Source organism: Mannheimia granulomatis, assembly GCF_013377255.1.
Lineage (GTDB): Bacteria > Pseudomonadota > Gammaproteobacteria > Enterobacterales > Pasteurellaceae > Mannheimia > Mannheimia granulomatis.
The window spans coordinates 2249316-2303162 of the sequence record NZ_CP016614.1 but is presented as its reverse complement, the minus strand read 5'-3'; the positions used below and the strand labels follow the sequence as shown (position 1 = coordinate 2303162).

The following is a 53847-nucleotide window of genomic DNA, read 5'->3' as shown; positions in this document are numbered from 1 at the left end:
TCGTAAATTAGCCTTTTAAGCCTTCTTGCTCACGTGCGTTATCTACGCCTTTATCCGCTTCAACACGTTGCATAAAGTTAGATAGCTGTTCGAGGTGTGAAAAATCTAAGCCTAATCGGCGGCACCAATTTAGCATAATGTAAAGGTACACATCCGCAACCGAAATTGTTTCACCAAAGAAAATATGGCTTTCTAAATATTCATTCGCAGTAGCTAATTGTTCCAGAATTTGTTCGGCTGCTTGCTTGCGAATGGTTTGAGTGAGTTCTTCATTTCCTTCGGCATAGCTTGGCAAACGGAATAATGGCACGAAAGACTTGTGTACATCTGCGTTAAAGAATGATAACCAGCGTGCCGCTTTTGCTTTATCTCTTGCCGTTTTGCTACCGAATAATTTGGCGTCTGGGTAGAGTTCGTCCAAATAGTGCAAAATTGCCTGATTTTGGGAAAGGGCTAAATCGCCATCTACCAATAACGGCACAGCACCACGAGGGTTAAGTGCTAAATATTCGGCTGATTTAATAAATTCACGGCTGACTGCTTGGAATTCATAATCTTGCTGGGTTTGAGCTTTAATCCACTCTAATGCCACGTGTGGCACAAAGGAACAAGCTCCAACTAAACCATATAATTTCATTCTGATTTCCTCTATTTTAAGGTAATAATTTTTCTAAACGCCATAAATCGGCAAAATTCGCACGGGCTTTAATGAGGTGTGCTTGGTCTCCATCAACCATAATTTCTGCTGCTTGCGGGCGAGAGTTGTAGGTGGAAGACATTGCAGCACCGTAAGCGCCGGCAGAACGCATAGCGATTAAATCCCCTTCGGCAACGGCTAATTCTCTTGCTTTACCTAAAAAGTCTGAGGTTTCGCAAATTGGGCCAACCACATCATAAACGGCTTGTTTACGATTTAAGGTTTTATCCACTTCGATGATCTGCATATAGGCTTCATAAAGTGCAGGACGGATCATATCGTTCATGCCGGTATCGACAATCGCAAAATTACGATTCTCGCTTTGTTTGATATATTCCACTTTGGTGACCAAAATGCCGGCATTTGCGGTGATCGCACGCCCCGGCTCAATGATAATTTCCAAATTTTCGTAGCCTTTTAATTTTTCAAGTAAGGCTTTGGCGTATTCGGTTGGATGCGGTGGTTCTTCGCCATTATAAGGTACGCCCAAGCCTCCGCCTAAATCTAAATGATGTAATTCGATACCGTCTTCTTTTAGCTGTTCCATGAGGATGCTTAAACGGTCGGTGGCATCTAAGAAGGGCTGCAATTCAGTTAATTGTGAGCCGATATGGCAATCCATTCCGGTAATCTTCACGTTCGTTAAGGTTTTAGCTAAACGGTAAACTTCGCGAGCTTGGGTTACGCTCACGCCGAATTTGTTTTCTTTCAAGCCGGTTGAAATGTAAGGGTGGGTATGAGCATCCACGTCTGGGTTTACACGCAGAGAAATTGGGGCGATTTTGCCTAACTGAGAGGCCACTTCGTTAATGCGGTGTAATTCCGGAATTGACTCAATATTGAAACAACGGATCCCCACTTCTAATGCTCGTTTGATTTCACTATGGGATTTTGCCACGCCGGAGAAAACGATTTTAGCAGGGTCACCACCTGCGGCTAAAACACGTTCTAATTCCCCTTGAGAAACAATATCAAAGCCTGAACCGAGGCGAGCCATAACATTTAATAAAGCAATGTTTGAGTTGGATTTTACCGCGAAGCAAACTAAATGTGGGTGTGAGCCGAAGGCATTATTGAAAGCGTGCCAATGGCGTTCCAAGGTTGCTCGAGAATAGATATAAGCCGGGGTGCCGTGCTGTTTGATAATCTCTGAAATCACCACCTCTTCGGCAAAAAGTTGATTGTTTCTGTATTCAAAATGGTTCATATAATTCCGTTGTGTTTTGATTTTTATAAGAAAAGTAAAATAACAAGCGGTCAATTTTTACTAAAATTTTACGTATGAGCTGATGCTGTTACAAACTCGTATCTATGCAAATTTTTAGTGAAATTCAACCGCTTGTCAGCATTATTTTTGTTCGTGTTTAGGGGCTGACTCAGGGAAGTAAAGTGGGCCTTTTACGCCACACGCACTTAAGCCTAAGATGGCGATTAACGCCACTAAAAGTAGTTTTTTCATTGGTTGTTCCATTTAAAAAAGGGATTCCATTCTAAAACAAAATCAGAACCCTCGCTATAAAAAAATACACCTCAAGCCTTTGTGGGTTATACCCAAGGATTGAGGTGTAACGGTTAATACAGTTTGCTTAATTTATTTTAAGCTACCGACCATATCTTCAGGGCGGACCCAAGCATCAAAATCTTCAGCGGATACTAAGCCGAGATTAATTGCTTCTTCTTTTAAGGTTGTGCCGTTTTTATGGGCAGTTTTGGCAATTTTCGCTGCATTTTCATAGCCGATATGCGTATTTAATGCGGTAACGAGCATTAATGAGTTATCAAGTTGTTGCTTAATGCGAGGGTAGTTCGGCTCAATGCCCACTGCGCAGTGTTCGTCAAATGATACGCAAGCATCCCCTAATAATTGGGCGGATTGTAAGAAGTTAGCTGCCATAACAGGTTTGAATACGTTTAATTGGAAATGCCCTTGGGTGCCGGCGAAAGAAATGGTGGTGTCGTTACCTAGCACTTGTGCTGTTACCATTGTGAGAGCTTCGCATTGGGTTGGATTTACTTTACCCGGCATAATGGATGAACCCGGCTCGTTTTCAGGGATTAAGATTTCTCCGATACCTGAACGAGGGCCTGAGGCTAATAAGCGGATATCGTTGGCAATTTTATATAAAGAAACTGCGATTTGTTTTAAGGCGCCGTGGGTTTCTACAATCGCATCGTGAGTTGCTAAGGCTTCAAATTTATTTTGTGCGGTCACAAAAGGCAAGCCGGTGAATTTGGCAATATAATCTGCGACTACGACATCATAGCCTTTTGGTGTATTTAAGCCTGTGCCTACAGCCGTACCACCTAAAGCGAGTTCAGATAAATGAGGTAGGGTGTTTTCTAACGCTTTAATACCGAATGAAAGTTGAGCTGCGTAAGCAGAAAATTCCTGACCTAAAGTTAATGGAGTAGCATCCATTAAATGTGTACGTCCGATTTTTACCACATCTTTAAAGGCTTCTGCTTTTTCCGCAAAGGTTTTTTGTAAGCGTTTTACGCAAGGCAGGGTATGTTCAACTACTTTTTTATAGGCTGCGATATGCATTGCGGTTGGGTAGGTGTCGTTAGAAGATTGGGATTTGTTTACATCATCGTTAGGATGAATGATAGACTTCTCTCCGAGTTTGCCACCATTAAGCACGTGTGCACGGTTAGAGATGACTTCGTTCACATTCATATTTGACTGTGTGCCGGAGCCTGTTTGCCAAATAACGAGAGGGAATTGATCATCGAGCTGATTCGCCAAAATTTCATCACAGGCTTTTGCAATTAAATCGCGTTTTTCGACCGCTAGTACGCCGAGATCGTGGTTCGCGTAAGCAGCCGCTTTTTTCAGATAACCAAAGGCTTCGATAATTTCAGCAGGCATTGATGCTTCGGGACCAATTTTGAAATTATTGCGTGAACGTTCTGTTTGTGCTGCCCAATATTTATCAGCCGGGACTTGCACTTCACCCATAGTGTCTTTTTCGATACGGTATTCCATACTTGACTCCTAAATTTTAATGAAATTTAAAATTGACACCTTCTAGTAATTTAGAGGTATTAAGGAAATACTAGCATAAAAGGAAAAGAAATGAACTGTGAAATGCAATTCCCCACCAGTTTTTGGCAGTTTTATGATTTGGATCACATTATTGTTTAATAGGAGAAGCGTTTACGTAGCCCTGCTTCATATAAGGCTTGATTTGCTTCTTGCATTAATTCTCGTTTTTGCTGTTCTGTGAATGTATAGATATATTGATGGTTTAAAGCCCCGTTTAATTTAAAAAGTAGCTCCTCAGTTACGTCTATTCCTTGTATAACTAGCTTAATAAATACTTTAATATATCCTGCCTCTATGAAGTCTTGAATAGAAAGAATTCCGATTTTTTTGAGCATTCTTTCTAATTTGATATTCATATTAGGTAAACTTCTAATTTGAGTTGCACGTTTTTTATGGCATTCTTGTTTTAGCTGATTAAGCTCATCTACAATTGAGATAACTAAGTCAGTAAAGAGGGAATTATTGGCAAGAATATCAGCCGGAAGATTATAAAATTTATTGCTTTGTAGCCCTATCTTATTATCTGATAACGGGTTTGTATCCGGATGATTAAAAATGAGCTCTGAATATTTAGTTGCAATGCGTAGGTATATGGAATTGTTCTGATATAGAGCGATCATTAAATCATTCTTGAAAACAGCATAGTAGGAAAAATACGTTTTCAGTCGAAATTGTCCAATAATTGGTGAAAATAGAGGGGCAATTTCTTGTCTAATTTCATTAGTCGCTTTCATGTCGAGCCTCCTGGCGTAAAGTGGTATGTACTATCTTTCAAGTCAATGAATAAACTGTTATGCACTAAATTTCAACTAAGATTTTCTAGAATTGTGAAGTTGCTCGAAAAGTTTTGATAAAAAAAGATAAAAATATCTTTTCTTTGAGTTACTTCAATTGTTGTATAGGAAATATTGTGTATCTTAATAGGTTTTGTACTTTGGGAGAGAAACAAAAAAATGCAAAAATAGTTGCATAAGTGATAATTTGCAGGTAGAATTACGTCGCTCTATTTATGGTATGGGTTAACCAAACATTAATTGAGTCGTTTGATGTAATCATTTATCAAATGGCATTGCAGATTTTGTAATGTAAAAATGTTCCTAATTTTGGAACTATATAGGTTTAACTGAGCTCCCTTAATTAACTTATTAAGTGGTAGTTTGGTTTTTTTATTAGCTAAATTTTTTAATTGGAGCTCTGGTCTAATGCAGAACCAAAGAATCCGTATCCGCTTGAAAGCATTCGATCACCGTTTGATCGATCAATCTACTGCGGAGATCGTAGAAACAGCTAAACGTACTGGTGCACAAGTTCGTGGTCCAATTCCTTTACCAACTCGTAAAGAACGTTTCACTGTATTGATTTCTCCACACGTGAACAAAGATGCACGTGATCAATATGAAATCCGTACTCACAAACGTTTAGTTGATATTGTTGAACCAACAGAAAAAACTGTTGATGCATTAATGCGTTTAGATCTAGCTGCTGGCGTTGATGTTCAGATTAGTCTAGGTTAATTGGGAATTTTAAGAGGTTATTACAATGATTGGTTTAATCGGTCGTAAAGTTGGTATGACCCGCGTTTTCACTGAAGACGGCGTGTCTATTCCAGTTACCGTTATCGAAATCGAAGCCAACCGTGTTACTCAAGTTAAAACCCTTGAAAACGATGGCTATTCTGCAATTCAAGTTACTACTGGCTCTAAAAAAGCAAGTCGTGTAACTAAACCAGAAGCAGGTCATTTCGTGAAAGCAGGTGTTGAAGCTGGTCGCGGTTTATGGGAATTTCGTACTGAAGGTGAAGAATTCACTTTAGGTCAAGAAATCAATGTTGACATCTTCACAGATGTTAAAAAAGTCGATGTTACTGGTACATCAAAAGGTAAAGGTTTCCAAGGCGGTGTTAAACGCTGGAACTTCCGTACTCAAGATGCTACACACGGTAACTCTTTATCACATCGTGTACTTGGTTCTATTGGTCAAAACCAAACTCCGGGTCGTGTGTTTAAAGGTAAAAAAATGGCTGGACACTTAGGTGCTGAGCGTGTAACTGTTCAATCACTTGAAGTTGTTCGTGTAGATGCTGAGCGTAAATTATTATTAGTTAAAGGTGCTGTTCCAGGCGCAACTAATAGTGATGTTATCGTAAAACCGGCAGTTAAAGCATAAGTCTAGGAGATAGAGATGGAATTACAAGTTGTAGGTGCAAATGCACTAACTGTTTCTGAAACTACCTTCGGACGTGAGTTTAATGAAGCATTAATCCACCAAGTAGTTGTTGCTTATGCAGCAGGTGCTCGTCAAGGATCTCGTGCTCAAAAAACTCGTGCTGAAGTGTCTGGTTCAGGTAAAAAACCTTGGCGTCAAAAAGGTACAGGCCGTGCACGTTCTGGTGATATCAAATCACCAATCTGGCGTTCAGGTGGTATCACTTTTGCTGCGAAACCACAAGATCACAGCCAGAAAGTGAACAAAAAAATGTACCGTGGTGCAATTAAGAGCATTCTTTCTGAATTAGTTCGTCAAGACCGTTTAGTGGTTGTTGAGAAATTCGAAATTGATGCACCAAAAACTAAAGTATTAGCACAAAAATTAAAAGATATGGCGTTAACTGACGCTCTTATCATTACTGCAAGCTTAGATGAAAATCTATTCTTAGCTGCACGCAACCTTTATAAAGTAGATGTGCGTGATGTTCAAGGTATCGACCCAGTTAGCTTAATTGCTTTCGATAAAGTGGTTGTTACTGTTGATGCAGTAAAACAAATTGAGGAGATGTTAGCATGATTCAACAAGAACGTTTGCTAAATGTGTTAAAAGCACCACATATCTCTGAAAAAGCGACGAATAATGCTGAAAAAGGCAACACTATCGTTTTCAAAGTAGCATTGGATGCTAACAAAGTTGAAATTGCAAATGCAGTTGAGCAACTATTTGAAGTGAAAGTGGACTCTGTTCGTACTGTTATCGTTAAAGGTAAAACTAAGCGTCGCGGTGCTAAAATGGGTCGTCGTAGTGACTGGAAAAAAGCTTATGTAACTCTTCAAGAAGGTCAATCACTTGACTTCGTTGAAGGTGCGGCAGAGTAATAAAACGGAGGAATAAAATACAATGGCTATCGTTAAATGTAAGCCGACCTCCGCTGGTCGTCGTCACGTAGTTAAAGTTGTTAACGCAGAATTACATAAGGGTAAACCTTATGCACCATTATTAGATACTAAATCTAGAACTGGTGGTCGTAACAATTTAGGTCGTATTACAACTCGTCACATTGGTGGCGGTCATAAACAACACTATCGTTTAATTGACTTCAAACGTAACAAGTTAGACATTCCAGCTGTTGTTGAGCGTTTAGAATACGATCCAAACCGTTCTGCAAACATTGCATTAGTTCTTTATAAAGATGGTGAGCGCCGTTATATCTTAGCACCAAAAGGCTTATCTGCTGGTGATACGATTCAAGCAGGTGCTTCAGCTCCGATTAAAGTAGGTAATGCGTTACCTATGCGTAATATCCCTGTTGGTTCTACAGTTCACAATGTTGAATTAAAACCAGGTAAAGGTGGTCAAATTGCTCGTTCTGCTGGTAGCTACGTGCAAATTATCGCTCGTGAAGGTAACTATGTTACTTTACGTCTTCGTTCAGGCGAAATGCGTAAAGTTTTAGCTGAGTGTACTGCAACCATCGGTGAAGTAGGTAACTCAGAACATATGCTTCGCGTACTTGGTAAAGCAGGTGCAAACCGTTGGAGAGGTATTCGTCCAACAGTTCGTGGTACTGCAATGAACCCGGTAGACCACCCACACGGTGGTGGTGAAGGTCGTAACTTCGGTAAACACCCAGTTACACCTTGGGGCGTTCAAACCAAAGGTAAGAAAACTCGTCACAACAAACGTACTGATAAATTCATCGTACGTCGTCGTGGCAAATAATTTTATTCATTAACTAAAAGGTAAACACCAATGCCACGTTCCCTCAAGAAAGGTCCTTTCCTTGACCTACACTTGTTGAAGAAGGTAGAGAAGGCGGTGGAAAGCGGGGATAAAAAACCAATTAAAACTTGGTCCCGTCGTTCAATGATCATTCCATCAATGATTGGTTTGACCATCGCAGTCCATAATGGTCGTCAGCACGTTCCTGTTTATGTTTCCGATGAAATGATCGGCCATAAATTAGGTGAATTTGCCCCGACTCGTACATACCGCGGTCACGCCGCAGATAAGAAAGCTAAGAAATAAGAGGTAAAAGATGGAAACTATTGCTAAACATCGTTACGCTCGTACTTCTGCCCAAAAAGCTCGCTTAGTTGCTGATTTAATCCGTGGTAAAAAAGTTGCGCAAGCATTAGAAATCTTAACTTTCACTAACAAAAAAGCAGCTGCTTTAGTGAAGAAAGTATTAGAGTCTGCTATTGCAAACGCAGAGCACAATGACGGTGCAGATGTCGATGATCTTAAAGTTGCTAAAATCTTCGTTGATGAAGGTCCAAGCATGAAACGTGTAATGCCACGTGCAAAAGGTCGTGCAGATCGTATTTTAAAACGTACAAGCCACATTACTGTGGTTGTGTCAGATCGTTAATTAAGTGGAGAATAACAAATGGGTCAGAAAGTACATCCTAATGGTATTCGCCTAGGTATTGTTAAACCTTGGAACTCTACTTGGTTCGCGAATACACAAGATTTCGCTGATAATCTTGAAGGCGATTTCAAAGTACGTCAATTTTTAAACAAAGAGTTAGCGAACGCTTCTGTATCACGTATCACTATTGAGCGTCCTGCAAAAAGTATTCGTGTAACTATTCACACAGCCCGTCCTGGTATCGTTATCGGTAAAAAAGGCGAAGATGTTGAAAAATTACGCAACGCAGTTGCTAAAATTGCTGGTGTTCCAGCTCAAATCAATATCGCTGAAGTGAAAAAACCAGAGCTAGATGCAAAATTAGTTGCTGATAGCATCGCTTCTCAACTTGAACGTCGTGTTATGTTCCGCCGTGCTATGAAGAAAGCGGTTCAGAACGCAATGAAATTAGGTGCTAAGGGTATCAAAGTTGAAGTTAGCGGTCGTTTAGGTGGTGCAGAAATTGCTCGCTCAGAGTGGTATCGTGAAGGTCGAGTGCCTCTACATACACTTCGTGCAGACATCGATTATAACACTGCTGAAGCTCACACCACTTACGGCGTAATTGGCGTAAAAGTGTGGATCTTCAAAGGTGAGATTCTTGGTGGAATGGCTGCAGTGATTGAATCTGAAAAAGAACCAGCGGCACAGCCTAAAAAGCCAGCTCGCAAAGGTCGTAAATAAGGAGATCACTGAATGTTACAACCAAAACGTACAAAATTCCGTAAAGTACACAAAGGCCGTAACCGTGGTATCGCGGGCGGTACAGAAGTGAGCTTCGGTTCATTCGGTTTAAAAGCGATTGGTCGTGGTCGTTTAACTGCTCGTCAAATTGAAGCTGCTCGTCGTGCGATGAGCCGTGCAGTAAAACGTCAAGGTAAAATCTGGATCCGCGTGTTCCCAGACAAACCAATCACTGAAAAACCATTAGAAGTCCGTATGGGTAAAGGTAAAGGTAACGTTGAATACTGGGTAGCCTTAATCCAACCGGGTAAAGTTCTCTATGAAATGGATGGTGTATCTGAAGAAGTTGCTCGTAACGCATTCGCATTAGCGGCAGCTAAACTTCCGTTCAAAACCACATTTGTAACTAAAACGGTGATGTAATGAAAGCTCAAGAACTACGTAATAAAAGTGTTGAAGAGCTGAATGGTGAGTTAGTGAACCTTTTAGGTGAACAATTCAAATTGCGTATGCAAGCAGCCACCGGTCAGCTTCAACAAACCCACCAGTTAAAACAAGTGCGTCGTAGCATTGCACAAGTTAAAACTGTATTAACCGAAAAGGCGGGTGAATAATGACTGATAAAATTCGTACAGTACAAGGTAAAGTGGTTAGCGACAAAATGGACAAATCATTTGTGGTTGCTATCGAACGTACAGTTAAACATCCAATCTATGGTAAGTTTATCCGTCGTACAACTAAACTTCATGTACACGATGAAAACAACGAAGCTAAATTAGGTGATGTTGTTGAAATTAAGGAATGTCGTCCTGTTTCAAAAACTAAATCTTGGACTTTAGTTCGTGTAGTTGAAAAAGCAATTGTTGCTTAATTAACTATTATCAAATAAAAACCTCGGTTACTACCGAGGTTTTTATTTTAGTCTCATTGCTTTTGCAAAAAATTAGGATTTTTTGACCGCTTGTTTAAAGCTTTGAGTATTTATATTTTACTTTAGAAATATAAATCTAAATGGTGCTACAGGAAAGAAAATAATCCTTAAAAATAACTTGATTAATTCCTCTATTTTGTAGTATATTTTGCATCCTGTTTATATAGTGTAAACAGGTTCGTCCCGAAAGGGTGTTTTTTTTATTTAACGGAGCACTAATATGATCCAAGAACAGACTATGCTGGATGTTGCTGATAACTCAGGGGCTCGTAGCGTAATGTGTATCAAGGTTCTAGGTGGATCGCACCGTCGTTACGCTGCTATTGGCGATATCATTAAAGTTACTGTAAAAGAAGCAATTCCACGCGGTAAAGTTAAAAAAGGTGATGTGTTAAAAGCAGTTGTTGTGCGCACCAAGAAGGGTGTTCGTCGCCCAGATGGCGCAGTTATTCGTTTCGATGGCAACGCTTGTGTAATTTTAAACAATAACACAGAGCAACCAATCGGTACTCGTATTTTTGGACCGGTGACTCGTGAACTTCGTTCTGAGAAGTTTATGAAAATCATCTCTTTAGCTCCAGAAGTACTGTAAGGAGAGAATGTAATGGCTGCTAAAATCCGTCAAAACGATGAAGTAATTGTTCTTGCTGGTAAAGACAAGGGCAAACGTGGTAAGGTAACTTCTGTGTTACCAAATGGTAAAGTGGTTGTTGAAGGGATCAACATAATCACTAAACATGAAAAACCAGTTCCAGCATTAGGTAAAGCTGGTGGTTTAGTGAAAAAAGAAGCTGCGATTGATGCGTCAAACGTTGCAATCTTTAACCCGGCAACAAATAAAGCTGACCGTGTAGGTTTTAGAATTGAAGACGGCAAAAAAGTACGTTTCTTCAAATCTAATAATGAAATCATTTAATTAACTGGAGTAATGCGATGGCGAAACTGCATGATTACTACAGAGATACAGTAGTTAATGAATTAAAAGAGAAATTCAACTACTCATCTGTCATGCAAGTCCCACGAATCGAAAAGATAACCCTGAATATGGGTGTGGGTGAAGCATTGACCGACAAAAAACTGTTAGATAACGCAGTAGCAGATTTAACAGCAATCAGCGGTCAAAAACCTTTAATTACAAAAGCACGCAAATCTGTTGCAGGCTTTAAAATCCGTCAGGGATATCCAATCGGATGCAAAGTAACCCTACGTGGTGAACGTATGTGGGAATTCTTTGAAAGATTGATTACTATCGCTGTTCCACGTATCCGTGACTTCCGTGGTTTAAACGCTAAGTCATTCGATGGTCGTGGTAATTACAGTATGGGTGTTCGTGAACAAATCATTTTCCCTGAAATCGACTACGATAAAGTAGATCGTGTACGTGGTTTAGATATTACTATTACCACAACAGCGAAAAGCGATGAAGAAGGTCAAGCTTTATTAGCGGCTTTCAATTTCCCATTCCGTAAATAAGGTAGGTTATCGTGGCAAAACAATCAATGATCGCACGTGATGTAAAACGTGCTAAATTAGCTGATAAATTCTACGCAAAACGTGAAGAGTTAAAGAAAATCATCTCTGATGTAAACTCTTCAGATGGAGAACGTTGGGATGCAGTGTTAAAATTACAAACACTTCCACGTGATTCTAGCCCGATTCGTCAGCGTAATCGTTGCCGTCAAACTGGTCGTCCACATGGTGTACTTCGTAAGTTTGGTTTAAGCCGTATTAAAGTCCGTGAAGCTGCAATGCGTGGCGAAATCCCGGGTCTTAAGAAAGCTAGCTGGTAATAACCTCTTTTAATTTGGAATCATGGGAGTAAATACATGAGCATGCAAGATCCAATCGCAGATATGCTGACCCGTATTCGTAACGGTCAAGCTGCGAACAAAGTTGCAATCAGTATGCCTTCATCTAAGTTAAAAGTTGCTATTGCAAATGTTTTAGCTGAAGAAGGTTATATCGAAAGCGTTAAAGTTGTTGAGGGTGCAAAACCTGAACTGGAAATTACTTTAAAATATTTCCAAAATAAACCAGTTGTAGAAAGTATTCAACGTGTGAGCCGTCCTGGTCTTCGTATTTACAAACGTAAAGACGAGTTACCAAAAGTAATGGGTGGTTTAGGTATTGCAGTTGTTTCTACATCTAAAGGTGTAATGACCGACCGTGCTGCTCGTCAAGCAGGTTTAGGCGGTGAAATTATCTGTTACGTAGCATAATAGAGAGGTAGGAAAAATGTCTCGTGTTGCAAAAGCACCTGTTAATATTCCTGCCGGTGTTGAGGTAAAACTTAACGGTCAGCTATTAACAGTTAAAGGTAAAAACGGCGAGTTATCTCGCGAAATTCATCATGCAGTTGAAGTAAAACATGACGCTAACGCATTAACTTTTGCACCTCGTGAAGGTGTTGCTAATGCAGATGCGCAAGCAGGTACTGCTCGTGCACTTGTTAATGCTATGGTTATCGGTGTTACTGAAGGCTTTACTAAGAAATTGCAATTAGTGGGTGTTGGTTACAGAGCCCAAATGAAAGGCAACTCAGTTGCTTTAAGTTTAGGTTTCTCACACCCTGTAGAACATGCGTTGCCAGCAGGCGTAACTGGTGAATGTCCATCACAAACAGAAATTATTCTGAAAAGTGCTGACAAACAGTTAATCGGTCAAGTGGCAGCAGATATTCGTGCATACCGCAAACCTGAGCCTTATAAAGGTAAAGGTGTACGTTACTCTGATGAAGTAGTACGTACTAAAGAAGCGAAGAAAAAGTAAAGTAAGGTAACACTATGGATAAGAAAGTAGCTCGTATCCGTCGTGCAAGCCGTGCACGTCACTTAATGAGAGAGCAAGGTGCAACACGCTTAGTCGTGCATCGTACCCCGCGTCATATCTATGCGCAGGTTATCGCACCAAACGGCTCAGAAGTTTTAGCAGCAGCTTCAACTGTTGAGAAAGTAATTAAAGAGCAAGTTAAATATACTGGTAATAAAGAAGCCGCAGCAGTAGTGGGTAAAATCGTTGCTGAGCGTGCGATTGCCAAAGGTATTCAAGCGGTTGCATTCGATCGTTCAGGTTTCAAATACCACGGTCGTGTACAATCATTAGCAGATGCTGCTCGTGAAGCTGGTCTTCAGTTCTAATAGAGGAATTTGAGATGTCAAACATCGAAAAACAAGCTGGTGAACTGCAGGAAAAGCTAATCGCGGTTAACCGTGTATCTAAAACCGTAAAAGGTGGTCGTATTATGAGTTTCACTGCTTTAACAGTAGTGGGCGATGGTAACGGTCGTGTAGGTTTTGGTTACGGTAAAGCACGTGAAGTTCCAGCAGCAATCCAAAAAGCGATGGAAAAAGCTCGTCGCAATATGATTAATGTAGCTTTAAATGAAGGAACATTACAACATCCTGTTAAAGGTTCACACACTGGTTCACGTGTATTTATGCAACCAGCAAGCGAAGGTACTGGTATCATCGCTGGTGGTGCAATGCGTGCTGTGTTAGAAGTAGCAGGTGTTCGTAACGTTCTTTCTAAAGCGTACGGTTCAACCAACCCAATTAACGTTGTTCGTGCAACAATTGATGCACTTGAGAACATGAAATCACCTGAAATGGTTGCTGCAAAACGTGGCAAAACAGTTGAAGAAATTTTGGGGTAATTGGATATGGCAAAAATTAAAGTAACTCAAACTCGTAGCTCTATCGCTCGTTTACCGAAACATAAAGCAACGTTAAAAGGCTTAGGTCTTCGTCATATTCGTCATACTGTAGAACTTGAAGATACACCAGCAGTGCGTGGTATGATCAATCAAGTATCTTATATGGTTAAAGTGGAGGAATAATAGAATGCGTTTAAATTCTCTTTCTCCGGCTGAAGGTGCTAAGCACAGTGCAAAACGTTTAGGTCGCGGTATTGGTTCTGGTTTAGGTAAAACTGGTGGTCGTGGTCATAAAGGTCAAAAATCTCGTTCAGGTGGGAAAGTTCGCCGTGGTTTCGAGGGTGGTCAAATGCCTTTATACCGTCGTTTACCAAAATTTGGTTTTACTTCACTACAAGCATTACGCGTAGCTGAAATTCGTTTAAACGACTTAGCTAAAGTAGATGGTAACGAAGTAACTTTAGATGCGTTAAAAGCAGCTAATATCATTACTAAAGATATTTTATCAGCTAAAGTTATTTTAGCTGGTAAAATTGAAAAAGCAGTTGTGGTTAAAGGCTTACGTGTAACTAAAGGTGCTAAAGCTGCTATCGAAGCTGCTGGCGGTTCTATCGAGGAATAATAGATGGCAAAGCAACCAGGGTACCAAGGTAGTACACAAAAAGGGACTGGCGAGCTTAAATCAAGATTGTTATTTGTTTTAGGTGCGTTAATCGTTTTCCGTATCGGTTCTTTTATACCTGTTCCTGGCATTGATGCTTCTGTATTATCCGAATTAATTCGACAACAGCAAGGCACCATCATTGATATGTTTAATATGTTCTCTGGTGGTGCTTTAAGCCGTGCATCTATATTTGCATTAGGTATTATGCCTTATATTTCAGCGTCAATTATTATTCAATTATTGACAGCGATTCATCCCCCTTTAGCTGAATTGAAAAAAGAAGGTGAGGCTGGTCGTAGAAAAATTAGCAAATATACGCGATATGGTACATTGCTATTAGCATTTATTCAGTCTATTGGTATTTCACTAGCCCTACCGAATATGGTACAAGGATTAGTTCCTAATCCAAGTATGTTATTCTATATAACTTCTGTAATTAGCTTAGTAACGGGAACTATGTTTCTAATGTGGCTAGGTGAGCAAATCACTGAACGTGGTATCGGAAACGGTATCTCATTGATTATTTTTGCAGGTATTGTTGCAGATCTTCCTGCAACAATTGGGCAGACAATTGAACAAACTCGCCAAGGTGAGCTGTCTTTCATTGTATTATTACTAGTAGCAATAATTGCATTTGCAGTAACCTATTTTGTTGTTTTTGTTGAACGTGGACAAAGAAGAATTGTTGTGAATTATGCAAGTCGCCAGCAAGGTAGAATGATGGCACCTGCAAGATCTTCTCACTTACCACTTAAAGTTAATATGGCAGGCGTAATACCGGCAATTTTTGCTTCAAGTATTATTTTATTCCCTGCAAGTATTACTCAATGGTTTGGTCAAAGTGAAGGTTTTGAATGGTTATTTAACCTTTCACAACTATTACAGCCAGGTCAACCATTGTATATTGTACTATTTACAATGGCAGTGATTTTCTTCGCATTCTTCTATACAGGAATGCAGTATAATCCTCGTGATACAGCGGATAATCTTAAGAAATCAGGTGCGTTTGTACCAGGTTATCGACCAGGCGAACAAACATCTCGTTATATTGATAAAGTAATGACGCGCTTAACTTTAATCGGTGCGTTGTATATTACTTTTGTTTGTTTGGTTCCTTATATCATTACATCATTATGGAAAGTTCCATTCCAATTAGGTGGAACCTCTTTATTAATTGTAGTGGTTGTTATTATGGATTTCATCGCACAGGTTCAGAGTCATTTAATGTCTCAACAATATGATTCTGTGTTGAAGAAAGCTAACTTAAAAGGCTTAGGTCAATAAGCCCTTAACAAAGGATAAGCAATGAAAGTTCGTGCTTCAGTTAAAAGAATGTGCCGTAATTGTAAAGTAATCAAACGTGAAGGTGTGGTTCGTGTAATTTGTAGCGATCCTAAACACAAACAACGTCAAGGTTAATTTTACGCATATTTCTTGCAAAGAACCTGCTGAGCAGTTATACTGCTCAGCTCATTCGTCCTGATATACTGTTTGAGTATCCTGAAACGGGCTTTTCAAGATCAGTATATCAATAAACTTAAATAATAGGAGTGCATAGTGGCCCGTATTGCAGGCATTAACATTCCTGATCAAAAACACACTGTAATCGCATTAACTGCAATTTACGGTATCGGTAAAACTCGTGCTAAAGCAATTTGTGCTGCAACGGGTATTGCTGAAGATGTAAAGATCAGAGAATTGTCTGAAGAGCAGATTGAAAAACTGCGTGAAGAAGTTGGTAAATTTACTGTCGAAGGTGATTTACGTCGTGAAGTGACTTTAAGCATCAAACGTCTTTTAGACCTAGGTTGCTACCGTGGTTTACGTCATCGTCGTAGTTTACCGGTACGTGGTCAACGTACTAAGACTAATGCGCGTACCCGTAAAGGTCCACGCAAACCGATCAAAAAATAGTCGGAGTAGATAAATAATGGCTAAAACACCAGTTCGCGCACGTAAGCGCGTTAAAAAACAGATTGCAGATGGCGTAGCTCATATCCACGCATCTTTCAATAACACAATCGTTACTATTACTGACCGTCAAGGTAACGCTCTAGCATGGGCAACTGCAGGTGGTTCAGGTTTCCGTGGTTCTCGTAAATCAACTCCATTTGCTGCTCAAGTTGCTGCAGAGCGTTGTGCAGAAATGGTTAAAGAGTTTGGTTTAAAGAATTTGGAAGTTATGGTTAAAGGTCCGGGTCCAGGTCGTGAATCTACAATCCGTGCATTAAATGCAGCGGGTTTCCGTATCACGAACATTACAGATGTGACTCCGATTCCTCATAACGGTTGTCGTCCACCGAAAAAACGTCGCGTATAATTGACGTTAGAATAATTGGAGAAAGAAAATGGCAAGATATTTGGGTCCTAAGCTCAAGCTAAGCCGTCGTGAAGGTACTGATTTATTCTTAAAATCAGGCGTTCGTGCGATTGAATCAAAATGTAGAAATAGACTTGATGTAGCTCCTGGTCAGCATGGTGCTCGCAAGCCACGTTTATCTGACTACGGTAGTCAATTACGTGAAAAACAAAAAGTTCGCCGTATTTATGGTATCTTAGAGCGTCAATTCCGTAACTATTATACAGAAGCGAATCGCTTAAAAGGTAATACAGGTGAAAACTTATTAGTATTATTAGAAGGTCGTTTAGATAACGTAGTTTATCGTATGGGTTTTGCTGCAACTCGTGCTGAAGCACGCCAACTTGTTAGCCACAAATCTATCGTAGTAAACGGTCGTGTAGTAAACATTCCTTCATTCCAAGTTTCTGTTGATGATGTGGTTGCTGTTCGTGAAAAATCGAAAAAACAAGCACGTATTAAGGCATCATTAGAATTAGCTACTCAACGTGAAAAACCAACATGGTTAGAAGTTGACGCAACTAAAATGGAAGGCGTATTTAAACGTCGTCCTGAGCGTTCTGATCTATCAGCAGATATTAATGAACATCTGATTGTTGAGCTTTACTCTAAATAATAGTTAGCTTAACCGCAAAGAGAGGAAAAAATGCAGGGTTCTGTGACAGAATTTTTAAAGCCACACTTAGTGAATATTGAGCAAGTAAGCTCAACTCATGCTAAAGTGACATTAGAGCCGTTAGAGCGTGGTTTTGGCCATACGTTAGGTAACGCACTTCGCCGCATTTTACTTTCATCTATGCCGGGTTGTGCAGTTACTGAAGTTGAAATTGATGGTGTATTACATGAATACAGCAGCAAAGAAGGCGTTCAGGAAGATATTCTTGAGGTATTATTAAACCTTAAAGGTCTAGCGGTAAAAGTGCAAAATAAAGATGATATTATTTTGACACTAAATAAATCTGGAATTGGCCCTGTAACTGCAGCCGACATCACACACGATGGCGATGTGGAAATTGTAAATCCCGATCATGTTATCTGTAATTTAACAGATAAGAATGCGTCAATTAATATGCGTATTCGAGTTCAACGTGGTCGTGGTTATGTGCCTGCATCTGCACGTCTTCATACTCAAAACGATGACCGCCCAATTGGTCGTTTATTGGTAGATGCACGTTTCAGCCCAGTAGATCGCATTGCTTATAATGTCGAAGCTGCTCGTGTTGAACAACGTACAGACTTAGATAAATTAGTTATTGAGATGGAAACTAATGGTACATTAGATCCAGAAGAAGCTATCCGTCGTGCTGCAACGATTTTAGCAGAACAACTTGCTGCATTCGTTGATTTGCGTGATGTTCGTCAGCCTGAAGTGAAAGAAGAAAAACCGGAGTTTGATCCTATTCTTCTTCGTCCAGTAGATGACTTAGAGCTGACAGTTCGTTCTGCTAACTGTTTGAAAGCAGAGACAATTCACTATATCGGTGATTTAGTCCAACGTACAGAAGTTGAACTACTTAAAACCCCTAACTTGGGTAAAAAATCTCTTACAGAGATTAAAGATGTTCTTGCTTCTCGTGGCTTATCACTCGGTATGCGCCTTGAAAACTGGCCACCTGCAAGTATTGCAGAAGACTAGTTTCGGTATAGATTTTCTAAGAAGGAATAGGTTATGCGCCATCGTAAGAGTGGACGTCAATTAAACCGTAACAGCAGCCATCGCCAAGCGATGTTCCGTAATATGGCAAGTTCTCTAGTTGAACATGAGATCATCAAGACAACTTTACCAAAAGCAAAAGAGTTACGTCGTGTAGTTGAACCGTTAATTACTTTAGCTAAAGCAGATAGCGTTGCAAATCGCCGTTTAGCTTTTGCCCGTACACGCAACGTTGATACAGTTGCTAAATTATTCAATGAATTAGGTCCGCGTTTTGCAAATCGTGCTGGTGGTTACACCCGCATCTTAAAATGTGGTTTCCGTGCAGGCGATAATGCACCAATGGCATACATTGAGTTAGTAGATCGTCCGGAAGTTGCAGCAGAAGCAGCAGCGGAATAATCTAATTAAGTTTGAGCCTAAAACCCCGATAGAAATATCGGGGTTTTTATTTTGCAAAAAATTGCTAAAAGATCACCGCTTGTAATTGTTTCTTATGAGTAAATAATTTATTCACATTTTTTCTCTTTATCTTTTTATTATTAGATATAAACTAATCACAATTTTTGATACTTAAAAGGATTCCCAATGAAAAATGTATTAGTTATTAAGTCTAGTATTTTGGCCGCTAACTCTCAATCAAATCACTTAGTTGATTATTTTAAAAGCAAAATTTCAGCTAATATCACTGAATATGATTTCGGTGCTAACCCATTACCATATTATGATCTTAACGCTGCAGTAGGTACTCGTTCTGAGCCGCAAAATGATGCACAACGCCAAGCATTAACATTATCAGATAAGCTTATTGGTGAAGTGAAAGCAGCGGATGTATTAGTTTTCGGTGTGCCAATGTATAACTTAGGCATTCCTGCACAGTTAAAAACCTATATTGATTATTTAAACCGTGCGGGCGTGACTTTCCAATATGGTGCAAACGGTCCTGAAGGTTTAATCACTGGTAAAAAAGCGATTGTGGTGTTAGCTCACGGCGGCATCTATAAAGATGGTCCTGCTGATTTAGCAAAAACCTATATGCAAACAGTGTTAAACTTTATCGGTATTTCTGATGTTGAGTTTGTGTATGCGGAAGGTATCGGTTACGGTCCGGAGGTGGCAGAAAAGGCGGTTACAGCAGCGAAAATAGAATTAGATCGTATTGCAGCAACATTCTAAGGAAATAATTATCATGGTAGGGGCAAATAATGATTTGCCCCTACGTCTTTTTGATTTAGCGATCTTCCTTGTTTTTTTGCAAAAAATCTGTATAATTTGACCGCTTGTTTTCTCTTTTTGAGACAAGTTCGTTACCCTCACCTCGAACGAGGGTTTATTTTTTACTATCAACATTTAGAGGAAAGGTTATGGTAACCATTCGTTTAACTCGTGGCGGAGCTAAAAAACGCCCATTTTACCAAATCGTGGTAGCGGACAGCCGTTCACCTCGTGATGGTCGCTTTATCGAGCGTATCGGTTTCTTCAATCCATTAGCAGCAGGCCAAGCTGAGCGTTTACGTTTAGATGTAGCTAAAGTGGATGCTTGGGTTGCTAAAGGTGCTGATTTATCAGACCGTGTTGCTTCTTTAGTTAAAGAAGCTCGCAAAGCAGCTTAATTTTTTAAGCCAAAATTATATAAGTAGGTGGGTATGAGCGAACAAAAAATCGAAGTTGTCGGGAAATTAGGTTCAACCTATGGCATCCGTGGCTGGTTACGCCTCTATTCATCAACAGAACAATCTGAAAGTATTTTCGATTATCAGCCATGGTTTTTAAAAATTAAAGGGCAGTGGCAAGAGGTCGAATTAGAAAGCTGGCGTTATCATAGCAATGATTTGATTGTGAAATTAAAAGGTACGGAAGACCGTGAAGCAGCACAGTTATTAACCAATGCTGAAATTGGTGTGGATTTATCTGTGTTTCCTGAATTGGAAGAAGGTGATTATTACTGGCACGACTTAATCGGTTGTACAGTTGTAAACTTAGAAGGCTACACAATGGGAACTGTAACTGAAATGATGGAAACAGGTTCAAATGATGTATTAGTGGTGCGTGCAAACAGCAAAGATGCTTTCGGTAAACAAGAACGATTAATTCCGTTCTTATATGAACAAGTAGTTAAAAGAGTAGATCTCGCCACCAAAACCATTACGGTGGAGTGGGATGCTGGTTTCTAACCTCAGGTATGCGGTTAGCTTTTAAAAGCATTTGAGGAGTTAATTATGTGGATTGGTATCATTTCACTGTTTCCTGAAATGTTTAAAGCAATCACCGATTTTGGGGTAACAGGACGTGCAGTTAAACAAAACCTACTGCAAATTGAGTGTTGGAATCCTCGTGATTTTACATTCGATAAACATAAAACTGTAGATGACCGCCCTTATGGTGGTGGTCCGGGAATGTTAATGATGGTTCAGCCTTTGCGTGATGCAATTCATGCAGCTAAAGAGGCTGCCAAGGCAGTAGATGGTGTAGAGGCTAAAGTAATTTACCTTTCACCACAAGGACGTAAGCTCGATCAAGCCGGCGTGCAAACGTTAGCTTCAAATCAGAAACTGATTTTAATCTGTGGACGATATGAAGGGGTTGATGAGAGGTTGATTCAAACCGAAGTTGATGAGGAATGGTCAATCGGAGATTACGTGCTGACAGGGGGAGAATTGCCTGCAATGACATTAATTGATGCAGTTGCAAGGTTTGTTCCGGGTGTATTAGGCAAGCAAGCTTCGGCGTTGGAAGATTCTTTCGCGGAAGGTTTATTGGATTGCCCGCATTATACCCGCCCTGAAGTGTTAGACGGTATGCCTGTCCCGGAAGTACTGATGTCTGGACATCACGAACAAATTCGCAAATGGCGGTTAGAACAATCGCTTGAGAGAACGTGGTTAAGACGCCCTGAGCTATTGGATAGCCTAGCTCTGACTGACGAACAGCGAGTGTTGTTGAATAAAATCAAAAAACAACACAAAATCAGTTAATTCTAGGATTTAGAAGGTTTTTAAAATGAGTAACATCATCAAACAACTTGAACAAGAACAGTTAAAACAAAATTTACCTAGCTTCCGTCCGGGTGACACATTAGAAGTTAAGGTATGGGTAGTAGAAGGTAGTAAAAAACGTTTGCAAGCGTTCGAAGGCGTGGTTATTGCAATTCGTAACCGTGGCTTGCACTCTGCATTCACACTACGTAAAGTTTCAAACGGCGTAGGCGTTGAACGTGTATTCCAAACTCACTCACCGGTAATCGACACTATTACAGTTAAACGTAAAGGTGCGGTACGTAAAGCTAAACTTTACTACTTACGTGAGCGTTCAGGTAAATCTGCACGTATCAAAGAGCGTCTTGGCAACTAATTGGTTGCAGAATAGCTTAGCTGATATGCATAAAAGCCTTGGGAAGACCAAGGCTTTTTTCTTATAAAATGATCTGGCAAGCGGTTATTTTTCGTGATTTTTTTGCAAATAGCGATCTTCAAATTTGGTTTGATGGCGTTCTATCACTTCTGTCATTGAGATGCCGTACCTGTCTGCCAGAACGAATAGATTGTCCATCACATCGCCTAGCTCTTCAATTAAATTATCCCGCTTTTGCTTTTGTGATGCTTCCGTTTCATCCGGTCGTTCACGCCCGATTTCAATAGCTCTCACCGCACAGGCAACCTCGCCGATTTCTTCGGTGAGATAGGTCATTCTCATAAAAGGATTACGTTCATACCAACCTTGTTGTTGATAAAATTCCCGAACCCATTGTTGATATTGTTCGATTTGCATTTTTTGTTCCTAATAGAAAAACGAGCAAGCGGTTAAATTTGCAAAAATATTTGTAAATTTGACCGCTTGTAAAAGGTGTTAGTGATTATTCCGCTTCAGACAAAATGATCCAGCCGCTGTCTAGCCAGTCGCAGATGGTATCTAGCATAAGCTCTAATTCCGCCTGATCTAACACTTTAGAAGCAAGTTTATTCCACGAAATTGAGTCGCCATTGGCGATACGGATTAACAACGCCATTTCTGCCTCGTTGAGTTCATCAATCCATTCACCGTTCACATAAAGACGTTGCGGATTCTCAGTGTAGAGAATTTTCACGTTTGCATCTTGTTGTAACCAACCGCCTTCTTCCAGTACTTGCTGGACTTCGTCCGGATAATATTCGTTATCAGTTTGCAGTAGTTCATAACGGCGAGCACTTGCTGCTGTTGCGACGCTATGAGTGAATATATCATCAAACTGCTCGGAGTTTTGTAGCAAATCAATAAGTTGGTGTTTCAACTCTTTAACCATTTTAGGATCTAATAAGGCATTCGGCTGCTCGTCCGGGCTTAGGCGGAATGGGAGCTGAAACTCTGCAGTGTTGATAATTTCAGATTGTTGCTCAATTGTTTTACAGATATTTTCCAATAAATCTGTCGCATTTGGATAACGTAGTCCAAAGGAGAAGGTAAGCCCTTGGTTGCTTTCTGATACGCCATAATGAGCCATACGAGAAGGAACATAGAGCACATCACCCGGATTCATCACTTCATCCAGCACTAACTCACCCATATCATCAAAGATGCGGATAGGCTGGTTTGGTTTAAATTCTGTGCTAGGATCGCACCATTTGCCGAGCTGCCAACGGCGTTGGCCGTAGCCTTGCACGAGGAAAACATCATATTCATCATAATGTTTTCCCACTGTTCCCCCTAATGGAGAGCAAGAAACCATAATATCATCTCGCTGCCACTGCGGAATAAAACCAAAGGCTTGCCATAATTCGCCTAATTCAGGTGACCATTGTTCAAGATTTTGCACCATAATAGACCATTGTTCCGGTAATTTTTGGAGATCTTCCTCTGCAAGTGGGCTACTTTTAACAGACCAGTTATCATTCTTACATTGAATTAAACGAGCAGTAACTTCCTCTTCCAATGCTAGTTCCATAATATCTTCCGGCTCAAATAGACCGACAATTTGCGGTAAACCATTACGGATAAGCAATGGGCGTTTTTGCCAATATTCTCGTAAAAATGTTTCGGGGCTGATGTTTTCAGGTAAGCAGAATGGAATGTTCATAGATGCTCCTTGTGATGGTTTTATTTTGTTAATTTACTATTCTACCTGAGAAATGCCTTGGAGCCTTAAACATTTTTTGAATTTAGCGACATAGTTCAAATTTTGCGGCAAAAAATATAAAAAAGGCGAACATTTTGTTCGCCTTAGTCTGAAATAGATTATTTTAATCCAAGTTTCTTCTCGAGATAGTGAATATTAGTGCCGCCTTTACGGAACTCTTTATCTGAAAGAATCTGTTTGTGTAAAGGAATATTGGTTTTGATTCCGTCTACAATCGTTTCAGATAACGCATTTTCCATACGGCTAATAGCAATGCTACGATCTTCCGCAAAAGTGATTAATTTACCGATCATTGAGTCATAGTGTGGCGGTACGCTATAACCTGAGTAAATATGTGAATCCCAACGGACGCCTAAACCGCCCGGTACGTGTAAACGTGTAATTTTACCCGGTGAAGGTAAGAATGTATTAGGATCTTCCGCATTGATACGGCACTCAATTGCATGGCCTTTCACTTTAATATCTTCTTGCTTGATAGAAAGTGGTAAACCTGCAGCTACACGTAGTTGCTCTTTGACTAAATCCACGCCGGTAATCATTTCTGTAACCGGGTGCTCTACTTGTAAGCGAGTATTCATTTCAATAAAATAGAACTCGCCGTTTTCGTATAAGAACTCAAAGGTACCGGCACCACGATAGCCGATTTCACGGCAAGCATTTGCACAACGTTCACCGATGAATTTACGTAATTCTTCCGTAATACCCGGTGCTGGTGCTTCTTCCACCACTTTTTGGTGGCGGCGTTGCATTGAGCAATCACGTTCCGCCAAATAAACTGCATTACCGTGAGTGTCGGCTAATACTTGGATCTCGATATGGCGTGGATTTTCCAAATATTTCTCCATATAAACCATATCGTTATTAAATGCTGCTTTAGCTTCAGCCTTAGTCATTGCGATAGATTCTTCCAAGTCTTTCTCTTGATGAACTACACGCATACCACGACCGCCACCACCACCTGAGGCTTTAATAATCACAGGGTAGCCGATGCGTTTTGCAATTTCTTTATTTTCCTTCGGATCATTGCCGACAGGGCCATCAGAACCTGGTACACAAGGTACACCGGCTTTTTTCATCGCATTAATTGCAGATACTTTATCACCCATTAAGCGGATAACATCTGCAGTTGGACCGATAAAAACAAAGCCTGATTTTTCAACTTGTTCTGCAAAATTAGCATTTTCAGATAAGAAACCATAGCCAGGGTGGATAGCATCGGCATTAGTTACTTCTGCTGCAGCGATAATCATCGGGATATTTAAGTAACTTTTTACAGATGGTGCCGGCCCGATACATACCGTTTCGTCAGCCAGTAACACATGTTTTAATTCACGGTCTGCAGTTGAGTGGACGGCAACCGTTTTAATACCTAATTCTTTACAGGCACGTAAGATTCGTAAGGCAATTTCGCCACGGTTTGCAATAACAACTTTTTCTAACATTGGGAGATTCCCTTGAAATGAATTGGTTGAATATCTGCCCTTATTCCAATAAATAAGGGCAGAAAGCGGAGATTATTCGATGATGAATAATTTTTGGTCAAACTCTACCGGTTCACCATCATTAATTAAAATTTCTTTTACCACACCGGCTTTGTCTGATTCAATGCGGTTCATCATTTTCATCGCTTCAACGATACATAATGCATCACCGATTTTTACTGTTTGTCCAACTTCAACAAACGGTTTTGCATCCGGGCTTGGGCTACGATAGAAAGTACCTACCATTGGAGAACGTACAGCATGACCGCTAATTTCAGCTTTCGGTTCTACAGTCGGGGTTGCTGCAGGTGCAGCAGCTTGAGCAACAGGTGTAGGGGCAACCACAGGTGCCGCCGCATATTGAATTGCAGCAGGTGCAGCTACAGGCGCAGCACGGCTAATGCGTACAGTGCCTTCTTCTTCAGATACCTCTAATTCGGTAATGCCTGACTCTTCAACTAATTCAATAAGTTTTTTGATTTTGCGAATATCCATAATAAGATTCCGTATGTGATTAAAATAAAAATAGAACCCTGCATTTTATCTTAAATAATAAAATGCAGAGTTAAAAATTCTGTGCGTAGAATACCTGAATTTCGCGAATTTTGCGAATAAAATCTGAGAAATTTGGCGAAAATGGATGATTTTTGCATTCATCGTACCAGTTGGATGGAATAATAAATTTGAAAAGAGCAAGCGGTTAAAAACAGCAAAATTTTTGCAAAAAGTAACCGCTTGTAAGACTATTTAAGTAACTCTTCGTTTTTCTTGTAATTCCACTTACTGCCCGGTTTATCAATATATTGGAAATATTCATTTGTAAATGTACCTTGAGCACATGTCACTTTATCACGGCGGTAATTTACCGCTTTATCACCAATAACGTGATTTAATGTTTCCGGCCCAGTCATTGTAAATACACCACCTTCAATGCGGCGGTTTTCGATATTACTGATAATTAACTCTAAGGTATCTTTTAAAATCCAGTTATCTTTTTCACTGGCGATGAAAAAGTTAGTATATCTATCACGGCGTTTAATTAATACTTCGCTGTCATGTTCATTGATAATTTGTGATAGTGGGTAAACAAGATGACCATCAATATCAATATAAATTCCACCTTCTTTCAATAAGGTGAAAATTCGCCAGAAATCTGCCTGAGCGGCACCATCCGTTAATTTACTATAAGCATTAAAAGTACGCTCATCTGCATTGGCTTTAATATAAGCTTCTCGCTCTTCAGTGCTTACATAGCGATAATCGTAACTTAATGACATCAGACGATTAAACAGATAATTTGCATACATTGGTAGTGTGACTTTATTTGAATAGTTAGTCTGCCAAATCGTTTTAGTAATTTTGGTTTGTTTGCTTGATTGTATTTTTGCCGGGCTATACTCAGGAATCGTAAATCGTTTTTTGGAGAATAAAGCATGAAATGGATAGCTTGAGATTTTTACGATATTTCCAAGTAATCGGAAAAGACCATTACAGAGTATGATAATTTTTTCGTGTTTAACTGCCATTTTGTGACCTTATTTTATTTTTTTAATTGCGAAATAGCAAAATCCAACGCGTATTCATAGCCTTTTGCTCCTAAACCGCAAATCACACTCTTGGCAACATCACTTAAATAAGAGTGATGACGGAAAAGTTCACGAGCGTGAATATTGGAAAGGTGCACTTCGATAAACGGAATTGACACAGACAACAGGGCATCACGAATTGCAATGCTTGTGTGAGTAAATGCTCCGGGGTTGATAATAATAAAGTCGGTATTTTGAAACGCTTGATGAATGCGGTTAATTAACGGTTCTTCACCGTTTGCTTGGAAGCAGTCTAACTCAATGTTTTGCTTAGTTGCTAATTGTTTTAGATGCTTTTCAATATCCGCTAAGGTTTGCGAACCGTAAATTTCAGGTTCACGTTTGCCCAACATATTTAAATTCGGGCCGTTAAGAAGGAGGATTTTTTTCATTTTTATCTATTTAACTTGTAGTTCATAATTAAGCCAGTCATTATTTTCTTTTGCCCCTAGTCGGTGATAGAAGCGAATATCGGCTTCATTCCACGGTGCAACGGTCCATTTTATCGTACTGCAATTATTTGCTTTAGCTTCATTCTTTAGGGCTTGCATTAACGCTTCACCTATTTTTTGATTACGGGCTGTTTCATCAACATAAAGCTCTTTCATATAAATGGCAGGACGATTTTGGGCAGTATAGGGTAGAAAATAATAGACCAGCATCCCAACAATTTTAGACTTATTTTCAGCGACTAAACAATAAAAATCAGGTGGGCTTTTTCGAAAGCCGGATTCAATCACAACTTCGGGAGTGATCGCAAAGGAATCGATATAATGCTCGAAAACAGCCAGTTTTTGCATAAGTGGGAACACTTGGTTGGTATCTTGTTCTACCATTTTGCGGATTGTAAATGCCATAGAATTCCTTACAAGCGGTAAAAAAATCCCTCACTTTTGCAAAGTGAGGGAGGACTTATTACTCTTCGATAGAGCGTAGTAAGTCGTTTAAGCCCACTTTGCTAAGTGTTTTTTCATCCACTTTTTTCACGATCACCGCACAGTAAAGGTTGTGTGAACCGTCTTTTGACGGCAGAGAACCTGAAACCACCACCGAGCCTGCCGGTACGCGGCCGTAGTGAACTTCGCCGGTTTCACGATCAAAAATTTTGGTTGATTGACCGATAAACACGCCCATTGAGATGACGCAGTTATCTTCTACGATCACGCCTTCCACGATTTCAGAACGTGCGCCGATAAAGCAGTTATCACCGATGATGGTCGGGTTCGCTTGTAGCGGCTCTAATACACCACCAATGCCCACGCCACCTGATAAGTGAACGTTTTTACCGATTTGTGCACAAGAACCTACAGTTACCCAAGTATCTACCATTGTGCCTTCGCCAACGTATGCACCGATGTTTACGAATGATGGCATTAACACCACGTTTTTCTCGATGTGAGAACCTTTACGCACCACCGCACCCGGCACAGCACGGATGCCGTCTGCCTTGAACTGCTCTTCGGTGTAGTTACCGTATTTGGTCGGCACTTTGTCGTAGAATTTGGTTTCTGCACCGTCGATGATTTGGTTGTCTGCGATACGGAATGAAAGCAATACGGCTTTTTTCACCCATTGGTTTACGACCCATTCACCATCTACTTTCTCAGCTACACGCAAAGAACCGTTATCTAAGCCTGCGATAACTTGTTCAACCGCGGCTTTGGTTTCTGCATCTACGGTTTTTGGGGTAATTTCTGCACGGCGTTCAAATGCCGCTTCAATAATTGCTTGTAAAGACATTGTTGTGTTCCTTAATCAGTGAAAAATTTAGAGGGAAATGTGGCTGACTTTTTAACATAGAACGCATTTTTTTTCCACTAGAAAAAGTAAGACGATAATATTTGTTTCTTGCTTTTGAGGAGGACGAGGTGTGATTATTGGCTCTGTATGCCATTATTTCTGTGATATAGCTCACAAATTTCAATATTATCTTTTGCAAGCGGTGAGATTTTTCGCTAGATTTACAAATGTTAAAACACTTAGGGTGTTACGTTAATTCGGCAAGCCTAAGCAAGACAGAGTATTGGTATCAATTCAGTATTCTGTCTTGCTTGGGCTTTTTTATTGTCTTAAAACCTTGAAATATGCAGAGGAAATGAGTATGGCTAAAGATTTTAGTAAACTGGCTCAAGATATTCTCCAACACATCGGTGGAGAACAAAATATCCATTCATTAGTACACTGTGCAACCCGTTTACGCTTTGTGTTGAAAAATCAGGCTAGCGCAGATAAAGCACTTTTAGAGCAAACCTCTGGGGTTATCAGTGTGGTGGAAAGTGGTGGGCAGTTTCAGATTGTCATTGGTAATAATGTACCGAAAGTTTATGCGGAAATAATGAAGATTGCCAATATTCAAGCAGGTGATGAGGCTGATTTACCTAAACCATCGTTGCTTAATCGAGGTATTGATTTTCTAGCCGGCTCATTTACACCGCTTATTGGCGTGATGGCAGGAGCCGGTATTTTAAAAGGTCTGATTGCGATTTTACAAGTTTCCGGCTTATTGGATCCGGCTTCCGGCACATTTACCATACTTGATGCAGCAGCCAGTTCAACTTTCTATTTCTTACCGATTTTACTTGCTATTACTTGTGCCGCCAAAGTGAAAGCCAGTCCTTATATTGCGGTTGCTGTTGCGGCGGCTTTAGTTTATCCGAGTGTTGTTGAGATAAGCTCAAGTGGCAAACCGTTAGATTTTTTGGGTTTTGAATTGGCTACGATGACTTACACCTACAGTGTTATTCCCATTTTAATTGCAGTGTGGGCTCAGTCTTATATTCAACGTTTTTTTGAAAACCTTTGGCACGAATCTGTTCGTAATTTCTTTGCACCGGCTTGTACCTTGCTTGTTGTTATCCCGCTTACCTTCGCAGTTATCGGCCCTATCGGAGGAGCTATCGGACACGGCATTGCCTCAGTATTAGCTTGGTTGTACGAAGCCAGCCCAATTGCAACAGGGCTTGTCGTAGGAGCATTATGGCAAGTATTGGTGATCTTTGGCATCCATTGGAGCATTGTGCCGATTATGATCAACAATATGGCGGTTGTCGGGTTTGATTTAATTGGCCCATTGACTGCTGCTGCAGTATTAGGACAAGCCGGCGCAACTTTTGCGGTATTTCTAAAATCACGCAATAAAGAGATCAAATCACTTGCCGGTTCAACCACATTTAGTGGCGTGCTTGGTATTACCGAGCCTCTGATTTATGGTATTACCTTACGCTTTAAAAAGCCGTTTGTATACGGTGTGTTAGGCGGTGCTGTCGGTGGTGCAATTATTGGTTGGGGCGGTACAAAGATGTTTGCCTTCGGTTTCTCAGGCTTACTGCTCTATCCGGTTATTATCGGTGAGGGTTCAAATATAGTGATGTATACAGTGGGAATGATTGTTGCCTTTATTGTAGCGGGAATACTCACTTACTTGTTCGGGTATAGTGATGCAATGTTGCCACAACAAACAGCCAATGTGTCAACACAATCGGAAAAAAACAATAATGTTCAGGTTTCCACAATTCCACTTGCCACATTTAACTTAGTCAGCCCATTGGAAGGTAATCTTCATAAATTAGCAGATATTCAAGATCAAATGTTTGCCTCCGAAGCATTAGGCAAAGGAGTCGCTATCGAGCCAACCAAAGGTGAACTGCTCTCTCCTGTAAACGGCACAATCAGCTCTGTGTTTCCAACTAAGCATGCTTATAACATTGTTTCAGATGATGGTTTAGAAATCCTCATTCATATTGGTATGGATACAGTACAGCTCAATGGCAAACATTTTGAGTCTTTCGTTAAAGATGGTGACAGAATTCAGGTGGGGCAATTATTGGGAACATTTGATATTGAGGCGATTAAAACAGCAGGTTTTAGCACTATTACCCCCGTAATTATTGCAAACACCGATGATTATTTAGATGTCATTGCATCGCAAGAGCCTCACATTTATCAAAATGAACCGTTGATTAAAGTATTACTTAATAAATCATAAGGGTGTAAGCGGTTGAATTTTGCAAAAAATCATCAAAATTTGATCGCTTGAATAAAGGAAAATGGAAGATGAAAAAATATGCGTTACTTTCCTTGCTGGTTAGTTCTGTCGTTTCCGCTCAAACCGTACATTTCAACTTGAAAGCCGAAATCTTTGATGATGGGCAAAAAATTACGGCATTGGAGTTAGAAACACATAATTTAAAGATTGATCGGCAAAAGTTAGATAAAAGCAGTTTTAATGTTTTTGTAAAAGGTAGCCTACCGATAGATCCAAAAGAGAATAAAGTTTTTGGACAAATTGCTGGAGAACGTGCAATCAAAAAAGCGTTTATCAATAAAAATGGAAATATTGAATTAGTGTTTGCGGATCTTACCAATGGCAATACTCTGGCTTATGTCGGGGGAGATATTTCTCGCAATGTGTTACAAAAATTGGACTATGAAGTACAGCTAAATACAGAAAGTGTGTTCCCGAAAAATACCACTTTCCAACAGAATGAGGGTATTCAAGATGCTGAAGCGGCTAACTTTACCGCCAAAACAGCTCACAATGGCTTAAATTATCAGTTTTTTAGTCCTCAAAATATCAACAAGCCAAGACCACTTATTGTATGGCTGCACGGCAATGGTGAAGGTGGTGTGAAGGAATATCAAAATAACCTTTCACCCATTTTAGCTAACCGTGTAGGCGTAGCATTTACCACACCGGAAACACAGAGAATTTTTGGTGGAGCTTATGTGGTTGTGCCACAAGTCCCTGATACTTGGTATAACAATTATAAAAATGGCTATCTTGTTCAAGTTAAAGAACTGATAGAAGAGATTGCCACACAGAATCAGATTGATCGGAATCGCATTTATTTGTTTGGGGCTTCCGCCGGCGGTTATATGGCAACTCGAATGTTAATTGAATATCCACAACTTTTTGCCGCAGTAAGTGTTTCTGCACCGGCATTAGACAGAGCGGCAGCAGTAAGTGATATTCACACAACGGAAGCCGAATTGCTTTCAATTAAAGATAAACCATTTTGGCTAGTCCATTCGGTAAATGATCCAACGATTGCTTATACAAAAACATCAAAACGGGTATTTCAGGCTTTGCGTGATTACGGAGCTATTTTAACTGTCTATCCGGAAGTTAAAATAGGTCGAACCGAATATAACGGGCACTGGTCTTGGATTTATAGCTTACGCAATATGCCTAAAAATCCACAAGGAGAGTCTTTATTTGAGTGGGCGGCTAAACAGCGTTTGAATCAGGAGTAAATAAAACCGTGTAGTTGAACTACATAACACATTTAAGCATTTTAATTTAAACTGACCGACAAGCGGTCAAATTAGTATAAAATTTTACCAATAGGAGCAAATTATGAGTTATTTAAAACCATTTCCGGCAGATTTCCTTTGGGGCGGTGCAACAGCAGCCAACCAAATTGAGGGCGGTTTTGATTTAGGTGGTAAGGGGCTATCAAGTGCTGATATGGTCGCCTATGTGCCGAAAGCGGAACGAGGGGCGCATAGTGCCTCAATTGAAGTTTCTTCTAAGCGGATTGATGACATTTTATCCGGAAAATTCCAAGCACGTTTTCCGAAAAGAGAGGGGATTGATTTCTATCATACCTATAAAGAAGATATTGCTTTACTTGCAGAAATGGGCTTTAAAATGTTTCGCATCTCTTTGCATTGGGCGAGAATTTTCCCGAACGGCTATGATGAACAACCAAATGAAGAGGGATTAGCATTTTATGATCGTGTGTTTGATGAACTACTTAAACACGGCATTCAACCAATGGTAACGCTTTGCCATTATGAAATCCCACTCGGTTTAGTCCAAAAATATAATGGTTTCTTAGCCCGTGAAACGGTTGGACACTTCGTGCGTTATGCTGAAACGGTATTTAAACGTTATAAAGATAAAGTGAAATATTGGCTCACTTTCAATGAAATTAATATGGTTACAATGCACAGCCCATATACCGGTGCAGGTGTCGTGCTAGATCGTGTGCCTGAAAGTGAACAAGAAAATGCTAAATATCAAGCGTTACATCATCAATTTATTGCCAGCAGTTTAGCCACAAAAGCACTGCACGATATTATCCCTGACGGCAAAATGGGGTGTATGCTCGCCCGTATGTTGCATTATGCCTTGACCGCAGATCCTGTTGATCAACGCAAAGCCCAATGGGGAAATCAGCAAAATCTGTTCTATACTGATGTTCACGCTCGTGGCGAATATCCGAAATATATGTTACGTCATTGGGCAGAAAATAACGTGCATATCCAAAAAGAGGCAGGAGATGATGCGATTTTGAAACAGTATCCGGTCGATTTTATCTCATTTAGCTACTATATGTCGGTTTGTGTGACCCAACACAATGATAAAGCCGAAAAAGTAGGTGGTAATTTAATTGAGGGAGTAAAAAATCCATATCTGAACGCTTCCGACTGGGGCTGGCAAATTGACCCTATCGGCTTACGTTTAACCCTAAATGAAATGTACGACCGCTATCAAAAACCATTATTCATTGTCGAAAACGGTTTAGGTGCTTACGACAAAGTTGAAAACGGCAAAATCCACGACAGCTACCGCATTGACTACCTCAAAGCTCATATTGAACAAATGCAGGAGGCCATTACCGATGGAGTGGAGCTACTTGGCTATTTGGAATGGGGGCCGATTGACTTGGTAAGTATGTCTACTTCTGAAATGTCAAAACGTTATGGCTTTATTTTCGTGGACATTGATGACGATGGTAAGGGTTCTCGTGAACGTATCCGTAAAGACTCATTCTTCTGGTACAAAAAAGTGATTGCCAGTAACGGAGCTGATCTGTCTTAATTCTTCATCGACACAAGCGGTTGTTTTTCGTAAAATTTTTGCGAATTTCGACCGCTTGTATAGGGAATACTATGCTAAAAATTACCAAGATCTTCAATAATAATGCGATTCAAGCTGAAAACGAGTTTCAGATGGAGCTTGTCGTGCTTGGCAAAGGCATTGCATTTGGTAAGAAAGTGGGCGATATAGCAGATGAAAGTGCAATAGAAAAAACCTTTAGTTTAAACAAAAGCCTGTTTGCTACCCGATTAACTGAAATTTTAAGTGAAATTCCGCAAGAGTATTTTCAGCTCGTCAATCGAGTGGTGAATTATGCCAATCAACAGTTAGGGACAACATTATCCAACAGTATTTTTGTCAGTTTACCCGATCATATTTTTCATGCTGTTGAGCGAGCCAAACAAAACCAATCAATCCCTAATGGGCTGTTATTTGAGATTCGGCGTTTATATAAACAGGAATTTGCGATTGGTTTATATACAGTGGAATTAATTGAAAAAACGTTCAATGTTAAAATGAGCGAAGATGAGGCGGGCTTTATTACGTTGCATATTTTTAATGCCCGTACTGATGGCTCAACAATGAATGATACTTACCGAGCCACTCAAATGATTAAAGATATTTTGAATATGGTGGCTTACCACTTTAATTTGAAATTAGATGAGCAAAGTTATGATTACGCTCGTTTTTTAACCCATTTACAGCATTTTGCCCAACGCTTTTTTATTAATTCCGAACCGGCATTAGGCGATGATTTTCTCTATCAACAAACCAAAATTGCCTATCCCAAAGCCTATCAATGTGTGGAAAAAATCAATAAATATTTAACCTCATCTTATCAAAAATCATTAAATGAAGATGAACAACTTTATTTGATGATCCATATTCAGCGGGTTGTATCTCACCAGTAGTCGGCGAAAATCCGCTAAATTTAGTTTATAATCTGTCTTATTTTTTAATACAAGCGGTCATTTTTGTGGAAAAAATTGCAAATATCTTAACGGGCAAAACCCGTGAACATTTAGTGGCTTTGCCAAATCTGCTTTCGGATAAACATTTCCTTCAGCCTGAAGTAGTTGAAGCATTTTTGGCATTGCAACAAGGGGCAAAAGAGGCAGGTTTTAATCTTCAGCCAGCCAGCACCTTTCGAGATTTCGAACGGCAAAAATTAATTTGGAATATGAAATTCAACGGCGAACGTAAAGTTCACGATGATAATGGCACTGCGATTGATATGAGCCAACTGTCAGACTTCGAAAAATGCCAAGCAATGTTGCGTTGGTCGGCGGTGCCAGGGGCGAGCCGTCATCACTGGGGAACAGAAATTGATATTTTTGACCCGGATTTATTGCCGGAAAATACCCCGTTGTTGCTTGAGCCATGGGAATATTTGGAGGGCGGTTATTTTGCTGAATTGACCAAGTGGTTACACGCCAATGCGGCAAGATTCGGCTTTTATTTCCCATTTGACGGCGCACACACACGGGTGGGCTTTGAACCGTGGCATATTAGCTATCGCCCGATTTCCGCAGAATATGAAAGGTTATTTACCGATGAAATCCTTAAAGGAGCGTGGCAAGATGAGGATGTAGCAGGAAAAGAATGTTTGCTTGCCAATTTTGATGAGTTATTAAAATGATCCAATTAATTAACGAAACGGATAATCAAGACAAATTCCAGCAAATTTGTGATAAATGGCAACTTGTTCATCAAGCTGACAGCCCTCTGGCCTTAGTCCTAACAGAGGAGCGTCTGGAATTACGTAAGTTAGATGAGCCAAAATTAGGGGCGATTGCAGTCAATTTTGTTGATGGCACAATGGCTCACCGCCGTAAATTTGGTGGAGGGAGAGGTGAAGCGGTTGCTAAGGCTGTTGGTATTAAAGGAGATTATCTGCCAACTGTGATCGATGCAACGGCAGGTTTAGGAAGAGATGCTTTTGTGTTGGCGGCTGTGGGCTGTAAAGTATTATTGGTGGAGCGAAATCCGGTGGTTGCAGCATTATTGGAAGATGGTTTAAACCGAGCCTACCAAGATGCGGAGATTGGCAGTTTTATGCAAGAACGTATGATTTTGGCTGATGTTCGCAACATTTCGCAGCTTGATCTGAAGATTCAAACCGCAGATGTTGTTTATTTGGATCCGATGTATCCTCATAAACAAAAAAGTGCTTTGGTGAAAAAAGAGATGAGGGTGTTCCAGCATTTAGTCGGAGCAGATTTAGATTCTGATGATTTTTTCTTACCGGCAAAAGCATTGGCAAAAAAACGAGTGGTGGTAAAACGTCCGGATTATGCCCCATTTTTGGCGGAGCAAAAGCCGGATTTCTCACACACAACGAAAAATCATCGCTTTGATGTTTATCTTTCTCATATATAAAAGCGAATAATTTGGATCTTTTTGGTTGATTTTTACAAAACTTTAAAGGTTAAAGTAATAGAGAAGATAGGCAAGCGGTTATTTTTACAGTAAAATTTGCAAATTAGTTTATTTTTTAATTTATGGAAGGCGGTTATTGTGCCACAACGTGATTATATTGCTCGTTCAAATGAGAAAAAGAGCAAAAAAACAAAAAAAGAGAGTAATGTGAAAAAAATCTTAATGCTGATTATCGGCTTGATTTTATTATGTGGCATCGGCTTATGGTTCTTAAAAGCAAATGCACCAACGCCTACGTTGCCGGCTACGACAACTCAACCGAACACTCAGCAATCGAAAAGCGAGTTGCCGAGCCGTCCGGAAGAAACTTGGACTTATATTCGTGATTTAGAAACCAGAACGGTGATTACGGATAATAGCCAAACTTCACAAGAGCGTTTGGCTCAATTAACGGCTCAGCAAAAGCAACAAATTGAAGAAAGACGCCAGCAGGAAGAGGCTCGTTTAGCACAACAGGCTCAAACGACTGAAGCAGCTTCAACCAATGCGACAAACGGCACAGAAACAATGCCGACTACAGAAGCATTAACTGAAGAGGAGTTAGCTGCGAAAAAGGCGGAGCAAGAATTACTGGCTCAAAAACAAGCAGAAGAAAAACGCAAGCAAGCCGAATTGAAAAAACAGCAAGATGCTAAGAAGGCAGAGCAAGCTAAGTTAGTAGAAGAAAAAGCGAAGCAGCAACCGGCTAAAATTGTCGCTGCTGTAGCAACTCCGGCGGACAAGGCGGCAAATCAGGCAGGTAAATTTGGGTTACAATGCGGTGCTTTTAAAAATAAGGCTCAAGCTGAAAATATGCAAGCACGACTTGCTATGGCAGGATTTCATGCGAGAATTGCAACTAGTGCAGACTGGAACCGTGTTTTTGTAGGACCTGTGGGTGATAGAGCTGCAACATCAAGAGCACAATCTAACGCGCGAAGCGTAGCAGAGTGTGTGATTGTCGCAATGTAAGATAAGGGGAGGGTTAATATAATTGACCCTCCTTTATTTTTAGGTACCGGATACGCTGATCCAAAAAATAAAGCGAGATAAATATTATTTTATCTCGCTTTGTTGTTTATCGCATTGCTAATTAACAATTAACGTACGTTAAATTCAATACGGCGGTTTTTAGTACGGCCTTCCTCAGTACTATTATCTGCAATAGGATTTTCTTGACCGTAACCTACAGCGATTAATGCTTCTGCAGGAACGCCTTGTTTGATTAAGTAATCACGTAATGCATTTGCACGTTGTTCCGATAATTTTTGGTTAGCTGCTGCATCACCTACATTATCGGTATAGCCTGCAACTTCGCCTGTGCGTTTGTTTTCAATAATGTACTGTGCTAATGCATTTAAGCGGCGGAAGTAACGCGGTTTAATTTCTGATGAACCCGTTGCAAAGCTAATGTCTAAATCTAATTTAGATAAAGACATATCTGAAATCACTTCTGCCTCCGGTTCTGCTACTGCTACTGCAACTTTATCTGCATTAACGGTAAATACGCTACCCAATAATGCTTTTGCTTTTTCTACTAAGCTTGTTTTAGCATCCACGCTTGATACTTCACCGATTAAGTTAAATACTTTATCCGCAAAAGCACCGTTTACACTTGGGAAATCTTTAAATAAGCTTGCTAAGCCGGCAAAATCAGTAAAGCTAAATTGATCAGCTTTAGCATCAACTACTAATTTATCCACTAAAGGTAAACCAGCGGCTAATCCTTTGAATGCATCTAAGATATTTGTTTTGATGCTTTCATTTTGCACTGTACCTGAGACAGTTAAATCTTTATCGGTTTTTAACCACGCTAAATTGCCTAAACCTTCCGACACTTGGTTTGATTCGCCCGCTGTTGCAGTAGCAGTTTGAGCTGCCGGTGTGGCGGTTGAAGTCGTATTGGCTTTTTCTGTGCAGCTTTTAATCCCAAATAATGCTGCTAAAAGTACACCACCACCGATTAACCATTTGCTTAAATTGGTAGAGGATTTCGCGGCTTGTTCTGTACTTCCGGAAACTGTATGTTTAACGGCTGCGCCGGTTGCTGCTGCCGTGGTTCCGAATTTGGTAACATGGCTTAATACATTATCAAATGATTTATTTGCAAAACCCAAAGCACCTAATGCACTGCTATCTAGGTACGGAGAAAGAGCTCTGGTTTGTTCAGTTAATAAGTTTGCGAAACCACTTAAACCTAGACCGTTTGCGATTTTTCCTTTAAAGAAAGAAAATACAAATGGTAATAGCATGCCTAAGATGCCTTTTGCAGCCACCGGAGAAGTATTTGTGCTATTTGCAAGGTGATTAGCAACAGTATCGGTACGTTCGCCAAATAGGTTCGGTAAAATACTTTTCCCTAGCTCTAATAAGTTGCCTGCGTTGATATCTGCTTCACCTGTTAGCATATCTAACGGATTAGTTCGAATATTGGTGTTTTGGATTAAGTCAAATAAGCCACCGATGCCTTCGGTACTGCTTGCTTTTTGTGTCATACCACCTAATATTATGGCTAAACCTCTATTTAATAGGCTGCCACCATCTCCATTTGTTACGCCAAGTTGTTTAGTAACTTGGTTAAGGACTAAATCACGTACAGGGCCTTGTAGTAATTGATTTAAATCGAAATTCATTTTGTTTTCCTTGTTAGGAGTTAAAAGGGAAAGTATGCAGATAACTTCGCTAAACTCTGCGTGGCGATTATACCTTTAATTTTTTCCTTTTAAGCAACGAGTCCCCACACTTTTAAAACCTTTACATATCAGGCTCTAATGTAAAAAAGATAAAATTTGGGAACTAAATTCCGATAGCATATTTCAAGGCTAGCTTTTTGATCGGCGTGATTTTTTCGGCTAATACTAAGCCTAAATTGCGGGCCATTTTAAGCGGCAGAAGCTCGGTTTTGAATGCTTTATAAAAGAGATCCATCCCTGTTTGCATCAACAGATTATCTGGCTTACGTATTTTTTCGTAGCGTTTTAACACGGCTTCATCTGCAAAATTTTCGCCTTTTTTAACCGCTTGTTCAAAGATTTCGAGTAAGGTTTTCACATCCTTAAACCCTAAATTCACGCCTTGTCCTGCAAGTGGATTGATAGTGTGGGCAGCATCACCTACTAATACTACGCCATTTTGTACATAATGCTGGGCGTGTTGGCGTGTGAGAGGAAATGAGCCTGAGGACTGTACTTTAATCTGCCCAAGCTCGCTAGTTAAGCGGTTAGGGAAGTGCTTCTGAATTTCAAGCGTGAGTTTTTCCGGTGAAAGAGAGTTTAAATACTTAATTTGTTGCGGTGAATCATACCAAACAATGCAGCCGTTTTGATTGGAGAGTGGTAGGAAAGCTCTCGGACCGGAAGGTAAAAATTGTTGCCAAGTGGTAGAAGGAGAATGTTTTTCGCTGGTAATAGTTGCAAGCAAGCAGTGTTGACGATATTGCCAGCTGGTGAGTCCAATGCCTGCCCACTGGCGGACTTTAGAATTTGCTCCGTCTGCGGCAATGATAATCGGTGCAGAAAAGATTTTATCATCGACAGTCACAAGCCAACGATTATCTTCTCTTTTTGCAAAAATTTGTTCAAATTCGACCGCTTGTTGACAGTTTGGATATGTGTTGAGCTGTTCCCATAAAGCAAGCTGAATGAGGTTATTTTCTACCATATCCCCTAGTTTTTCCAAACCTAGCTCAGCAGCGGAAAAAGCAGTGTTAAAGCCTTCAATTTCCCAAGTTTCCAAGGTGGTATAAGGGCAGCTTCTAAGTGTGGCAATTTGTGACCAGACGCCTAATTTTTCTAACAGTTGAATGGAGCCTTGACTGATGGCAGAAATACGTAAGTCATAAGCTGAATCGGGTATGAAAGTTGGGAGTGGATTTTTTTCAATCAAAGCTAAGTTAAAGCCCTGCTGTGCCAGCCCTAACGCAGTGGAAGCCCCTACCATGCCGCCACCGATTACAATCATATCTAATTCAGTTTTCATGTCTTGCTCCTGTGTTGAGGGTAAAATATACCACAGAGAGAGCTTGAATTGTATTGAATTTGAGATTAGGATAAATCCGAATTTATTAGCGAGAAGGAGCGTTTTATGGCTTGTAAAACACATGCAAACCACGAGCATGAACACGGCGAGGGCTGTGGTCATACAGCAATTAAGCATAACGATCATGTAGATTATTTGCATGATGGTCATTTGCACCATAAACATGGTGATCACTATGATGAACACGTGTTAGATGTAAATGAGCAAAATCCGGTAGCGTGTAATCATGCTCATGACTGTGGTGACCATATCCATGGTGAAGGTTGCGGACATGAGGCAGTGCCGCATGGTGATCATATTGACTATATCGTAAATGGTCGATTGCATCACCAACACGGCGATCATTGCGATGATCACGGTCCGGTTGAAATTGTGAAATAGTCTTAAAAAGCCGATTGTTAATCGGCTTTTTCAATTTTAAAATTATTTTTGCGATCTCGATCGAAAATTTAAATATTGTTTCTACCATCATTTTCTCTTTCCTTTTATCCTCCTGTTATCTATTTCTTGCTTTTTAAACTATATGACTTTAGCCATTGTTTACAGCCGTGCTTCTATCGGTGTAGAAGCCCCTCTTGTGACTATTGAGGTGCATATCAGTAATGGTCAGCCAAGATTAACTATTGTCGGCTTGCCGGAAGCCACTGTTAAAGAAGCCGGTGATCGGGTTCGTAGTGCTTTAATCAATGCAAATTTTATCTATCCACCGCAAAGGATTACGATTAACCTTGCGCCTGCTGATTTGCCAAAAGAAGGGGGGAGGTTTGATTTGCCGATTGCTATCGGTATTTTGGCGGCTTCCGGGCAGATAGATTCAGATTTGCTTAAACAGCTTGAATTTTTAGGCGAACTCGCTTTAACTGGGCATTTGCGAGGTGTTCACGGTACTATACCTGCGGTTATTTCTGCTGATAAAGTAAAGCGCCAAATGATTTTAGCTAAGCAAAATGCGAATGAGGCATCTCTGGTGTCAAATGCAACGACTTACTGTGCCGGCTCATTGCTGGATGTAGTAAATATGTTAAATAAGCGCGACAAATTGCCCATTTGTCAGCAAATTTCGCAAAATTCTGCGGAAAATAGACCGCTTGTAAATCGAGACTTAACCGATATTATTGGGCAACAACATGCCAAAAGAGCCTTAACCATTGCCGCGGCAGGGCAACATAATTTATTGTTTCTTGGACCTCCGGGAACAGGCAAGACAATGTTAGCAAGTCGTTTGGCAGATCTATTACCGGAAATGTCGGATGAAGAAGCGATAGAGACGGCTTCTGTCACCAGTCTGGTACAAAATGAGCTAAATTTTCATAATTGGAAGCAACGGCCATTTCGAGCTCCCCATCATAGTGCTTCAATGGTCGCGTTAGTGGGTGGAGGAACGATCCCCAAACCGGGTGAGATTTCACTTGCCCACAATGGCATTCTGTTTTTAGATGAATTACCCGAGTTTGAACGCAAAGTGCTTGATGCGCTACGCCAGCCACTAGAGGCAGGTGAAATTGTGATTTCCAGAGCCAATGCTAAGGTACAATTTCCGGCTCGCTTTCAACTTATTGCAGCGATGAATCCAAGCCCGACAGGGCATTATCAAGGAACCCATAATCGAACTTCTCCACAGCAGGTAATGCGGTATTTAAACCGCCTTTCAGGTCCGTTTCTAGACCGCTTCGATCTCTCGATTGAAGTACCCTTATTACCTCAAGGCGCTTTGCAAAGCGGCTCGGAAAATCGCGGTGAAACCACAGAACAGGTCCGCAAGCGGGTATTTTTAGCAAGAAAAATGCAGTTTCAGCGAGCGGGAAAAATTAATTCACAGCTCACCACCCGAGAAATTGAGCGAGATTGCAAGCTATCTTCACAAGATGCACTATTTTTAGAATCGGCTCTGACAAAATTAGGCTTATCGGTACGGGCTTATCATAGAATTTTAAAAGTCTCACGCACCATTGCTGATTTAGCCGGTGAGGAGCAGATTCAGCAAATTCATCTGGCAGAAGCCCTAGGTTATCGGGCGATGGATAGATTATTGCAGCGGTTGCAAGGTGAGAATTAGTTTATTGGTTATTTATAAACGCTATCAATTTTTCGACAAATTCCTGTGGGTTAGCTCGGTGTGTATTATGTCCCACATTTGAAATAATTTGCGTTGGAAGCTGGTGTGTTTCAGCCATTTGGCGGAATTTTTGATCTTTTTCGCCAACAAAGAACACAATATTTTTGTTAGTTTGGTTTAGCTGCTTGGCGTAGTTTGGCTGTTTTGCAAGGCTGGTTGCTTCAAGCATATTGGCAATTTGTATACCTTGATTATGCTTTCGGCTAGCAATATAGATCGCTCGGTCTGATTCGGTTAAATCAGCAAAAACAGGTTGTTGATACCAATCTTGTAACACGTTTTCGATAGGTTCTTGGCGAAAACGGTTCGCCCATCTGCAGTCATTTTGCCAACGAATTTGGCTATCAGCTTCAGAGTCTAAGCCGATATTTGTTCCTTCTAAAATCGCACCCACTAAGTTTGGATTGTCGATGTTTAACATGTAATCTAAGGCTGCTCGTCCACCCAAGGAATAGCCAACTAAATAGAAGGGCTCTGAGCCAATTACTGTTTCAAACGTTGTGTGCAATTGAGTACGTAGTTCGGCAAAATCAGTGCAATTTATTTGTTCGCTTAAGCCGTGAAAAGGGAGGTCGATAGTAAGCGGTCGAATTTCAGTAAAATTTTGCAAATGCGAAAGTAGGGCTTGCCAGTCTTGTTTAGAGCCGAGTAAGCCGTGTAAAAATACTACAGGAGTGCCGCATTCTGCGTGCCATTGAAATGAGAGCATAGTATTAAAATAAGGGCGTAAGTTACGCCCTAGATAGATAATTATGCAATTTCTGCCTGTGAAATTTGTTTTAGCAGCGATTTATACATATTACTGCCATCGTGTTCGTTCACCTTAATTTCAACTAAGGTAACACCTTTACGCGCATAAGCATGTTTGAGTTTGGTTTTTAAATCTGCCCAAGTAAACGGACGGATATATTCAATGCCAAACATAGTTGCAACCTGTGCAAACTCAAAATTGTGGGCCAGTCGATAATATTGGTCTTTTGCTTTGTTATCAACAGGTAACATATCAAACATGGCTCCGCCGCTATTATTTACCACAAATAGGATAGTCGGTTGAGTGATCTTAGTTAAAAGAGCAATGGAATTAAGATCATGTAGAGCGGAAATATCACCGACTACACCCACAGTTGGTCGATCGCTTCCTTTCGCCACACCTGCCATGGTCGCAATTAAACCGTCAATACCGCTGGCACCACGGTTGGTGTAAACCGGATAGCCTTCAGGCAGTTTACATAGTGCATCAACCAAACGAACAAATAAACTGTTGCCGATAAATAAGTTACCATTTACTGCCAACACATCTTGAATATTGTGTGCCAGTGAAGCCTCACTTAAGCTGCTGCCTACTTGTTGTTCAATAAAAGTAGCGCAGAATTGTGATAATGCTAATGGCTCAAGTAACCATGGTTTTTGACGAAGCGGCGGATGCACTCGTAAAAAGTGGTGGGCTTTGGCGATAAAGCGTGTTTGATGATGAGCATTTGGATTGATGTAATTTTGTGATTCATCTACTACCCAATATTCACCTTGGAAGGCTTTTAAAAATTCATTGACTCGTTTACTGACAATCTGTGTACCGAATTGAATAACAATATCCGCTTGTAATAAACGTTGTTTGACTGTGTCATTTGAAAGCCAAATATCCGCGTAAGGTAGGCTTGCTTCAATACAAGATTGCACGTCACTTAGCAAGCACCAGCCCATTGTCTCCGCCCAAGTTTTTAAGCCGGTGCCTTGCTCAGGAGGTAGTTTGCCAACAATAATGACCCCTCGTTTTGTACGCCAGTAATCCCAATTTTCGTGCATAGAAACTTCACTTTGGATACTTTGCTGGTCAATCCATTTGGTTTGTGAATTATTTAACCAACCTTGAATCGGACGTAACCAAGGCGTATTAAGAATCTCGTTAATATCTGCTTCATACAGCGGTTCTTCAAACGGGACATTGATATGTAATACACCACCCTGTTGCGTTTGGGTAGTACAAGCCTGTTCAATCGTTGCAACCAACCAACTTGCATTATAAGCCTCGTTGGCTTTAGGTAAATTGATACTTGCTACCGGATAATCGGCAAAAATGCCTTGTTGGGAAATGGCTTGGTTAACGCCACAGCCGATTAATTCCATGGGACGATCAGCAGACAGAATAATTAATTTTTGATGACTAAGGCTTGCCTCAATAACTGCAGGATATAAATTAGCGACCGCGGTTCCTGAGGTAACGATAATCGCCACAGGGCTATTGGTTGCTTTAGCAATACCTAGGGCATAAAAGCCTAATCCTCGTTCGTCGAAGTGGGTGTGACATTCAGCATATTGTGTTTGTTGAAGTTGTACTGCTTCAAGCGTTAAAGGGGTTGAGCGAGAGCCGGGGGCAATACAGAAATGTTTGACGCCATAACGCATTAAGGCACTTAAAATTACTTTTGCCCAAGTGCGGTTAAAAGAACTTCTATTCATATTCTTCTCTACTGATTGATAAATTCGATAAATAGCTCGAATTGTAGCAAAAAGTTAAATTATTTTGGGAAGTTTTTAGCAAAATTATTGGGTTTTTAATGAAACAACCACCCAAAATAACTTAAATATAGAGGGTGGTTGTTTTAATAGAATTGGTAAAAAATTTCTTAAAAGAAACCGCTTGTATTAGCGTTAATCTATATTAATTAATTCCAATCCAATTCGGTAATGCCAACGAAATCGCCGGAATGTAGGTAATCAATACCAAGAAGCCCAGCAATAACATCAACCACGGCATTGCGGCTTTCACTACATCTGCTAACGGCATTTTTGAGACCGCAGAGGCAACAAACAGGTTCAAGCCAATCGGTGGGGTAATCAAGCCGATTTCCATATTCACCACCATAATGATACCGAGATGAATCGGATCAATGCCGAGTTGTACCGCAATCGGGAACAGGATTGGTGCGAGAATTAAGATAATCGCAGATGGTTCCATAAAGGCACCGGCAATTAACAACACGATATTCACCACAATCAGGAACGTCCACGGCTGTAAGTTCCATTCCACGACTGTCGCGGTAATTAACTGTGGAATTTGCTCAGTCGTTAAAACGTGGGCGAACAGCATTGCATTAGCGATGATGAACATTAACATCACGCTCAGTTTCGCTGATTCAAGTAACACTTTCGGACAGTCACGCAGTTTTACGTCTTTATAGATAAAGACTGCCACAAACCACGAATAGACTGCTGCCACTGCTGCTGCTTCGGTTGGGGTGAAGATACCGCTGTAAATACCGCCTAAAATGATCACCATTAACAGCAAGCCCCAAATCGCTTTGCGGGCTGCCGTGAACCACTCTTTCACCGTTGCACAAGGTTGTGCCGGCAGGTTTTTAATGCGGGCTACGATGTAGATAGCCACCATTAACACCACACCAAGCAGAATGCCCGGTACAACGCCTGCCATAAATAGTTTACCGACAGAGGTTTCAGTTGAAGCGGCGTAAACCACCATGACCACAGACGGCGGAATTAAGATGCCGAGCGTCCCTGCGTTACAGATAATCCCTGTGCCGAAGCCGACCGGATAGCCCGAACGAACCATTCCGGCAATCGCAATCGAGCCGACTGCTGCCACCGTTGCCGGGCTTGAGCCGGAAAGGGCAGCAAATAACATACAGGAAAGTACCGCCGCAATCGCTAAACCGCCACGAATATGGCCGACAGTCGCATTAGCAAAATCGATCAAACGTTTTGCCACGCCACCGGTGGTCATAAATGCTCCGGCAAGCAAGAAGAACGGAATCGCCAAGAGCGTATAGTGTTCAGAGGTTTCAAACAGTTTGATTGCCAACGAACTCACTGAGTCTTGGCTGAAAAACATAATAGTAACTGCGCCTGAAAGACCAAGTGAAATCGCAATCGGCACGCCAAGGAACATCAAGACGAACAGCAGGCTAAATAATACTAAAATGGTCATTACTCTTCTCCTTGTGCCAGTTTCAACGCATCTTCGCTCTCATCTGCCAAGCCTAAGCCGACCTGTTTACCACGCAAAATACGCACTAAAATTTCAATAAAACGAATGCCGATTAAGGCAAAACCGACCGGCATAATCAAGCCGATATGCCACTGTTTTAGGTGGAATTGGTGCAAATCTTCCGCCCCAATATCCGCCACATACATTGCCGAAATCCATTCATAACTGGCACTGGCAATCAGTGCCGCATAAGCAAGGCAAGCCCCGACCGCAATAAAGCCGATCACTTTCTGCCCTGAACGGGAGAAACGTTTTACCAGCACATCCACGCCGATATGCCCTGCGGTACGCACACCGTAAGACGCACCGAAGAAGATTAGCCAACCAAAGCAGGCTTTAGTTAGTGCGACACTCCAAGTCATCTCCTGTGCCGTTTCCATAATCCACTCACCGAGTGGTTCAGCAAAAGAGGCGGTAAACGGCACCGCTTCCGCCAAATCAAAAAAGACATTGTAGAGGTTGTTAAACACCACATAAAAGAACGTCACCAGCGTCATTACCATCAATAAAATTGAGATAAAACACTCTTCAAGGCGTTCCCAAAACCACTTTAATGCAGCCATTTTGTACTCCGAAACTGATTTTCCCCTCCCCTGCTTGCGGGGGAGGGCTAGGGAGAGGGGGAGCAAACCAACGGTTTGCAAAAATAAGGCGGAATTAAACCGCTTGCAACTACGTTGCAATCCCCCCATCCTAACCTTCCCCCGTAAACGGGGGAAGGGACTTTCAATAAAAAACAAGAATGCGACAGCTCCGAAAAGCTACCGCATTCGCTCAAAAGAACAGCAGAAATTACTGTTTATTCGCCGCTTCGGCAGCTTTAATTAAATCTGCACCGATAGCGTCTTCAAACTGCTTCCACACCGGACGCATTGCTTCACGCCATTTTTCACGTTGTTCAGCAGTCAGCTCAATGATTTGTGAAGCACCAGACTCAACAATTTTCTTCTTGTCAGACTGGTTCAATTCGTGCGACTGTTTGTTCACTTCCACTGAGACTTCATCTAGGATTTTGCTCAGCTCTGCACGCACATCTTCCGGAATTTTGTTCCAGAACTCAGTGTTCACAATAACCATATAGGAGAGCAAACCGTGGTTCGATTCAGTGATGAATTTTTGCACTTCGTGGATTTTTTGTGAGTAGATGTTAGAGTACGGGTTCTCCGCACCGTTTACCACGCCGGTCTGTAAGCCTTGATACATCTCACCAAACGCCATTTTACGTGGCACAGCTTTAATCGCTTTGAACTGAGCATCTAGCACTTCGGACGCTTGTACTCGGAATTTCAAACCGCGCGCATCTTTCGGCTCACGTAGCTCTTTGTTGGCAGAAAGTTGTTTCAAATCGTTGTTCCAGTAAGCAAGACCGGTAATACCTTTGTCTTCCATAGATTTCAGTAAGGATTTACCCGCCTCACTTTGCTCAAAACGCTCAACCGCTTTGATGTCATCAAACAGGAACGGCAGATCGAAAATTTGGATTTTCGAGGTGTATTTATCAAATTTCGCCAAAGACGGCGCAAGCATTTGCACGTTATTCAGCAGTAATGCTTCCATCTCTTTACCGTCTGCGTAAAGCGACGAGTTTGGATACACTTCCACTTTCACTTTGCCCGCCAAACGTTCATCCACCAATTTTTGGAACATCAACGCCCCCTGACCTTTCGGGGTTTCATTCGCCACCACGTGAGAGAATTTAATCACGATCGGATTATTTGCCAGTGCCGTAAGAGAAGAAAAAGAGAGTGCCGCACCCACAGTTAATGCGACGATAGCTTTTTTAAGATGTTTGCTTAACATAATTCACTCCATTAAATAGGGGTTAATAACAATTCGTAATTTGCCTGAGTTTTCAAAAAAGTAAATAAGAAATTTCTAAAAATTTGAGCTACCTCTCAAAATTTTTACATTTTTTTTACTTTATTTGCAGCTTAGATGGGAGTGATGAGAAATTATAGCAGGCTGATTCAATATTGGCATAAATCAGCCTTTTTATATTAGAAACGGGTAGCTAATTGGAAAATAACTACTTCAGCTTGGCAGCTGAATTTGAAATGTGCATTGAGTTCAACACCCTCTGCGACAGGGCGGATTTCACTTGTGATTTCACAAGGCTCACTCTGGATATCTCGAGCTTTTTGGATAAATTTTTCAAGGGCAGTTTGGGCTTCGATTTCGTTTTCATAGATGCGTTGAATCTTAGCAGTAGTTTCACTATTGTCTAGAATTGAGCCGACATCAAAGGTGTTGCACCCTTTGCATTCAATGGGTTTGTCGTTTTTCATAAAAGAATCCTTGTAAATTGATTGAAAAGTGCGATTACTTTAAAACTAAATGCGTTGAGGTGCAATCTTGAAGTAGTGATAATTTGATTTAGATAGAATTTTAAAGCGTTGAGTTTTCCGATGAGAGATATTTGCAAAAAATCTTGTTTTTTTAACCGCTTGTTATGCTTAATCTAGAGCGAATATTCAAAGTGAGGAGGTTAAATTAAAAAATTCTCCACTTTATCTTAATTCTGTGATGATGATCACGGATTGTTTTTTTTTAATTCGCTATGCTTTGTCTTAAGTTGTTTATGATAAGCAATTAATATACATCTATACTAAACAAGAGGTGATCTCCTATGAAGAAAGCAGTATTAAGTGCAGTAGCAATCGCAGTCGCATTAGGTGCAACTATCAGTACCGCCCAAGCTGAGAATCGCATTGGTGTAACTATCTATAAGTATGACGATAACTTTATGGCGTTAATGCGTAAAGAAATCGAAAAAGAGGGCGCAAATCAAAAAGTCAATTTGTTAATGAATGACTCGCAAAATGCTCAATCTATTCAAAATGACCAAGTAGATGTGTTGCTTTCCAAAGGCGTTAAAGCCTTAGCGATCAACTTAGTGGATCCTTCGGCTTATAAGACAATTATCCAAAAGGCGAAGAGTGAAGATGTACCTGTGGTTTTCTTCAATAAAGACCCAGGTGCAGCAGCAATTGGTAGTTATCCAAAAGCGTACTATGTGGGTACAGAGCCTAAAGAGTCTGGCATGATTCAAGGTGAGTTAATCGCAAAACAGTGGAAAGCACACCCTGAATTAGACTTAAACAAAGACGGTAAAATCCAATTTGCGTTATTAAAAGGTGAGCCGGGCCATCCAGATGCGGAAGCGCGTACTAAATATGTAGTTGAAAGCTTAAAAGAAAAAGGCATTGAAAGCGAACAAATCTTTATGGATGCGGCTTTATGGGATGCGGCTCAAGCAAAAGATAAAGTAGATGCTTGGTTATCAAGCGGTAAAGCGAAAGATATCGAAGTAATCATTTCTAACAATGACGGTATGGCATTAGGTGCGTTAGAAGCAACTAAAGCACACGGTAAAAAATTACCGATTTTCGGTGTAGATGCGTTACCTGAAGCCCTTCAATTAATCAAAAAAGGCGAGTTAGCCGGTACTGTATTAAATGACGGCGTAAACCAAGGTAAAGCGGTTGTTCAACTTGCAGCTAACTTAGCTGACGGTAAAGATGCTGCTGCAGGCACACAATGGAAAGTGGAAAACCGTGTGGTACGTATTCCTTACGTTGGTGTAGATAAAGATAACTTAGCAGAATTTTTAAAATAATTAGCATTATATGGCACGGGTAATGGCTACTCGTGCCTTTTTTTCGATTTTTCGATGTAATCAGGGGTGAGGTATGGCAGGCGAAGTATTACTCACAATGACGAATGTTAGTAAGTCGTTCCCGGGGGTTAAAGCCTTAGACCGCGCTAACTTAACAGTAAAATCTCATAGTGTACACGCCTTGATGGGCGAAAATGGGGCAGGTAAATCAACCTTGCTCAAATGTTTGTTTGGGATTTACGCTAAAGATGAAGGCGATATTTTATTCCTCGGTAAGCCGGTGAATTTTAAAACCTCAAAAGAGGCGCTTGAAAACGGGATCTCAATGGTTCACCAAGAGTTGAACCTCGTGAAACAAGTGACAGTAATGGATAACCTATGGTTAGGGCGTTATCCGTTAAAAGGGCCTTTTGTGGATCACGATAAAATGTATCGTGATACCAAAGCTATTTTTGACGAATTAGATATTGATGTTGATCCGCGTGATAAAGTCGCGAAATTATCTGTATCGCAAATGCAGATGATCGAAATCGCAAAAGCCTTTTCTTATAATGCCAAGATAGTGATTATGGATGAGCCAACCTCATCTCTTTCCGAGAAAGAAGTTGAACATCTGTTTAAAATTATTCAAAAACTGAAAGACAGAGGCTGTGGCATTATCTATATTTCTCACAAAATGGACGAAATTTTCAAAATTTGTGATGAAATTACCATTCTCCGTGACGGTAAATGGGTAAATACAGTAGCAATCAAAGATACTTCAATGGAACAAGTGGTTTCAATGATGGTAGGGCGAGAACTAACGCAGCGCTTCCCGGAAAAAACCAATACACCGAAAGAGGTGGTGTTGGAAGTTGAGCATTTAACCGCAAAAAATCAACCTTCAATTCAAGATATTAATTTTACCTTACGGAAAGGAGAAATTTTAGGTATTGCCGGCTTGGTCGGAGCAAAGCGGACAGATATCGTCGAAACAATTTTCGGTGTACGGGAAAAATCGGCTGGTACGGTAAAACTGCACGGTAAAGTAGTGAATAACCGTAACGCATTTGATGCGATTAACAACGGCTTCGCCTTGGTAACAGAAGAACGTCGCTCTACAGGTATTTATTCCAATCTAAGCATTGAATTTAACTCTCTCATTTCAAATATGAAGGCTTACCTAGGGAAATTTGGCCTGCTTAGCACTAGAAAAATGAAAAGCGATACTCAGTGGGTTATTGATTCAATGAATGTAAAGACCCCCTCACATCAAACCCATATCGGCTCACTTTCCGGCGGTAACCAGCAAAAAGTGATTATCGGGCGTTGGTTATTAACCCAGCCGGAAATTCTAATGCTTGATGAACCAACGCGAGGCATTGATATCGGGGCGAAATTTGAAATTTATCAACTGATTTTAGAACTCGCCAATAAAGATAAAGGTATCATTATGATTTCATCGGAAATGCCGGAATTACTGGGTGTGACAGACCGAATTTTAGTAATGAGCAATGGTAAGGTTGCAGGTATTGTTGAAACTGCCAAAACCTCACAAGAAGAAATCTTGCAACTCGCAGCAAAATACTTATAACAGGAGTGAATTATGTCCGCTTTACAACAAAATAAATCGCTCGATTTTTTTAAACAAAATGCGATTTACTTCGTCTTATTAATCTTATTAATTGTGATTATTGTACAAGACCCGAGTTTCTTAAGTTTACGCAATTTTAGCAATATTTTATCGCAATCTTCGGTTCGCTTAATTATCGCCCTCGGTGTTGCAGGCCTAATTGTGACCCAAGGGACAGATTTATCTGCCGGTCGTCAAGTAGGGTTAGCTGCGGTAATTTCGGCCACTTTGTTACAATCAATGGAAAATATGAATAAAGTTTTTCCAAATTTAGGCGAAATTCCAATTCCGGTGGTGGTTTTAACTGTTTGTGCGATTGGTGCAGTGATTGGTTTATTTAATGGAATTGTAGTTGCCTATCTTAACGTAACGCCGTTTATTGCCACAATGGGAACGATGATCATCGTTTATGGTATCAACTCACTTTACTATGATGCGGTTGGTTCATCACCAATTGCAGGTTTTAGTGATGATTTTTCAAGCTTTGCTCAAGGCTTCTTCCGCTTTGGTGAGTTCAAGTTATCTTACATCACTATTTATGCGGTGATTGCCACCCTCATTATGTGGACATTATGGAACAAAACCCGCTTTGGTAAAAACGTGTTTGCTATTGGCGGTAACCCGGAAGCCGCTCGTGTTTCAGGGGTCAATGTGCCACTAAATTTAATGTTCATTTACATGCTTTCAGGGGTATTTTATGCCTTCGGCGGTATGTTAGAAGCCGGCCGTATCGGCAGTGCAACCAACAACCTCGGCTTTATGTACGAAATGGATGCAATCGCAGCCTGTGTTGTAGGTGGCGTATCCTTTGCCGGTGGCGTGGGCACAATCATTGGCGTGGTAACAGGGGTATTAATCTTCACCGTTATCAACTACGGCTTAACCTATATCGGCGTAAACCCTTACTGGCAATATATCATCAAAGGTAGCATTATCATCTTAGCGGTGGCGATTGACTCGCTTAAATACGCGAAGAAAAAATAGATAATCACAACACTAAGAAAGCTAACCTTCGGGTTAGCTTTTTGCTTTTAGGGGCTACAAGCGGTTAAATTTCCTAAAAAATTTGCAAAAAAATCCCAAAAAAAGACCGCTTACAGGCTATAATAACCAGTATTTTTCAACAATTTTTGAAATAATTAGTAGAGATAACGTTATGACAACAAAATTCAATGTAAAAACGTTCCAAGGAATGATTTTAGCCCTACAAGATTACTGGGCGAGCAAAGGCTGCACCGTGGTTCAGCCGTTTGATATGGAAGTAGGTGCAGGCACCTCCCACCCGATGACCTGTTTGCGTGCGTTAGGCCCTGAGCCGATGGCATTTGCGTATGTGCAACCGTCCCGCCGCCCGACAGACGGTCGCTATGGCGAAAACCCGAACCGTTTGCAACACTACTACCAATTCCAAGTGGTGATCAAACCATCGCCGGACAACATTCAAGAACTCTACCTCGACAGCCTGAAAATGCTCGGCTTCGACCCAACCCAAAACGATATTCGTTTTGTGGAAGACAACTGGGAAAACCCAACGCTCGGGGCGTGGGGTTTAGGCTGGGAAGTGTGGTTGAACGGAATGGAAGTCACCCAATTCACCTACTTCCAACAAGTCGGCGGCTTGGAATGTAAGCCGGTGACGGGCGAAATCACCTACGGCTTAGAGCGTTTGGCGATGTATATTCAAGGCGTGGACTCGGTGTACGACCTCGTGTGGTCTGACGGCGAACTAGGCAAAACCACCTACGGCGACGTGTTCCACCAAAACGAAGTGGAGCAATCTACCTACAATTTTGAATATGCCGATGTGGATTTCCTGTTCCAATGCTTCGAACAGTACGAAAAAGAAGCCCAATACTTGCTCGGTCTCGAAAAACCGTTGCCACTGCCGGCTTACGAACGCATCTTAAAAGCGGCTCACAGCTTTAACTTGTTAGACGCTCGCAAAGCGATTTCCGTGACTGAACGCCAACGCTACATTTTACGCATTCGTGCCTTAACCAAAGGCGTGGCGGAAGCCTATTACGCCAGCCGTGAAGCGTTAGGATTCCCGGGCTGTAAAAAATAACCAATGGGGGAGAAAATGAAACTTTGGTACTCAACCACCAGCTCGTTCGCCCGCAAAGCGGTGGCGACGGTGAAATATCATCAACTTGAACAGCAAGTCGAGCTGTTGCGTATTACCAACTCATTTGACCCCGACTCGCCGCACAATCAAGACAACCCGTTAGGGCGTATTCCGGCGTTACAAATGCAAAACGGCGACTGGCTGTTCGGCAGTTTTTTGATTAGCCAGTATTTAGACGAAATCGGCGCGAAACCCACGCTCTTCCCACAAGATGAACAACGTTGGCGAGTGCTGAGTTTACACGCGTTGGTGGAAGGCATTTTGGAAAATACCACACCGACGATTGTCACCGAACGCCGCTTTCGCCCTGAAAATGAGTGGTGGACAGCCCGCCATCAACAGCTGATGGCACGAAACATTCGCAGCTTTGCCCAGCTCGAAGAAAAGCTCGCCGAGTTTGGCGATGAACTTAATATCGGCACACTAACCGCGGTCTGTTTAATTGATTGGTGGCAGTTCCGCCCCGAGAACACCGGCTACGATTTAGCAAAAAATTTCCCAAATCTGACCGCTTGGGCAGCGATGATGAACGAGAAATACCCAGCACTGCGCGAAACGAAACCAACGGCATAAAGGAATCATCATGACAAAACCGATTTTATATTTCGCAC

69 protein-coding genes (1 of these 69 cut by a window edge) are annotated in these 53847 nt (G+C 40.9%); 48 read left to right on the top strand and 21 right to left on the bottom strand.

Features of this window, described 5'->3' with window-relative positions; translation table 11 throughout:
• Window positions 1–7: 7 nt before the first annotated feature.
• The 5 genes from A6B41_RS10955 to A6B41_RS10935 all read right to left on the bottom strand — a co-directional run bounded on the left by A6B41_RS10955 (window position 8) and on the right by A6B41_RS10935 (window position 4477).
• Entirely contained in the window at window positions 8–637 is a 630-nt protein-coding gene (locus tag A6B41_RS10955; RefSeq protein WP_027073847.1) for a glutathione S-transferase family protein, read from the bottom strand.
• A 16-nt stretch (window positions 638–653) separates the two neighbouring features.
• Window positions 654–1904: a diaminopimelate decarboxylase gene (gene lysA, locus A6B41_RS10950; protein WP_027073848.1), complete on the bottom strand. Its 1251-nt coding sequence runs from the start codon at window positions 1902–1904 to the stop codon at window positions 654–656.
• Between the two features lie 141 nt (window positions 1905–2045).
• Window positions 2046–2156 (bottom strand): LPS translocon maturation chaperone LptM, encoded by a 111-nt coding sequence (gene lptM / locus A6B41_RS10945; RefSeq protein WP_027073849.1) that lies wholly within the window; start codon window positions 2154–2156, stop codon window positions 2046–2048.
• Between the two features lie 132 nt (window positions 2157–2288).
• Complete coding sequence (fumC, locus tag A6B41_RS10940; RefSeq protein WP_027073850.1) at window positions 2289–3683, bottom strand: class II fumarate hydratase; 1395 nt, start codon at window positions 3681–3683, stop codon at window positions 2289–2291.
• A gap of 155 nt (window positions 3684–3838) precedes the next feature.
• Window positions 3839–4477 carry a TfoX/Sxy family DNA transformation protein gene (locus tag A6B41_RS10935; RefSeq protein ID WP_027073851.1) on the bottom strand — a complete coding sequence of 213 codons (639 nt, stop codon included), beginning with the start codon at window positions 4475–4477 and terminating at the stop codon, window positions 3839–3841.
• A gap of 468 nt (window positions 4478–4945) precedes the next feature.
• Between A6B41_RS10935 and rpsJ the strand changes: the two genes are divergently transcribed.
• From rpsJ to rplS, 33 genes are all read left to right on the top strand, one after another.
• Window positions 4946–5257, top strand: coding sequence for a 30S ribosomal protein S10 (rpsJ, locus tag A6B41_RS10930; RefSeq protein ID WP_001181005.1), 312 nt, complete (start codon window positions 4946–4948; stop codon window positions 5255–5257).
• 25 nt (window positions 5258–5282) lie between these two features.
• Window positions 5283–5909, top strand: a complete 627-nt coding sequence (gene rplC, locus A6B41_RS10925) for a 50S ribosomal protein L3 (RefSeq protein WP_027073852.1) — start codon at window positions 5283–5285, stop codon at window positions 5907–5909.
• Between the two features lie 15 nt (window positions 5910–5924).
• A complete protein-coding gene (gene rplD, locus A6B41_RS10920; protein WP_027073853.1) occupies window positions 5925–6527 on the top strand; it encodes a 50S ribosomal protein L4 in 603 nt (200 codons plus the stop codon).
• Window positions 6524–6829 carry a 50S ribosomal protein L23 gene (gene rplW / locus A6B41_RS10915; RefSeq protein WP_027073854.1) on the top strand — a complete coding sequence of 102 codons (306 nt, stop codon included), beginning with the start codon at window positions 6524–6526 and terminating at the stop codon, window positions 6827–6829. The genes rplD and rplW overlap by 4 nt, the downstream gene beginning before the upstream one ends.
• A 22-nt stretch (window positions 6830–6851) precedes the next feature.
• Window positions 6852–7673 (top strand): 50S ribosomal protein L2, encoded by an 822-nt coding sequence (gene rplB, locus A6B41_RS10910; RefSeq protein ID WP_027073855.1) that lies wholly within the window; start codon window positions 6852–6854, stop codon window positions 7671–7673.
• 30 nt (window positions 7674–7703) lie between these two features.
• On the top strand, window positions 7704–7979 hold the full coding sequence (rpsS, locus tag A6B41_RS10905) for a 30S ribosomal protein S19 (protein ID WP_005539416.1): 276 nt from the start codon (window positions 7704–7706) through the stop codon (window positions 7977–7979).
• Between the two features lie 10 nt (window positions 7980–7989).
• Window positions 7990–8322 carry a 50S ribosomal protein L22 gene (gene rplV, locus A6B41_RS10900; RefSeq protein ID WP_005599292.1) on the top strand — a complete coding sequence of 111 codons (333 nt, stop codon included), beginning with the start codon at window positions 7990–7992 and terminating at the stop codon, window positions 8320–8322.
• Window positions 8323–8340: 18 nt separating this feature from the next.
• Entirely contained in the window at window positions 8341–9045 is a 705-nt protein-coding gene (gene rpsC / locus A6B41_RS10895; protein WP_027073856.1) for a 30S ribosomal protein S3, read from the top strand.
• Between the two features lie 12 nt (window positions 9046–9057).
• A complete protein-coding gene (gene rplP, locus A6B41_RS10890) occupies window positions 9058–9468 on the top strand; it encodes a 50S ribosomal protein L16 (protein WP_006249357.1) in 411 nt (136 codons plus the stop codon).
• Window positions 9468–9659, top strand: a complete 192-nt coding sequence (gene rpmC, locus A6B41_RS10885) for a 50S ribosomal protein L29 (RefSeq protein WP_005711179.1) — start codon at window positions 9468–9470, stop codon at window positions 9657–9659. The genes rplP and rpmC overlap by 1 nt, the downstream gene beginning before the upstream one ends.
• The gene (gene rpsQ, locus A6B41_RS10880; protein ID WP_027073857.1) at window positions 9659–9916 is read left to right on the top strand and encodes a 30S ribosomal protein S17; all 258 of its coding nucleotides are present in this window, start codon (window positions 9659–9661) and stop codon (window positions 9914–9916) included. Before rpmC ends, rpsQ begins: the two co-directional genes overlap by 1 nt.
• Window positions 9917–10196: 280 nt before the next feature.
• Window positions 10197–10568: a 50S ribosomal protein L14 gene (gene rplN, locus A6B41_RS10875; RefSeq protein ID WP_005711998.1), complete on the top strand. Its 372-nt coding sequence runs from the start codon at window positions 10197–10199 to the stop codon at window positions 10566–10568.
• Between the two features lie 12 nt (window positions 10569–10580).
• A complete protein-coding gene (gene rplX / locus A6B41_RS10870) occupies window positions 10581–10892 on the top strand; it encodes a 50S ribosomal protein L24 (RefSeq protein WP_027073858.1) in 312 nt (103 codons plus the stop codon).
• 17 nt (window positions 10893–10909) lie between these two features.
• Window positions 10910–11449 (top strand): 50S ribosomal protein L5, encoded by a 540-nt coding sequence (gene rplE, locus A6B41_RS10865; RefSeq protein ID WP_027073859.1) that lies wholly within the window; start codon window positions 10910–10912, stop codon window positions 11447–11449.
• Window positions 11450–11460: 11 nt separating this feature from the next.
• Complete coding sequence (rpsN, locus tag A6B41_RS10860) at window positions 11461–11766, top strand: 30S ribosomal protein S14 (protein WP_027073860.1); 306 nt, start codon at window positions 11461–11463, stop codon at window positions 11764–11766.
• Window positions 11767–11802: 36 nt separating this feature from the next.
• Window positions 11803–12195, top strand: a complete 393-nt coding sequence (rpsH, locus tag A6B41_RS10855) for a 30S ribosomal protein S8 (RefSeq protein ID WP_025216416.1) — start codon at window positions 11803–11805, stop codon at window positions 12193–12195.
• Window positions 12196–12211: 16 nt separating this feature from the next.
• Window positions 12212–12745, top strand: coding sequence for a 50S ribosomal protein L6 (rplF, locus tag A6B41_RS10850; RefSeq protein ID WP_027073861.1), 534 nt, complete (start codon window positions 12212–12214; stop codon window positions 12743–12745).
• A 14-nt stretch (window positions 12746–12759) separates the two neighbouring features.
• Complete coding sequence (gene rplR, locus A6B41_RS10845; RefSeq protein WP_025216418.1) at window positions 12760–13113, top strand: 50S ribosomal protein L18; 354 nt, start codon at window positions 12760–12762, stop codon at window positions 13111–13113.
• Between the two features lie 14 nt (window positions 13114–13127).
• Complete coding sequence (gene rpsE, locus A6B41_RS10840; RefSeq protein WP_005705945.1) at window positions 13128–13628, top strand: 30S ribosomal protein S5; 501 nt, start codon at window positions 13128–13130, stop codon at window positions 13626–13628.
• 6 nt (window positions 13629–13634) lie between these two features.
• Complete coding sequence (gene rpmD / locus A6B41_RS10835; protein ID WP_006250021.1) at window positions 13635–13811, top strand: 50S ribosomal protein L30; 177 nt, start codon at window positions 13635–13637, stop codon at window positions 13809–13811.
• Between the two features lie 4 nt (window positions 13812–13815).
• Complete coding sequence (rplO, locus tag A6B41_RS10830) at window positions 13816–14250, top strand: 50S ribosomal protein L15 (protein WP_027073862.1); 435 nt, start codon at window positions 13816–13818, stop codon at window positions 14248–14250.
• A gap of 3 nt (window positions 14251–14253) precedes the next feature.
• Complete coding sequence (secY, locus tag A6B41_RS10825; RefSeq protein ID WP_027073863.1) at window positions 14254–15576, top strand: preprotein translocase subunit SecY; 1323 nt, start codon at window positions 14254–14256, stop codon at window positions 15574–15576.
• Window positions 15577–15597: 21 nt separating this feature from the next.
• Window positions 15598–15711 carry a 50S ribosomal protein L36 gene (gene rpmJ, locus A6B41_RS10820; RefSeq protein ID WP_006250018.1) on the top strand — a complete coding sequence of 38 codons (114 nt, stop codon included), beginning with the start codon at window positions 15598–15600 and terminating at the stop codon, window positions 15709–15711.
• 138 nt (window positions 15712–15849) lie between these two features.
• Complete coding sequence (rpsM, locus tag A6B41_RS10815; protein WP_005599322.1) at window positions 15850–16206, top strand: 30S ribosomal protein S13; 357 nt, start codon at window positions 15850–15852, stop codon at window positions 16204–16206.
• 16 nt (window positions 16207–16222) lie between these two features.
• Complete coding sequence (rpsK, locus tag A6B41_RS10810) at window positions 16223–16612, top strand: 30S ribosomal protein S11 (RefSeq protein ID WP_005705959.1); 390 nt, start codon at window positions 16223–16225, stop codon at window positions 16610–16612.
• Between the two features lie 28 nt (window positions 16613–16640).
• Window positions 16641–17267 (top strand): 30S ribosomal protein S4, encoded by a 627-nt coding sequence (rpsD, locus tag A6B41_RS10805; protein WP_006250017.1) that lies wholly within the window; start codon window positions 16641–16643, stop codon window positions 17265–17267.
• 30 nt (window positions 17268–17297) lie between these two features.
• Window positions 17298–18287 carry a DNA-directed RNA polymerase subunit alpha gene (locus tag A6B41_RS10800; RefSeq protein WP_027073864.1) on the top strand — a complete coding sequence of 330 codons (990 nt, stop codon included), beginning with the start codon at window positions 17298–17300 and terminating at the stop codon, window positions 18285–18287.
• Between the two features lie 33 nt (window positions 18288–18320).
• Complete coding sequence (rplQ, locus tag A6B41_RS10795; protein WP_027073865.1) at window positions 18321–18707, top strand: 50S ribosomal protein L17; 387 nt, start codon at window positions 18321–18323, stop codon at window positions 18705–18707.
• Between the two features lie 186 nt (window positions 18708–18893).
• Window positions 18894–19481, top strand: coding sequence for an FMN-dependent NADH-azoreductase (locus tag A6B41_RS10790; protein WP_027073866.1), 588 nt, complete (start codon window positions 18894–18896; stop codon window positions 19479–19481).
• A gap of 188 nt (window positions 19482–19669) precedes the next feature.
• The gene (gene rpsP / locus A6B41_RS10785) at window positions 19670–19918 is read left to right on the top strand and encodes a 30S ribosomal protein S16 (protein WP_005599334.1); all 249 of its coding nucleotides are present in this window, start codon (window positions 19670–19672) and stop codon (window positions 19916–19918) included.
• Between the two features lie 33 nt (window positions 19919–19951).
• Window positions 19952–20479, top strand: coding sequence for a ribosome maturation factor RimM (rimM, locus tag A6B41_RS10780; protein ID WP_027073867.1), 528 nt, complete (start codon window positions 19952–19954; stop codon window positions 20477–20479).
• A gap of 45 nt (window positions 20480–20524) precedes the next feature.
• Window positions 20525–21280, top strand: coding sequence for a tRNA (guanosine(37)-N1)-methyltransferase TrmD (gene trmD, locus A6B41_RS10775; RefSeq protein WP_027073868.1), 756 nt, complete (start codon window positions 20525–20527; stop codon window positions 21278–21280).
• A gap of 25 nt (window positions 21281–21305) precedes the next feature.
• Window positions 21306–21656 carry a 50S ribosomal protein L19 gene (gene rplS / locus A6B41_RS10770; protein ID WP_027073869.1) on the top strand — a complete coding sequence of 117 codons (351 nt, stop codon included), beginning with the start codon at window positions 21306–21308 and terminating at the stop codon, window positions 21654–21656.
• Between the two features lie 84 nt (window positions 21657–21740).
• Here the strand turns inward: rplS and A6B41_RS10765 are convergent, their stop codons facing one another.
• The 8 genes from A6B41_RS10765 to dapD form a co-directional block, all read right to left on the bottom strand.
• Window positions 21741–22073: a MazG nucleotide pyrophosphohydrolase domain-containing protein gene (locus A6B41_RS10765; RefSeq protein WP_027073870.1), complete on the bottom strand. Its 333-nt coding sequence runs from the start codon at window positions 22071–22073 to the stop codon at window positions 21741–21743.
• Window positions 22074–22158: 85 nt separating this feature from the next.
• On the bottom strand, window positions 22159–23355 hold the full coding sequence (locus A6B41_RS10760; RefSeq protein ID WP_027073871.1) for a ribosomal protein uL16 3-hydroxylase: 1197 nt from the start codon (window positions 23353–23355) through the stop codon (window positions 22159–22161).
• A 158-nt stretch (window positions 23356–23513) separates the two neighbouring features.
• The gene (gene accC, locus A6B41_RS10755) at window positions 23514–24857 is read right to left on the bottom strand and encodes an acetyl-CoA carboxylase biotin carboxylase subunit (RefSeq protein ID WP_027073872.1); all 1344 of its coding nucleotides are present in this window, start codon (window positions 24855–24857) and stop codon (window positions 23514–23516) included.
• A gap of 72 nt (window positions 24858–24929) precedes the next feature.
• Window positions 24930–25391 carry an acetyl-CoA carboxylase biotin carboxyl carrier protein gene (gene accB, locus A6B41_RS10750; protein WP_027073873.1) on the bottom strand — a complete coding sequence of 154 codons (462 nt, stop codon included), beginning with the start codon at window positions 25389–25391 and terminating at the stop codon, window positions 24930–24932.
• A gap of 248 nt (window positions 25392–25639) precedes the next feature.
• Complete coding sequence (locus A6B41_RS10745) at window positions 25640–26422, bottom strand: glycosyltransferase family 32 protein (protein ID WP_027073874.1); 783 nt, start codon at window positions 26420–26422, stop codon at window positions 25640–25642.
• A 14-nt stretch (window positions 26423–26436) separates the two neighbouring features.
• Window positions 26437–26874, bottom strand: coding sequence for a type II 3-dehydroquinate dehydratase (aroQ, locus tag A6B41_RS10740; RefSeq protein ID WP_027073875.1), 438 nt, complete (start codon window positions 26872–26874; stop codon window positions 26437–26439).
• A gap of 6 nt (window positions 26875–26880) precedes the next feature.
• Complete coding sequence (locus A6B41_RS10735; RefSeq protein WP_027073876.1) at window positions 26881–27339, bottom strand: GNAT family N-acetyltransferase; 459 nt, start codon at window positions 27337–27339, stop codon at window positions 26881–26883.
• A 58-nt stretch (window positions 27340–27397) separates the two neighbouring features.
• Complete coding sequence (dapD, locus tag A6B41_RS10730; protein WP_027073877.1) at window positions 27398–28222, bottom strand: 2,3,4,5-tetrahydropyridine-2,6-dicarboxylate N-succinyltransferase; 825 nt, start codon at window positions 28220–28222, stop codon at window positions 27398–27400.
• Window positions 28223–28583: 361 nt separating this feature from the next.
• Between dapD and A6B41_RS10725 the strand changes: the two genes are divergently transcribed.
• The 7 genes from A6B41_RS10725 (at window position 28584) to ftsN (ending at window position 36698) form a co-directional block, all read left to right on the top strand.
• Window positions 28584–30467, top strand: coding sequence for a beta-glucoside-specific PTS transporter subunit IIABC (locus tag A6B41_RS10725; protein WP_027073878.1), 1884 nt, complete (start codon window positions 28584–28586; stop codon window positions 30465–30467).
• A 68-nt stretch (window positions 30468–30535) separates the two neighbouring features.
• Window positions 30536–31735, top strand: coding sequence for a prolyl oligopeptidase family serine peptidase (locus A6B41_RS10720; protein ID WP_027073879.1), 1200 nt, complete (start codon window positions 30536–30538; stop codon window positions 31733–31735).
• Between the two features lie 103 nt (window positions 31736–31838).
• Entirely contained in the window at window positions 31839–33308 is a 1470-nt protein-coding gene (locus tag A6B41_RS10715; RefSeq protein ID WP_027073880.1) for a glycoside hydrolase family 1 protein, read from the top strand.
• Window positions 33309–33379: 71 nt separating this feature from the next.
• Window positions 33380–34219, top strand: coding sequence for a BglG family transcription antiterminator LicT (licT, locus tag A6B41_RS10710; protein ID WP_027073881.1), 840 nt, complete (start codon window positions 33380–33382; stop codon window positions 34217–34219).
• A gap of 65 nt (window positions 34220–34284) precedes the next feature.
• Complete coding sequence (locus tag A6B41_RS10705; RefSeq protein WP_027073882.1) at window positions 34285–34947, top strand: M15 family metallopeptidase; 663 nt, start codon at window positions 34285–34287, stop codon at window positions 34945–34947.
• Window positions 34944–35687 carry a class I SAM-dependent methyltransferase gene (locus A6B41_RS10700; protein WP_027073883.1) on the top strand — a complete coding sequence of 248 codons (744 nt, stop codon included), beginning with the start codon at window positions 34944–34946 and terminating at the stop codon, window positions 35685–35687. The genes A6B41_RS10705 and A6B41_RS10700 overlap by 4 nt, the downstream gene beginning before the upstream one ends.
• A 138-nt stretch (window positions 35688–35825) precedes the next feature.
• On the top strand, window positions 35826–36698 hold the full coding sequence (gene ftsN / locus A6B41_RS10695) for a cell division protein FtsN (protein WP_027073884.1): 873 nt from the start codon (window positions 35826–35828) through the stop codon (window positions 36696–36698).
• Between the two features lie 128 nt (window positions 36699–36826).
• Here ftsN and A6B41_RS10690 read toward each other — a convergent pair whose 3' ends face one another.
• On the bottom strand, window positions 36827–38359 hold the full coding sequence (locus tag A6B41_RS10690; protein WP_027073885.1) for an OmpA family protein: 1533 nt from the start codon (window positions 38357–38359) through the stop codon (window positions 36827–36829).
• A gap of 163 nt (window positions 38360–38522) precedes the next feature.
• Window positions 38523–39704, bottom strand: coding sequence for an FAD-dependent oxidoreductase (locus A6B41_RS10685; RefSeq protein ID WP_027073886.1), 1182 nt, complete (start codon window positions 39702–39704; stop codon window positions 38523–38525).
• Between the two features lie 105 nt (window positions 39705–39809).
• Here A6B41_RS10685 and A6B41_RS10680 point away from each other — a divergent pair, with 105 nt between their 5' ends.
• Both A6B41_RS10680 and A6B41_RS10675 read left to right on the top strand, forming a co-directional pair.
• Complete coding sequence (locus tag A6B41_RS10680) at window positions 39810–40145, top strand: hypothetical protein (RefSeq protein WP_027073887.1); 336 nt, start codon at window positions 39810–39812, stop codon at window positions 40143–40145.
• 142 nt (window positions 40146–40287) lie between these two features.
• On the top strand, window positions 40288–41820 hold the full coding sequence (locus tag A6B41_RS10675; protein WP_027073888.1) for a YifB family Mg chelatase-like AAA ATPase: 1533 nt from the start codon (window positions 40288–40290) through the stop codon (window positions 41818–41820).
• 1 nt (window position 41821) lies between these two features.
• On the opposite strand, the gene menH is transcribed toward A6B41_RS10675, so the two are convergent.
• From menH to A6B41_RS10645, 6 genes are all read right to left on the bottom strand, one after another.
• Window positions 41822–42589 (bottom strand): 2-succinyl-6-hydroxy-2,4-cyclohexadiene-1-carboxylate synthase, encoded by a 768-nt coding sequence (gene menH / locus A6B41_RS10670; protein ID WP_027073889.1) that lies wholly within the window; start codon window positions 42587–42589, stop codon window positions 41822–41824.
• A 41-nt stretch (window positions 42590–42630) separates the two neighbouring features.
• Window positions 42631–44337 (bottom strand): 2-succinyl-5-enolpyruvyl-6-hydroxy-3-cyclohexene-1-carboxylic-acid synthase, encoded by a 1707-nt coding sequence (gene menD, locus A6B41_RS10665; RefSeq protein ID WP_027073890.1) that lies wholly within the window; start codon window positions 44335–44337, stop codon window positions 42631–42633.
• A gap of 202 nt (window positions 44338–44539) precedes the next feature.
• Window positions 44540–45823 (bottom strand): C4-dicarboxylate TRAP transporter large permease protein DctM, encoded by a 1284-nt coding sequence (gene dctM, locus A6B41_RS10660; protein ID WP_027073891.1) that lies wholly within the window; start codon window positions 45821–45823, stop codon window positions 44540–44542.
• Window positions 45823–46446 (bottom strand): TRAP transporter small permease, encoded by a 624-nt coding sequence (locus tag A6B41_RS10655; RefSeq protein ID WP_027073892.1) that lies wholly within the window; start codon window positions 46444–46446, stop codon window positions 45823–45825. Before A6B41_RS10655 ends, dctM begins: the two co-directional genes overlap by 1 nt.
• Window positions 46447–46675: 229 nt before the next feature.
• Window positions 46676–47683 carry a TRAP transporter substrate-binding protein gene (locus A6B41_RS10650; RefSeq protein ID WP_027073893.1) on the bottom strand — a complete coding sequence of 336 codons (1008 nt, stop codon included), beginning with the start codon at window positions 47681–47683 and terminating at the stop codon, window positions 46676–46678.
• A gap of 197 nt (window positions 47684–47880) precedes the next feature.
• Window positions 47881–48168, bottom strand: a complete 288-nt coding sequence (locus A6B41_RS10645) for a YfcZ/YiiS family protein (protein WP_027073894.1) — start codon at window positions 48166–48168, stop codon at window positions 47881–47883.
• A gap of 341 nt (window positions 48169–48509) precedes the next feature.
• On the opposite strand from A6B41_RS10645, the gene mglB reads away from it, so the two are divergent.
• From mglB to A6B41_RS10615, 6 genes are all read left to right on the top strand, one after another.
• A complete protein-coding gene (mglB, locus tag A6B41_RS10640) occupies window positions 48510–49499 on the top strand; it encodes a galactose/glucose ABC transporter substrate-binding protein MglB (RefSeq protein ID WP_027073895.1) in 990 nt (329 codons plus the stop codon).
• A 73-nt stretch (window positions 49500–49572) separates the two neighbouring features.
• Entirely contained in the window at window positions 49573–51072 is a 1500-nt protein-coding gene (mglA, locus tag A6B41_RS10635) for a galactose/methyl galactoside ABC transporter ATP-binding protein MglA (protein WP_027073896.1), read from the top strand.
• 12 nt (window positions 51073–51084) lie between these two features.
• The gene (gene mglC, locus A6B41_RS10630) at window positions 51085–52095 is read left to right on the top strand and encodes a galactose/methyl galactoside ABC transporter permease MglC (protein ID WP_027073897.1); all 1011 of its coding nucleotides are present in this window, start codon (window positions 51085–51087) and stop codon (window positions 52093–52095) included.
• Window positions 52096–52267: 172 nt separating this feature from the next.
• Window positions 52268–53176 carry a glycine--tRNA ligase subunit alpha gene (gene glyQ, locus A6B41_RS10625; RefSeq protein WP_027073898.1) on the top strand — a complete coding sequence of 303 codons (909 nt, stop codon included), beginning with the start codon at window positions 52268–52270 and terminating at the stop codon, window positions 53174–53176.
• A 15-nt stretch (window positions 53177–53191) separates the two neighbouring features.
• Window positions 53192–53809 (top strand): glutathione S-transferase family protein, encoded by a 618-nt coding sequence (locus A6B41_RS10620; protein ID WP_027073899.1) that lies wholly within the window; start codon window positions 53192–53194, stop codon window positions 53807–53809.
• Window positions 53810–53819: 10 nt separating this feature from the next.
• A protein-coding gene (locus A6B41_RS10615; RefSeq protein WP_027073900.1) for a hypothetical protein crosses the window boundary here: on the top strand, window positions 53820–53847 show its start. It continues 236 nt past the right edge of the window; only the first 28 of its 264 coding nucleotides appear in the window; it begins with the start codon at window positions 53820–53822; its stop codon lies off the right edge, out of view.

What these genes read in the sequence shown, in the direction of transcription:
- lptM (WP_027073849.1), bottom strand. Translation starts at nt 2,156, where the DNA reads ATGAAAAAACTACTTTTAGTGGCGTTAATCGCCATCTTAGGCTTAAGT.
- menH (WP_027073889.1), bottom strand. Translation starts at nt 42,589, where the DNA reads ATGCTCTCATTTCAATGGCACGCAGAATGCGGCACTCCTGTAGTATTT.
- A6B41_RS10735 (WP_027073876.1), bottom strand. Translation starts at nt 27,339, where the DNA reads ATGGCATTTACAATCCGCAAAATGGTAGAACAAGATACCAACCAAGTG.
- lysA (WP_027073848.1), bottom strand. Translation starts at nt 1,904, where the DNA reads ATGAACCATTTTGAATACAGAAACAATCAACTTTTTGCCGAAGAGGTG.
- rplN (WP_005711998.1), top strand. Translation starts at nt 10,197, where the DNA reads ATGATCCAAGAACAGACTATGCTGGATGTTGCTGATAACTCAGGGGCT.
- rpsE (WP_005705945.1), top strand. Translation starts at nt 13,128, where the DNA reads ATGTCAAACATCGAAAAACAAGCTGGTGAACTGCAGGAAAAGCTAATC.
- rpsQ (WP_027073857.1), top strand. Translation starts at nt 9,659, where the DNA reads ATGACTGATAAAATTCGTACAGTACAAGGTAAAGTGGTTAGCGACAAA.
- A6B41_RS10745 (WP_027073874.1), bottom strand. Translation starts at nt 26,422, where the DNA reads ATGGCAGTTAAACACGAAAAAATTATCATACTCTGTAATGGTCTTTTC.
- rplR (WP_025216418.1), top strand. Translation starts at nt 12,760, where the DNA reads ATGGATAAGAAAGTAGCTCGTATCCGTCGTGCAAGCCGTGCACGTCAC.
- rplD (WP_027073853.1), top strand. Translation starts at nt 5,925, where the DNA reads ATGGAATTACAAGTTGTAGGTGCAAATGCACTAACTGTTTCTGAAACT.
- A6B41_RS10675 (WP_027073888.1), top strand. Translation starts at nt 40,288, where the DNA reads ATGACTTTAGCCATTGTTTACAGCCGTGCTTCTATCGGTGTAGAAGCC.
- rpsK (WP_005705959.1), top strand. Translation starts at nt 16,223, where the DNA reads ATGGCTAAAACACCAGTTCGCGCACGTAAGCGCGTTAAAAAACAGATT.
- A6B41_RS10650 (WP_027073893.1), bottom strand. Translation starts at nt 47,683, where the DNA reads ATGTTAAGCAAACATCTTAAAAAAGCTATCGTCGCATTAACTGTGGGT.
- mglA (WP_027073896.1), top strand. Translation starts at nt 49,573, where the DNA reads ATGGCAGGCGAAGTATTACTCACAATGACGAATGTTAGTAAGTCGTTC.
- trmD (WP_027073868.1), top strand. Translation starts at nt 20,525, where the DNA reads ATGTGGATTGGTATCATTTCACTGTTTCCTGAAATGTTTAAAGCAATC.
- rplV (WP_005599292.1), top strand. Translation starts at nt 7,990, where the DNA reads ATGGAAACTATTGCTAAACATCGTTACGCTCGTACTTCTGCCCAAAAA.
- rpsD (WP_006250017.1), top strand. Translation starts at nt 16,641, where the DNA reads ATGGCAAGATATTTGGGTCCTAAGCTCAAGCTAAGCCGTCGTGAAGGT.
- rpsH (WP_025216416.1), top strand. Translation starts at nt 11,803, where the DNA reads ATGAGCATGCAAGATCCAATCGCAGATATGCTGACCCGTATTCGTAAC.
- glyQ (WP_027073898.1), top strand. Translation starts at nt 52,268, where the DNA reads ATGACAACAAAATTCAATGTAAAAACGTTCCAAGGAATGATTTTAGCC.
- rplO (WP_027073862.1), top strand. Translation starts at nt 13,816, where the DNA reads ATGCGTTTAAATTCTCTTTCTCCGGCTGAAGGTGCTAAGCACAGTGCA.
- A6B41_RS10645 (WP_027073894.1), bottom strand. Translation starts at nt 48,168, where the DNA reads ATGAAAAACGACAAACCCATTGAATGCAAAGGGTGCAACACCTTTGAT.
- rplX (WP_027073858.1), top strand. Translation starts at nt 10,581, where the DNA reads ATGGCTGCTAAAATCCGTCAAAACGATGAAGTAATTGTTCTTGCTGGT.
- accC (WP_027073872.1), bottom strand. Translation starts at nt 24,857, where the DNA reads ATGTTAGAAAAAGTTGTTATTGCAAACCGTGGCGAAATTGCCTTACGA.
- A6B41_RS10800 (WP_027073864.1), top strand. Translation starts at nt 17,298, where the DNA reads ATGCAGGGTTCTGTGACAGAATTTTTAAAGCCACACTTAGTGAATATT.
- accB (WP_027073873.1), bottom strand. Translation starts at nt 25,391, where the DNA reads ATGGATATTCGCAAAATCAAAAAACTTATTGAATTAGTTGAAGAGTCA.
- secY (WP_027073863.1), top strand. Translation starts at nt 14,254, where the DNA reads ATGGCAAAGCAACCAGGGTACCAAGGTAGTACACAAAAAGGGACTGGC.
- A6B41_RS10725 (WP_027073878.1), top strand. Translation starts at nt 28,584, where the DNA reads ATGGCTAAAGATTTTAGTAAACTGGCTCAAGATATTCTCCAACACATC.
- rimM (WP_027073867.1), top strand. Translation starts at nt 19,952, where the DNA reads ATGAGCGAACAAAAAATCGAAGTTGTCGGGAAATTAGGTTCAACCTAT.
- fumC (WP_027073850.1), bottom strand. Translation starts at nt 3,683, where the DNA reads ATGGAATACCGTATCGAAAAAGACACTATGGGTGAAGTGCAAGTCCCG.
- rplC (WP_027073852.1), top strand. Translation starts at nt 5,283, where the DNA reads ATGATTGGTTTAATCGGTCGTAAAGTTGGTATGACCCGCGTTTTCACT.
- rpmJ (WP_006250018.1), top strand. Translation starts at nt 15,598, where the DNA reads ATGAAAGTTCGTGCTTCAGTTAAAAGAATGTGCCGTAATTGTAAAGTA.
- A6B41_RS10680 (WP_027073887.1), top strand. Translation starts at nt 39,810, where the DNA reads ATGGCTTGTAAAACACATGCAAACCACGAGCATGAACACGGCGAGGGC.
- rplB (WP_027073855.1), top strand. Translation starts at nt 6,852, where the DNA reads ATGGCTATCGTTAAATGTAAGCCGACCTCCGCTGGTCGTCGTCACGTA.
- rplS (WP_027073869.1), top strand. Translation starts at nt 21,306, where the DNA reads ATGAGTAACATCATCAAACAACTTGAACAAGAACAGTTAAAACAAAAT.
- A6B41_RS10955 (WP_027073847.1), bottom strand. Translation starts at nt 637, where the DNA reads ATGAAATTATATGGTTTAGTTGGAGCTTGTTCCTTTGTGCCACACGTG.
- A6B41_RS10690 (WP_027073885.1), bottom strand. Translation starts at nt 38,359, where the DNA reads ATGAATTTCGATTTAAATCAATTACTACAAGGCCCTGTACGTGATTTA.
- A6B41_RS10720 (WP_027073879.1), top strand. Translation starts at nt 30,536, where the DNA reads ATGAAAAAATATGCGTTACTTTCCTTGCTGGTTAGTTCTGTCGTTTCC.
- dapD (WP_027073877.1), bottom strand. Translation starts at nt 28,222, where the DNA reads ATGTCTTTACAAGCAATTATTGAAGCGGCATTTGAACGCCGTGCAGAA.
- A6B41_RS10655 (WP_027073892.1), bottom strand. Translation starts at nt 46,446, where the DNA reads ATGGCTGCATTAAAGTGGTTTTGGGAACGCCTTGAAGAGTGTTTTATC.
- rpsS (WP_005539416.1), top strand. Translation starts at nt 7,704, where the DNA reads ATGCCACGTTCCCTCAAGAAAGGTCCTTTCCTTGACCTACACTTGTTG.
- rpsC (WP_027073856.1), top strand. Translation starts at nt 8,341, where the DNA reads ATGGGTCAGAAAGTACATCCTAATGGTATTCGCCTAGGTATTGTTAAA.
- rpmD (WP_006250021.1), top strand. Translation starts at nt 13,635, where the DNA reads ATGGCAAAAATTAAAGTAACTCAAACTCGTAGCTCTATCGCTCGTTTA.
- rplP (WP_006249357.1), top strand. Translation starts at nt 9,058, where the DNA reads ATGTTACAACCAAAACGTACAAAATTCCGTAAAGTACACAAAGGCCGT.
- A6B41_RS10760 (WP_027073871.1), bottom strand. Translation starts at nt 23,355, where the DNA reads ATGAACATTCCATTCTGCTTACCTGAAAACATCAGCCCCGAAACATTT.
- menD (WP_027073890.1), bottom strand. Translation starts at nt 44,337, where the DNA reads ATGAATAGAAGTTCTTTTAACCGCACTTGGGCAAAAGTAATTTTAAGT.
- rpmC (WP_005711179.1), top strand. Translation starts at nt 9,468, where the DNA reads ATGAAAGCTCAAGAACTACGTAATAAAAGTGTTGAAGAGCTGAATGGT.
- dctM (WP_027073891.1), bottom strand. Translation starts at nt 45,823, where the DNA reads ATGACCATTTTAGTATTATTTAGCCTGCTGTTCGTCTTGATGTTCCTT.
- A6B41_RS10685 (WP_027073886.1), bottom strand. Translation starts at nt 39,704, where the DNA reads ATGAAAACTGAATTAGATATGATTGTAATCGGTGGCGGCATGGTAGGG.
- aroQ (WP_027073875.1), bottom strand. Translation starts at nt 26,874, where the DNA reads ATGAAAAAAATCCTCCTTCTTAACGGCCCGAATTTAAATATGTTGGGC.
- mglC (WP_027073897.1), top strand. Translation starts at nt 51,085, where the DNA reads ATGTCCGCTTTACAACAAAATAAATCGCTCGATTTTTTTAAACAAAAT.
- rplF (WP_027073861.1), top strand. Translation starts at nt 12,212, where the DNA reads ATGTCTCGTGTTGCAAAAGCACCTGTTAATATTCCTGCCGGTGTTGAG.
- rplW (WP_027073854.1), top strand. Translation starts at nt 6,524, where the DNA reads ATGATTCAACAAGAACGTTTGCTAAATGTGTTAAAAGCACCACATATC.
- rplE (WP_027073859.1), top strand. Translation starts at nt 10,910, where the DNA reads ATGGCGAAACTGCATGATTACTACAGAGATACAGTAGTTAATGAATTA.
- licT (WP_027073881.1), top strand. Translation starts at nt 33,380, where the DNA reads ATGCTAAAAATTACCAAGATCTTCAATAATAATGCGATTCAAGCTGAA.
- A6B41_RS10715 (WP_027073880.1), top strand. Translation starts at nt 31,839, where the DNA reads ATGAGTTATTTAAAACCATTTCCGGCAGATTTCCTTTGGGGCGGTGCA.
- A6B41_RS10620 (WP_027073899.1), top strand. Translation starts at nt 53,192, where the DNA reads ATGAAACTTTGGTACTCAACCACCAGCTCGTTCGCCCGCAAAGCGGTG.
- rpsP (WP_005599334.1), top strand. Translation starts at nt 19,670, where the DNA reads ATGGTAACCATTCGTTTAACTCGTGGCGGAGCTAAAAAACGCCCATTT.
- A6B41_RS10935 (WP_027073851.1), bottom strand. Translation starts at nt 4,477, where the DNA reads ATGAAAGCGACTAATGAAATTAGACAAGAAATTGCCCCTCTATTTTCA.
- mglB (WP_027073895.1), top strand. Translation starts at nt 48,510, where the DNA reads ATGAAGAAAGCAGTATTAAGTGCAGTAGCAATCGCAGTCGCATTAGGT.
- A6B41_RS10790 (WP_027073866.1), top strand. Translation starts at nt 18,894, where the DNA reads ATGAAAAATGTATTAGTTATTAAGTCTAGTATTTTGGCCGCTAACTCT.
- A6B41_RS10765 (WP_027073870.1), bottom strand. Translation starts at nt 22,073, where the DNA reads ATGCAAATCGAACAATATCAACAATGGGTTCGGGAATTTTATCAACAA.
- A6B41_RS10700 (WP_027073883.1), top strand. Translation starts at nt 34,944, where the DNA reads ATGATCCAATTAATTAACGAAACGGATAATCAAGACAAATTCCAGCAA.
- rplQ (WP_027073865.1), top strand. Translation starts at nt 18,321, where the DNA reads ATGCGCCATCGTAAGAGTGGACGTCAATTAAACCGTAACAGCAGCCAT.
- rpsJ (WP_001181005.1), top strand. Translation starts at nt 4,946, where the DNA reads ATGCAGAACCAAAGAATCCGTATCCGCTTGAAAGCATTCGATCACCGT.